The 57,671-nt window shown below is 44.2% G+C and carries 49 protein-coding genes (1 of these 49 running past the window's edge); 45 read left to right on the plus strand and 4 right to left on the minus strand.

All coding sequences use genetic code 11. The features are described from left to right. Positions 1–151: 151 nt before the first annotated feature. The 10 genes from ruvB (at position 152) to LG34_RS16570 (ending at position 9,462) form a co-directional block, all read left to right on the plus strand. Entirely contained in the window at positions 152–1,141 is a 990-nt protein-coding gene (gene ruvB / locus LG34_RS00745; protein WP_109214413.1) for a Holliday junction branch migration DNA helicase RuvB, read from the plus strand. A 34-nt stretch (positions 1,142–1,175) separates the two neighbouring features. Further along, the gene (locus LG34_RS00750) at positions 1,176–1,508 is read left to right on the plus strand and encodes a cell division protein ZapA (protein WP_109214414.1); all 333 of its coding nucleotides are present in this window, start codon (positions 1,176–1,178) and stop codon (positions 1,506–1,508) included. Further along, entirely contained in the window at positions 1,505–3,733 is a 2,229-nt protein-coding gene (locus LG34_RS00755) for a peptidase U32 family protein (RefSeq protein ID WP_109214415.1), read from the plus strand. The genes LG34_RS00750 and LG34_RS00755 overlap by 4 nt, the downstream gene beginning before the upstream one ends. Before the next feature lie 21 nt (positions 3,734–3,754). Next, on the plus strand, positions 3,755–5,260 hold the full coding sequence (locus LG34_RS00760) for an FtsW/RodA/SpoVE family cell cycle protein (RefSeq protein ID WP_109214416.1): 1,506 nt from the start codon (positions 3,755–3,757) through the stop codon (positions 5,258–5,260). Next, the gene (locus LG34_RS00765; protein WP_243115602.1) at positions 5,184–6,665 is read left to right on the plus strand and encodes a peptidoglycan D,D-transpeptidase FtsI family protein; all 1,482 of its coding nucleotides are present in this window, start codon (positions 5,184–5,186) and stop codon (positions 6,663–6,665) included. Before LG34_RS00760 ends, LG34_RS00765 begins: the two co-directional genes overlap by 77 nt. Positions 6,666–6,745: 80 nt before the next feature. Continuing rightward, complete coding sequence (locus LG34_RS00770) at positions 6,746–7,198, plus strand: NUDIX hydrolase (protein WP_021739937.1); 453 nt, start codon at positions 6,746–6,748, stop codon at positions 7,196–7,198. A 114-nt stretch (positions 7,199–7,312) separates the two neighbouring features. Further along, on the plus strand, positions 7,313–7,657 hold the full coding sequence (locus LG34_RS00775) for a hypothetical protein (protein ID WP_146190158.1): 345 nt from the start codon (positions 7,313–7,315) through the stop codon (positions 7,655–7,657). Beyond that, positions 7,654–8,778, plus strand: a complete 1,125-nt coding sequence (locus LG34_RS00780) for a DUF2953 domain-containing protein (RefSeq protein ID WP_109214419.1) — start codon at positions 7,654–7,656, stop codon at positions 8,776–8,778. Before LG34_RS00775 ends, LG34_RS00780 begins: the two co-directional genes overlap by 4 nt. Positions 8,779–8,794: 16 nt before the next feature. Next, on the plus strand, positions 8,795–9,235 hold the full coding sequence (locus tag LG34_RS00785; protein ID WP_109214420.1) for a GerW family sporulation protein: 441 nt from the start codon (positions 8,795–8,797) through the stop codon (positions 9,233–9,235). A 71-nt stretch (positions 9,236–9,306) separates the two neighbouring features. Further along, positions 9,307–9,462, plus strand: coding sequence for a hypothetical protein (locus LG34_RS16570; protein ID WP_177957333.1), 156 nt, complete (start codon positions 9,307–9,309; stop codon positions 9,460–9,462). 169 nt (positions 9,463–9,631) lie between these two features. Here the strand turns inward: LG34_RS16570 and rpmB are convergent, their stop codons facing one another. Further along, a complete protein-coding gene (rpmB, locus tag LG34_RS00790) occupies positions 9,632–9,817 on the minus strand; it encodes a 50S ribosomal protein L28 (protein ID WP_109214421.1) in 186 nt (61 codons plus the stop codon). Between the two features lie 284 nt (positions 9,818–10,101). Between rpmB and LG34_RS00795 the strand changes: the two genes are divergently transcribed. From LG34_RS00795 to recG, 3 genes are read left to right on the plus strand one after another with little or no spacing between them, the layout of a single operon-like run. Beyond that, positions 10,102–10,461, plus strand: a complete 360-nt coding sequence (locus tag LG34_RS00795; protein WP_022036706.1) for an Asp23/Gls24 family envelope stress response protein — start codon at positions 10,102–10,104, stop codon at positions 10,459–10,461. A 13-nt stretch (positions 10,462–10,474) separates the two neighbouring features. Further along, positions 10,475–12,157: a DAK2 domain-containing protein gene (locus tag LG34_RS00800; protein ID WP_109214422.1), complete on the plus strand. Its 1,683-nt coding sequence runs from the start codon at positions 10,475–10,477 to the stop codon at positions 12,155–12,157. A gap of 9 nt (positions 12,158–12,166) precedes the next feature. Beyond that, the gene (recG, locus tag LG34_RS00805) at positions 12,167–14,224 is read left to right on the plus strand and encodes an ATP-dependent DNA helicase RecG (RefSeq protein ID WP_109214423.1); all 2,058 of its coding nucleotides are present in this window, start codon (positions 12,167–12,169) and stop codon (positions 14,222–14,224) included. A 148-nt stretch (positions 14,225–14,372) separates the two neighbouring features. Here the strand turns inward: recG and LG34_RS00810 are convergent, their stop codons facing one another. Further along, complete coding sequence (locus tag LG34_RS00810) at positions 14,373–15,635, minus strand: chloride channel protein (protein WP_109214424.1); 1,263 nt, start codon at positions 15,633–15,635, stop codon at positions 14,373–14,375. Positions 15,636–15,866: 231 nt separating this feature from the next. On the opposite strand from LG34_RS00810, the gene LG34_RS00815 reads away from it, so the two are divergent. From LG34_RS00815 to LG34_RS17295, 11 genes are all read left to right on the plus strand, one after another. Further along, positions 15,867–18,995, plus strand: a complete 3,129-nt coding sequence (locus LG34_RS00815; RefSeq protein WP_109214425.1) for a DUF5717 family protein — start codon at positions 15,867–15,869, stop codon at positions 18,993–18,995. 5 nt (positions 18,996–19,000) lie between these two features. Then, positions 19,001–20,296, plus strand: a complete 1,296-nt coding sequence (locus LG34_RS00820; RefSeq protein WP_109214426.1) for a DUF5716 family protein — start codon at positions 19,001–19,003, stop codon at positions 20,294–20,296. Between the two features lies 1 nt (position 20,297). Continuing rightward, entirely contained in the window at positions 20,298–21,110 is an 813-nt protein-coding gene (locus LG34_RS00825) for a hypothetical protein (protein ID WP_109214427.1), read from the plus strand. Positions 21,111–21,266: 156 nt separating this feature from the next. Continuing rightward, positions 21,267–22,109: a Rossmann-like and DUF2520 domain-containing protein gene (locus tag LG34_RS00830; protein WP_109214428.1), complete on the plus strand. Its 843-nt coding sequence runs from the start codon at positions 21,267–21,269 to the stop codon at positions 22,107–22,109. After that, positions 22,106–22,933 carry a 3-methyl-2-oxobutanoate hydroxymethyltransferase gene (gene panB, locus LG34_RS00835; RefSeq protein ID WP_109214429.1) on the plus strand — a complete coding sequence of 276 codons (828 nt, stop codon included), beginning with the start codon at positions 22,106–22,108 and terminating at the stop codon, positions 22,931–22,933. The genes LG34_RS00830 and panB overlap by 4 nt, the downstream gene beginning before the upstream one ends. Positions 22,934–23,096: 163 nt before the next feature. Next, complete coding sequence (gene panC / locus LG34_RS00840) at positions 23,097–23,936, plus strand: pantoate--beta-alanine ligase (RefSeq protein WP_109214430.1); 840 nt, start codon at positions 23,097–23,099, stop codon at positions 23,934–23,936. Between the two features lie 34 nt (positions 23,937–23,970). Further along, positions 23,971–24,378 carry an aspartate 1-decarboxylase gene (gene panD / locus LG34_RS00845; RefSeq protein ID WP_109214431.1) on the plus strand — a complete coding sequence of 136 codons (408 nt, stop codon included), beginning with the start codon at positions 23,971–23,973 and terminating at the stop codon, positions 24,376–24,378. A 9-nt stretch (positions 24,379–24,387) separates the two neighbouring features. Next, on the plus strand, positions 24,388–25,575 hold the full coding sequence (gene coaBC, locus LG34_RS00850) for a bifunctional phosphopantothenoylcysteine decarboxylase/phosphopantothenate--cysteine ligase CoaBC (protein ID WP_109214432.1): 1,188 nt from the start codon (positions 24,388–24,390) through the stop codon (positions 25,573–25,575). A gap of 235 nt (positions 25,576–25,810) precedes the next feature. After that, positions 25,811–26,140, plus strand: a complete 330-nt coding sequence (locus LG34_RS00855) for a metal-sensing transcriptional repressor (RefSeq protein WP_109214433.1) — start codon at positions 25,811–25,813, stop codon at positions 26,138–26,140. Positions 26,141–26,281: 141 nt separating this feature from the next. After that, entirely contained in the window at positions 26,282–28,849 is a 2,568-nt protein-coding gene (locus tag LG34_RS00860) for a heavy metal translocating P-type ATPase (RefSeq protein ID WP_109214434.1), read from the plus strand. A 226-nt stretch (positions 28,850–29,075) separates the two neighbouring features. After that, complete coding sequence (locus LG34_RS17295) at positions 29,076–30,836, plus strand: HAD-IA family hydrolase (RefSeq protein ID WP_109214435.1); 1,761 nt, start codon at positions 29,076–29,078, stop codon at positions 30,834–30,836. A 143-nt stretch (positions 30,837–30,979) separates the two neighbouring features. Here LG34_RS17295 and LG34_RS00870 read toward each other — a convergent pair whose 3' ends face one another. Continuing rightward, positions 30,980–31,873 (minus strand): AraC family transcriptional regulator, encoded by an 894-nt coding sequence (locus LG34_RS00870; RefSeq protein ID WP_158582198.1) that lies wholly within the window; start codon positions 31,871–31,873, stop codon positions 30,980–30,982. A 141-nt stretch (positions 31,874–32,014) separates the two neighbouring features. Here LG34_RS00870 and LG34_RS00875 point away from each other — a divergent pair, with 141 nt between their 5' ends. Then, a complete protein-coding gene (locus LG34_RS00875; protein ID WP_109214437.1) occupies positions 32,015–33,334 on the plus strand; it encodes an MATE family efflux transporter in 1,320 nt (439 codons plus the stop codon). Positions 33,335–33,521: 187 nt separating this feature from the next. On the opposite strand, the gene LG34_RS00880 is transcribed toward LG34_RS00875, so the two are convergent. Then, positions 33,522–34,103 carry a xanthine phosphoribosyltransferase gene (locus LG34_RS00880; protein WP_109214438.1) on the minus strand — a complete coding sequence of 194 codons (582 nt, stop codon included), beginning with the start codon at positions 34,101–34,103 and terminating at the stop codon, positions 33,522–33,524. Between the two features lie 164 nt (positions 34,104–34,267). Between LG34_RS00880 and rlmH the strand changes: the two genes are divergently transcribed. From rlmH to LG34_RS00980, 20 genes are all read left to right on the plus strand, one after another. After that, entirely contained in the window at positions 34,268–34,747 is a 480-nt protein-coding gene (gene rlmH, locus LG34_RS00885) for a 23S rRNA (pseudouridine(1915)-N(3))-methyltransferase RlmH (RefSeq protein WP_109214439.1), read from the plus strand. A 128-nt stretch (positions 34,748–34,875) separates the two neighbouring features. Continuing rightward, positions 34,876–35,136, plus strand: a complete 261-nt coding sequence (gene yqfC / locus LG34_RS00890; protein WP_242979760.1) for a sporulation protein YqfC — start codon at positions 34,876–34,878, stop codon at positions 35,134–35,136. Positions 35,137–35,150: 14 nt separating this feature from the next. Continuing rightward, a complete protein-coding gene (locus LG34_RS00895) occupies positions 35,151–36,404 on the plus strand; it encodes a sporulation protein YqfD (protein ID WP_181369242.1) in 1,254 nt (417 codons plus the stop codon). Next, the gene (locus LG34_RS00900) at positions 36,367–37,386 is read left to right on the plus strand and encodes a PhoH family protein (RefSeq protein WP_109214442.1); all 1,020 of its coding nucleotides are present in this window, start codon (positions 36,367–36,369) and stop codon (positions 37,384–37,386) included. The genes LG34_RS00895 and LG34_RS00900 overlap by 38 nt, the downstream gene beginning before the upstream one ends. Continuing rightward, the gene (gene ybeY, locus LG34_RS00905; RefSeq protein ID WP_109214443.1) at positions 37,376–37,873 is read left to right on the plus strand and encodes an rRNA maturation RNase YbeY; all 498 of its coding nucleotides are present in this window, start codon (positions 37,376–37,378) and stop codon (positions 37,871–37,873) included. The genes LG34_RS00900 and ybeY overlap by 11 nt, the downstream gene beginning before the upstream one ends. A gap of 21 nt (positions 37,874–37,894) precedes the next feature. Continuing rightward, entirely contained in the window at positions 37,895–39,007 is a 1,113-nt protein-coding gene (locus LG34_RS00910) for a DUF3048 domain-containing protein (protein WP_109214444.1), read from the plus strand. A 47-nt stretch (positions 39,008–39,054) separates the two neighbouring features. Continuing rightward, positions 39,055–40,713, plus strand: a complete 1,659-nt coding sequence (locus tag LG34_RS00915; RefSeq protein WP_109214445.1) for a putative polysaccharide biosynthesis protein — start codon at positions 39,055–39,057, stop codon at positions 40,711–40,713. 127 nt (positions 40,714–40,840) lie between these two features. Then, positions 40,841–41,269, plus strand: a complete 429-nt coding sequence (locus LG34_RS00920) for a hypothetical protein (RefSeq protein ID WP_109214446.1) — start codon at positions 40,841–40,843, stop codon at positions 41,267–41,269. A gap of 87 nt (positions 41,270–41,356) precedes the next feature. Next, entirely contained in the window at positions 41,357–42,244 is an 888-nt protein-coding gene (locus LG34_RS00925) for a DUF308 domain-containing protein (RefSeq protein ID WP_181369243.1), read from the plus strand. Between the two features lie 12 nt (positions 42,245–42,256). Beyond that, positions 42,257–43,498, plus strand: a complete 1,242-nt coding sequence (locus LG34_RS00930) for an aminoacetone oxidase family FAD-binding enzyme (protein WP_109214448.1) — start codon at positions 42,257–42,259, stop codon at positions 43,496–43,498. A 113-nt stretch (positions 43,499–43,611) separates the two neighbouring features. Next, positions 43,612–45,207, plus strand: coding sequence for an NAD(P)/FAD-dependent oxidoreductase (locus tag LG34_RS00935; protein WP_109214449.1), 1,596 nt, complete (start codon positions 43,612–43,614; stop codon positions 45,205–45,207). Beyond that, positions 45,208–47,865, plus strand: a complete 2,658-nt coding sequence (gene mutS, locus LG34_RS00940) for a DNA mismatch repair protein MutS (protein WP_242979761.1) — start codon at positions 45,208–45,210, stop codon at positions 47,863–47,865. Positions 47,866–47,874: 9 nt separating this feature from the next. Beyond that, positions 47,875–50,082: a DNA mismatch repair endonuclease MutL gene (gene mutL / locus LG34_RS00945; protein ID WP_109214450.1), complete on the plus strand. Its 2,208-nt coding sequence runs from the start codon at positions 47,875–47,877 to the stop codon at positions 50,080–50,082. 14 nt (positions 50,083–50,096) lie between these two features. After that, entirely contained in the window at positions 50,097–51,050 is a 954-nt protein-coding gene (gene miaA, locus LG34_RS00950) for a tRNA (adenosine(37)-N6)-dimethylallyltransferase MiaA (protein WP_109214451.1), read from the plus strand. Then, a complete protein-coding gene (locus LG34_RS00955) occupies positions 51,047–52,366 on the plus strand; it encodes an aminotransferase class I/II-fold pyridoxal phosphate-dependent enzyme (protein ID WP_330427472.1) in 1,320 nt (439 codons plus the stop codon). The genes miaA and LG34_RS00955 overlap by 4 nt, the downstream gene beginning before the upstream one ends. Before the next feature lie 122 nt (positions 52,367–52,488). Continuing rightward, positions 52,489–53,196 carry a RadC family protein gene (gene radC / locus LG34_RS00960; RefSeq protein ID WP_109214453.1) on the plus strand — a complete coding sequence of 236 codons (708 nt, stop codon included), beginning with the start codon at positions 52,489–52,491 and terminating at the stop codon, positions 53,194–53,196. After that, on the plus strand, positions 53,196–54,209 hold the full coding sequence (locus LG34_RS00965) for a rod shape-determining protein (RefSeq protein ID WP_109214454.1): 1,014 nt from the start codon (positions 53,196–53,198) through the stop codon (positions 54,207–54,209). The genes radC and LG34_RS00965 overlap by 1 nt, the downstream gene beginning before the upstream one ends. A 12-nt stretch (positions 54,210–54,221) precedes the next feature. Continuing rightward, positions 54,222–55,097 carry a rod shape-determining protein MreC gene (gene mreC / locus LG34_RS00970; RefSeq protein ID WP_109214455.1) on the plus strand — a complete coding sequence of 292 codons (876 nt, stop codon included), beginning with the start codon at positions 54,222–54,224 and terminating at the stop codon, positions 55,095–55,097. 3 nt (positions 55,098–55,100) lie between these two features. After that, positions 55,101–55,619 (plus strand): rod shape-determining protein MreD, encoded by a 519-nt coding sequence (mreD, locus tag LG34_RS00975; RefSeq protein WP_109214456.1) that lies wholly within the window; start codon positions 55,101–55,103, stop codon positions 55,617–55,619. After that, a protein-coding gene (locus LG34_RS00980) for a penicillin-binding transpeptidase domain-containing protein (RefSeq protein ID WP_242979762.1) crosses the window boundary here: on the plus strand, positions 55,612–57,671 show its 5' portion. Its footprint extends 766 nt past the window's final position; 2,060 of the gene's 2,826 nt are visible here — the first part of the coding sequence; it begins with the start codon at positions 55,612–55,614; its stop codon lies off the right edge, out of view. Before mreD ends, LG34_RS00980 begins: the two co-directional genes overlap by 8 nt.

The raw sequence follows: 57,671 nt of genomic DNA on the forward strand, positions 1-57,671 counted from the left end.
TTGCATGACGCGCACCTCGCAACAAGAATGCCGGAGCATTCTTGAATAAGTTTCAAATATATTTGACTAAGAATCGTACAAGAAAGTATAGTTTTATAGAATAAAAAACAGTGGATATAAAATAATGTAGTGTATTGAAGCGAGGAAATTCATGGAAAAACGAGTGATTTCTACCCAGATTCAGGAAGAAGATCTGCAGACCGAAACCAGTCTGCGACCAATGTCTCTGGAGGAATATATCGGACAGGAAAAAATAAAAGGCACCCTGCGTGTCTATATCGAGGCGGCACGGCAGAGGCAGGAACCGTTAGATCATGTGTTGTTTTACGGACCGCCTGGACTTGGAAAGACAACACTTTCCGGTATCATTGCCAATGAGATGGGCGTACATATGAAGATCACTTCCGGACCGGCGATCGCAAAACCGGGAGAAATGGCATCGATTTTAAGTAATTTGCAGGAAAATGACATTTTATTTGTAGATGAGATCCATCGTCTGAACCGTCAGGTGGAAGAAGTGCTGTATCCGGCGATGGAAGATTATGCCATTGATATCATGATCGGAAAAGGGGCATCCGCCCGTTCCATCCGACTGGATCTGCCGAAGTTTACATTGGTGGGAGCAACTACCCGTGCAGGACTGTTATCAGCACCGTTGAGAGACCGTTTTGGGGTAATCCAGCATCTGGAATTTTATACGCCACAGGAATTGCAGACGATTATTGAACAATCGGCAAAAAAACTTGGTGTGGAGATCGAGCCAGAGGGTGCCGCAGAGCTGGCAAAACGTTCCAGAGGAACGCCACGTCTGGCAAACCGCCTGTTAAAACGTGTCCGTGATTTCGCACAGGTAAAATACGATGGGGTGATCACAGAAGAAGTAGCTTCTTTTGCCCTAGATCTGCTGGAAGTAGATCGCTGTGGTCTAGATAAGAATGACCGTTTGATTCTGTTAACCATTATTCAGAAGTTTGGTGGAGGACCAGTGGGACTTGAAACACTGGCGGCAGCGGTTGGAGAAGATTCCGGTACGATCGAAGATGTATACGAACCGTATCTGGTAAAAAATGGATTTTTAAACCGTACGCCAAAAGGACGTGTGGCGACCGCACTGGCAATCGAGCATTTTAAAGGAATCTAATACTGACTGTGAGTTAAAACAGAGGGAAAGAAACATGACAAAAAAATCAATGGTACAGGTGGCAATTGGTGGAAAAGTATTGACAATGGGCGGTGCGGATGATGAGACACACATCCAGCGTATCGCGTCCTGTGTCAACCATGTACTTCAGGAGTTTGAAGATAAGGATGAATATCGCTGTCTGCCGGCAGATCTGAAACCTGTACTAATTCATATTAATATTGCAGAAGAACTGATCAAAGCACAGGATCAGATTCAGCAGTTAGAGGAAGATCTGCGTCTGAAAGAGAACGAACTGGCAGAACTGCGACAGGAACTGGCAGAGACAGAAGTAAGACTTGAGAGACTGGAAGGACATCAGGAATGAGAAAACATGAATTATTATCCCCGGCGGGATCGCTGGAGATATGCAAAGCAGTGCTGAATGCCGGAGCGGATGCAGTTTATCTGGGCGGTGACAAATTCGGTGCCCGGGCATTTGCTAAAAATTTCACACAGAATGATATTCAGGAAGCTTTGGATTTTGCACATATGCGCGGAAAAAAAATATTTCTGACGGTCAATACACTGTTAAAAAATAAAGAAATTGAAACGGAGCTGTTTTCTTATCTGAAGCCGTTGTATGAGCATGGATTAGATGCAGTCATTGTGCAGGATTACGGTGTGTTTCAGTTTGTTCATAGAAACTTTCCGGAACTTGCACTACATGCAAGCACACAGATGTCAGTATCTAATGTGTCCGGGGCAAAGTTTCTGGTGGAACACGGCGCAGAGCGTATTGTAACTGCCCGTGAATTATCCCGGTCAGAGATTCGTCGAATCTATGATGAGACCGGAGTGGAGATTGAAAGTTTTATCCATGGTGCACTTTGTTACTGTTATTCCGGTCAGTGCCTGATGAGCAGTATGCTTGGCGGACGAAGCGGAAACCGCGGACGCTGCGCACAGCCTTGCCGTCTGGCCTATCAGGTAACCGATGAGCGTGGCAATTTGTTACATAAGAAAGAGAAATATCCGTTAAGTCCAAAAGACCTGTGTACGATCTCACAGCTTCCACAGTTATGTGAGAGCGGTATTTATTCCTTTAAGATAGAGGGACGTATGAAAAAGCTGGAATATGCGGCAGGTGTTACTTCTATTTACCGGAAATATCTGGACTTGTATGAATCATGTCCGGAACATTACCGGGTTGAGGATGCAGATATGGAGCGTCTGCTGGCATTTGGTAATCGAAATGGTTTTACGGCGGGTTACTATGATATGAGAAACGGTCGTTCCATGATGACACTGACAGATTCTTCCCACAGCAGCAACGAAGCGAAAGCGGCTTATCAGGCACCGGAAGAGACAAAAGTTCCGGTAGAATTAAAAGCTGTATTTCATGCCGGGGAACCAATGCAGTTAGAGGCAGCATTATCCGTGAACGACACAGAGGCAGAATCCCACAGTGATAAAAAAGTCTGTGTGACCGGTGAAATCCCGGGAACGGCACAGAATCGCCCACTGTCAAAGGATGAATTAAGAAAGAGACTTTCCAAAACAGGAGATACACCATTTTACGTACAGCATCTGGAAATCGATCTGGAGGATGGATTGTTTGTACCGGTGGGACAGATCAATGAGCTTCGCAGAAATGCGCTGGAACAGTTACAGGAAGCGGTACTTGGCAGCTGGCGAAGAAATGAAGTGGTGACACTGAAAAAGAGATCAACTGACGGAATGAGAATGAAGCAGAATGGAGCAATTGGCAGCGGTGATAAGCCAATGTTAAATGTATGGCTGACCGGTTCTGCTTTGCAGCATCTGGGAGCAGTTCTGGAAAATCAGACAATTGATATGGTTACGCTGGAAGGTTTTGCAAATCTGGAAGCAGCAGTAAAAGAGATCCATGCTGCCGGAAAACAGGCAGGTTATGCGTTCCCTTATGTGTTGCGGGAAAATTCGGAAGGATTATTGCGAAAACAGGGATCTGTGTTAAAACAGTTTGACCGCATCTGGGTACGAAGTTACGACGGCATAGGTTTTGCTAGGGAAGAGTTATATCTTCCGGCAGAAAAGCTTGCATTAGATGCAGGACTGTATGTATTTTCCAATGAGGCAGCCGTAGATTTTATGGCAGATGGATTCGCTGGTTATACTGCATCCATGGAGCTGAACCGGAAAGAACTGGATCATATGGAGAATAAACAGGCAGAGTTAATGCTTTACGGTTATGCACCGTTGATGATTTCGGCACAGTGTGTATACAAAAATTATGCGTCCTGTATCCGGGAGCAGAAAAAAGAATCTGGAAAGCAGTCGCAGCGGTTATATTTGAACGATCGTTATCAGAAGCAGTTTGAAGTGCAGCGGGACTGTACCCATTGCTACAATGTAATCTACAACAGCCAGCCAACGTATCTTTTACATCATGCGGATGAAATTAGCGGTTTGGATTTTGGCGCACATCGCATTGTTTTTCGCAATGAGTCAGCAAAGCAGATGCATGGGATTTTACAGCAATATGAAGATGCTTTCCGGTCAGGCAGGAAGATTCAGCCGCCGAAGGAAGGAACTTACACCAACGGTCATTTCCGCCGTGGCGTGGATTAGAAGAGAAGTTAAGGAGCAGATATGATACATTTGATCACAGAATTGTCCAAATATGTGATGATCATTCTTTTTGCAATCTATACCTGGTACAGTTATGTGGTACTGGTAATAAAAAATGAGGAACGGCAGAAACGGATGTACAAAGCGCAGACAACCTGCATGTTTTTGATCCATCTGGATGCCTTTATGGTATTGTTTGCGGTGACAAAGGATTTTAAAATACTGATCTTTTACGGTGCACAGGTGCTGTTTGTGCTGTTTTTATTCCTGATCTACCGGATCATATACAAGCGGGCAGCGCGTCTGGTTGTCAATCACATGTGCATGTTGTTACTAGTAGGATTTATTATCCTGACCAGACTCAATTTTGAAAATGCCATCCGTCAGTTTGAGATTGCAGTGGTGGCGGCGGTGGTATCAGCGTTTGTTCCGATTTTGGTAAGAAAATTAAAATTTTTACGAAAATTTACCTGGTTTTACTGTGCGGTCGGCGTAGTAGCACTTGGTATCGTTCTGGTGCTTGGAAAAATGAGCGGTGGTGCACATCTTTCTTTCACGGTAGCTGGTATTACGTTGCAACCGTCAGAATTTGTAAAAATTATATTTGTATTTTTCGTGGCATGTATGCTTTATGAAGCAACAGATTTTCGACAGGTGTGTATTACGACCGTTGCGGCAGCTGTCCATGTGGGAATCCTGGTACTGTCAACCGACCTGGGAGCGGCACTGATCTTTTTCCTGACCTATGTGGTAATGCTGTATGTGGCAACCCGGAAACCGGTTTACTTTTTTGGTGGACTGGGCGTAGGATGTCTGGCAGCACTGGCAGGTTCTAAGCTGTTTTCTCATGTACGGGTGCGAATCGAAGCATGGAAAGATCCTTTTGCCTCCATTCATGGCGGCGGATGGCAGGTGGCACAGGCATTGTTTGCCATTGGAACCGGCGGATGGTTTGGTATGGGACTGTATCAGGGAATGCCGGATAAGATTCCACTTGGATCATCAGATTTCGTGTTTGCGTCCATTTCTGAGGAACTGGGCGGTGCCTTTGCCGTGTGTATCGTGCTTGTTTGTTTTAGCTGCTTTTTGATGTTTTTGAATATTGCGATGCAGATCCGGGATCAGTTTTATAAGCTGATCGCACTGGGACTTGGCTGTGTGTACGGCGTGCAAGTGTTTTTGAACGTGGGCGGTGTCATCAAATTTATCCCGTCTACCGGTCTGACACTTCCGCTGGTCAGCTACGGAGGAAGTTCCATATTATGTACGATCATTATGTTTGCAATTATTCAGGGACTGTATATTATGAGACAGGATGAAGAAGGAGAATCGAATGAGCAGAAGAGTCGAGGACGAAAACAAAAGAGGGACTACAGCAAGAAGAAAGTCAACGGCGTCCGGTCACAGCAAAAGCCAAAGATCAAATCGGATCAGACAGGGTATCGAGGTCATGAATCTGGATCAGGCAGACCGCGAGGCGGCGCGTCCTCACGGTTCGATGAGGACGAGATCGAGGAAATCTGGTAAAACTGGCAGAAATCTGGAATTTCTGATCATTACCTATCTGTTTCTGACAATTTTTATCGGTATGATCGGATATTTTGTTTATTTCCAGCTGGTAAAAAGTGAGAGTATCATCAACAGCTCTTATAATTCCCGTCTGGATCTGTATGCAGAGCATGTGGTACGCGGAGATATTACGGCAGCAGATGGCACGGTACTTGCGAAAACGACTGTAAATGATGATGGCAGCGAGACCAGAGAATATCCATATGGAAGGATGTTCGCCCATGTGGTCGGTTATATGAATAATGGAAAAGGCGGTCTGGAGTCACAGTACAATTTCAACCTGCTTCGTTCCCATTCCTTTTTCCTGACACAGATTATCAATGATCTGAAAAATGAGAAAAATACCGGAGATACACTGGTGACAACTCTGGATTATGATGTTCAGAAGACGGCATATGATGCTTTGGGTGACCGGGACGGAGCTGTGGTTGTCATGGAGCCAAAGACAGGTAAAATCCTTGCCATGGTGTCAAAACCGGACTATGATCCGAACACGCTGGCAGATAAATGGGATGATATTGTGTCGGATAACAGCAGCAGTGTGTTGTTAAACCGTGTAACTTCCGGTCTGTATCCGCCGGGATCGACCTTTAAGATATTTACAACATTGGAATACGTGCATGAGAATCCAAACTATCAGGATTACAGTTTCAACTGTGAGGGAGAATTGAACGTGGATGGCAATGAAATTCACTGTTATCACAAATCCGTTCATGGTCAGGAGAACTTGAAGGATTCCTTTGCAAATTCCTGTAATACGTCCTTTTCCAATATTGGACTGTCTTTGAATATTACAAAATTTCAGGAATTGTGTAATGACATGCTTTTTAATCAGAAATTGCCGGGTACGCTTTCAGGAAGCAAGAGTAGCTTTACTCTGTCAAAGGATGCGGATAAAGGCAAGATTATGCAGACTTCCATCGGTCAGGGTGATACGCTGGTATCTCCACTTCATATGGTATTTGTAGCATCTGCCATTGCCAACAATGGAGTTGCCATGGAGCCTTATGTTGTGGATTATGTGGAAAATGACGGTGGTGTGCATGTGAAAAACTACAAAGAAAAAGAGTATGGTCAGCTGCTCTCTGAATCGGATGCAGCGCTTTTACAGGACTATATGCGCGGTGTTGTGGAAAATGGAACCGGAAAGGCATTAAATGGTCAGAGTTACACTGCCTATGGCAAAACCGGATCAGCAGAGTACAACAGTGCCGGTGACAGTCATGGATGGTTTGTCGGTTATGGAACAAAAGAAGGCTATAATGACATTGCCATTGCGGTAATTGTAGAGGATGGCGGTTCCGGAAGCCAGTCTGCCGTACCGGTGACAAAACAGATTTTTGACGTATATTTCAATAAATAAAAATGGGCGAGGTATTGCAAGTTAACTCCAAAAGGCGTATACTTAAAATCAGATTTGAGACCGCATCGGGAGGGCTTGCAATGATTGAAGCAACCAGCTGTGGCGGTGTGGTTATATTCCGTGGAAAGATTCTGTTGCTGTATAAAAATTATCGTAACAAATATGAAGGCTGGGTTTTGCCAAAGGGAACGGTAGAAGCCGGTGAGGAGTATAAGGATACTGCTGCAAGAGAAGTGAGAGAGGAGACTGGCGTAGATGCCTCTATCATAAAATATGTTGGAAAGAGCCAGTATACATTTACAGTTCCCGAAGATACTGTAGAAAAACAGGTACACTGGTACCTGATGATGGCTGACAGTTATTACAGTAAACCGCAGCGCGAAGAGTATTTTGTGGATTCCGGTTACTACAAATACCACGAGGCTTATCATCTGTTAAAATTTGCAAATGAGAAACAGATTCTGGAAAAAGCATACAATGAATATCTTGATTTGAAACGGAGTAATCTGTGGGGAACCAAGAAGTATTTCTAGAACCCGGAAGAGACAGAATTAGTAAAACGATCTTTACAAATGAGATGGTTTTATTAATTCTGTTTGCATATTAGCGAAAATATCAGACGAAAATAAAAATGAGGGATCTGATTTATGTTTTGGTACAAACACTTATATTTGGACAGGAAGTGTATGCGCCATACCAATCGGTTAAAATATAAGATTGAGCATGGAGCAGCGCATAAGGGGGTATATCTCATTCATCTTCCAGATCGTGCAGGTGCCGTTCTGGAGCTGATACCAAGTATTCTGTTACGGCAGAGCCGGTATCCACGGGAACAGTTGTGCATTATAGGCATGGCAGGTGACCGGGCGGGTGCCTTAGAGCTGATCCGGAAGATCGTGGATGAAGTATATCGGGAGCAACACAATTTTGATATTGCGTCCTATCTGCAGATCGACCGGAAAAATACTTCGGATGAGGGGACCGGCCTATGATGATTTTTTTACTTATATTGAAAATAATCGGTATCATACTGTGTGTGATATTGGGAGTTCTGGCAGTGATCCTGTTTGTCCCAGTTTTTTACGAGGCAGATGCCAATATCGATGAGATGGATTATAAAGTCCGGATCCACTGGTTGGCAAAGCTGATTCGCTTTGAGTTTCGGTGGAAAGAAAAGGCACATGCAGTGCTGAAGATCCTCTGGTTTGTGATAGATTTTACCGATCCGGAGGCAGTAGCCGCCAGAAAAGCAAAGAAAGAGGAAAAAGCCCGCAAAAAGCTGTTAAAGCAGCAGAAGAAAGAAGCAAAAGAGCGGGAAAAACAGACGCGTCAGAGACAGAAAGAGGCACAGCAGGAACAGGCAGACCGTGAAGCACGGGCACAGCAGAGAGAGGCATTTCGAAAACAGCAGGAAGAAGCTGGCAGCAGGGAAAATCAGTCTGAGAAGACGTTAGCTGAGGATGCCAGTGGAAATGATACGAAAACAGAAAAAATAGCAGACGTGGATGCCGGCAGGATTGAAGTGGAAACGAAAAATGTGGAAGCTATAAATGCAGATGAGAGTTTCCATAAAGAAACGTCTGTGGCACAGGATAAAGAGACTTATGAAAAAGCAGAACAGACGAAACCAGAGAATAATGTCCGGCAAGAGTCTGTTGAATCAGAAAAAGCAGAAGCGAATGAATCGAGAACATCTATTCTGGAAAAATTAAAATCCGCTCATGGAACAGCAGGATCCATTTTGGATAAAGTAAAAACGGTGTTGGCAGTTATCCGTTATTTGCGGGAACAGGAACTGATCTCAGCGGTTTGGGTAAAATTACAGGTGTTTTTGCTGCATATCCGTCCGCGAAAGCTAAGTGGTCATCTGAAGTTCGGATTATCGAATCCGGCAGACACTGGTCAGGTCCTTGGTGTGATTGCGATGGTTCCGTTGTTCTATCAGACAGAACTTCAAATCGAACCGGATTTTGAAGCAGAAGATAATTATATTCAGGGACAGGTATATGTGAAAGGGCATATTTGCTGTATCCATCTGGTGATCCTGATCATTCGGTTATTGCGGGATGAAAAGATCCGAACATTGATTCGTAGGATAAGAGAGAAAAATTAACAGGAGGTATTGGAAAATGGCAGAGAATAATAAAAATACATTTCAGACAACCGTAGAATCTCTGATGAAAGGAATGGATGGATTTGTATCATCTAAAACTGTAGTCGGGGAACCACTTCAGATGGGTGAGACCATCATCCTTCCACTGGTTGACGTATCCTTTGGTATGGGCGCCGGTGCATTTTGTGGGGAAAAGAAGAAAAACAGCGGTGGCGGTATCGGTGGAAAAATGTCTCCAAGCTCCGTACTTGTACTCCAGAACGGAAGCACCCGTCTGATCAGCGTAAAAAATCAGGATGGTATTTCCAAGCTGTTGGACATGATACCGGATTTTGTTGACAAATTTATGAAGAAGATGGATGAGAAAAAGAATCCGGAAGAGGCGGAAGCCAGAAAAGAGGCAAAAAAAGAAGCTGCTGAAGAGATGAAAGACATGCTCAATCTCAGTGAAGAATAGAACCTTCCCTGAGATTAAGCAGAGTCATAAAATCCCCCGCATTGTCATAAGATAGTGCAGGGGACTTTTTTATGTGTAACAGAACGACCAAACAACTGGCAGGTTTTATCCTGTTCTGGATTGGGATCGGCATGATCGTGATGCTGTTTATGCCAAATGATTTTGTTGGAATTTTAATTGCCAGTGGATTTATGCTGCTTGGCTATACATTATATTGTAAATCGTGAGAAATGCGTAAGTTATATGAATTGAGAAATCTGCTTTTCTTTCTAGTGCTCCAAGTGAAATAGGAATAAGGTGAATTGCATAAACAGAGCGAGAAAGAATAGTGGTTAGTTTGTCTGATAAACGCAAAAATGACTGGCAGATTTCTGCCAGTCACTTCAATGTTTTTTCTTATGCTCTTTCAACTTTGTTGGATCTCAGACAAGAAGCACAAACGTATAATGATTTATGAGAACCATTAACATTACATTTAACTTTCTTGATGTTTGATTTCCACATTCTATTAGATCTTCTATGAGAATGACTCACATTGTTTCCGAAATGAGCGCCTTTTCCACAAACACTGCACTTTGCCATGATTGCACCTCCTTGCGTTTACTAAGTTCGTATGTTCTGCGAACTCACAACAAATGTATTCTATCAGATGAATCCCGATAATGCAACAATTATTTTGAAAAAAATGAAAAAAATTCCGAAAACTTGATATATTTTTGATTTCACTATTCCTTTTTTATGAAAAAATGGGTATAATAAGGCATATATGAAAATATGGGTAAGACTGCATTTTGAAAGTAAGGGTATATTTTATGTATTCTGATGCAGAAACATTGCCTGAAAATAAGAAGCGTGGAGGAGCAAGTATGAGAGGTCAGTTTGAAAATTCTCTTGGAACGGTTAGTATAGATTCGGAAGTAGTAGCAACTTATGCCGGTTCTGTGGCCGTAGAATGTTTTGGTATTGTAGGAATGGCAGCTGTCAATATGAAAGATGGTCTTGTAAAATTGTTAAAAAAGGATTATCTTCATCATGGTATCTCTGTAAAGATTGAAGAGAATAACCGGATCACATTAGATTTCCATGTGATCGTATCATACGGTGTAAGTATTTCCACCGTATCAGATAATCTGATTTCCACAGTAAAATATAAAGTGGAAGAATTCACCGGCATGAAGATCGAGAAGATCAATATCTTCGTAGAAGGTGTCAGAGTCATTGATTAAGGAGGAATTGAGTGTGGATATACAGACAATAGATGCAGCGCTTCTGTCAAAAATGTTTTTAGCGGGAGCGAAGAATCTGGAAGCAAAGAAAGAGTGGATCAACGAGCTGAACGTGTTCCCGGTTCCGGATGGTGATACCGGTACAAATATGAGCATGACGATCATTTCCGCAGCTAAGGAAGTTGCTGCTGTGGAAAAACCGGTAATGAAAGATCTTGCAAAAGCAATTTCATCCGGTTCCCTGCGTGGAGCACGAGGAAACTCAGGTGTTATCCTGTCCCAGTTGTTCCGTGGATTTACAAAGACCATCAAGCATTATGATAAGATCGACAAAATCGTTCTTTGTGAGTCTTTCCAGAAAGCATGTGAGACTGCATACAAGGCAGTTATGAAACCAAAGGAAGGAACAATCCTTACCGTTGCCAAAGGTGCAGCTGAGAAGGCACTGGAGCTTTCCTGTGATGACAATTACAACATGGAGCAGTACATTGCCGCTATTATCGCAGAGGCAGAGCGTGTACTTGCCCTGACTCCGGAGATGCTTCCGGTATTAAAACAGGCAGGTGTTGTGGATTCTGGCGGACAGGGACTGGTAGAAGTTCTGAAAGGTGCACAGGATGCATTTCTTGGCAAAGAGATTGATTATACCATCGAAGCTGCTCCGGCATCTTCCGGTGTGGTTAAAATCTCCGCACAGACAGAAGCAGAGATTAAATTCGGTTACTGTACCGAGTTTATCATTGTATTAAATAAACCGCTGACCGAGGCAGAAGAGGACGAGTACCGTGCATTCTTACAGTCCATGGGTGATTCCATTGTACTGGTGGCAGACGAGGAGATCGTTAAAACACACGTACATACCAATGATCCGGGACTGGTATTACAGAAAGCACTGACTTTTGGTTCCTTAAGCCGTATCAAGATCGACAACATGCGCGAAGAACATCAGGAAAAACTGATCAAAGACGCAGAGAAACTTGCAAAAGAGCAGGAAAAAGAAGCAGAAGAGAAAGCAAAAGCAGCCGCAGGTCCGAAAAAAGACATGGGATTTATTGCAGTTTCCATCGGTGAGGGTGTCAACGAAGTATTTAACGGACTTGGCGTGGACTATCTGATCGAAGGTGGACAGACTATGAACCCAAGTACAGAGGATATGTTAAATGCCATTGATCATGTCAATGCAGATCATATCTTCATCTTTCCGAACAATAAAAATATCGTGCTGGCAGCAAATCAGGCAGCATCTCTGGTAGAGGATAAAGATATTATTGTCATCCCGACAAAGACCATCCCGCAGGGTATTTCCGCAATGATCAACTTCATTCCGGAGCAGTCCCCGGAGGAAAATAAAGACAACATGCTGGAAGCAATCGCAGCTGTAAAAACCGGACAGGTTACTTACGCAGTCCGCGATACCATCATTGATGACAAAGAGATCAAAGAGGGCGACTACATGGGAATCGGTGATTCCTCCATCCTTTCTGTCGGTGCAGACCGTGAGGATGTTACCAAAGATATGGTAGCCCAGATGATCGATGAGGAGTCTTCCTTCATCTGCATTTATTATGGAGAGGAAGTACTTCCGGAAGCTGTCAATGCATTACAGAAATACTTTGAGGAGACTTATCCGGATTGCGAAGTAGAAGTACAGTTCGGTGGTCAGCCGATCTACTATTATGTTATTTCTGTAGAGTAAGGAGTTCGTATGAATCTTAATTCCCCTGTTCGTGAAATCAAAGGGATCGGGGCGAAAACAGAACAGTTATTTCAACAGTTAGGAGTATACACCATTGGTGATATACTCCTATATTTTCCCCGTGATTATGAAAAATATCCGGATCTGTGTGACGTAGATCAGGTGGTGGAGGGCAGAAAAAATGCTTTGTATGTGTGTGTGAAAAAGACACCCACCGTCAATACCCATTCCCGCCAGCAGGTGGCTTTGCTGGATCTGAAAGGCGAGAATCGGACCCTGCGTCTGATCTGGTTTCGCAGTCCTTATATCCGATCACTGATCCGTCCCGGCGGATGGTACGTTTTTTATGGAAAAGTCAACCAGAAAGATGATCGGCTTACCATGGAGCAGCCCCAGATGTTCAGTTTGGGACAGTATGAGGCGTTGCAAAAGACATTGCAGCCACACTATAGTTTGACCAAAGGTGTCACTAATAATTTAATTGTAAAAACAGTGCATGCAGCCATGGAAGAGATTCCCTTGGAAATGGAATATTTACCAGAGGATATCCGCATCCGCAATCATCTAAGCGAGTACAACTTTGCCTTAAAAAACATGCATTTTCCGGAAAACGAAGAAAACTGTATCATTGCCAGAAACCGTTTTGTGTTTGATGAGTTTTTCTTCTTTTTGCTCAGTATGCAGTTGTCAAAAGAGAATACCCAGAAGCTGAAAAATGAGTTTACTTTCGCAGAGGATTCCTTTGTGGAAGATCTGATGAACGGTCTGCCTTATGAGCTGACCGGCGCACAGAAGCGTGCAGTAGCACAGATTCGCTCTGACTTGCGGGAACCGTGTATCATGCAGCGATTAGTACAGGGCGATGTTGGCTCCGGTAAGACCATCGTCGCTTTTCTGGCAATGCTGGAAGTGGCGCACAATGGTTATCAAGCGGCGATTATGGCGCCTACGGAAGTATTGGCGCAGCAGCATTATGAAAAACTGACACAGTTTCTGGAAGTGAACGGCATTGATATCCCGGTTGTGTTATTGACTGGTTCCATGGGCGTGAAAGCCCGCCGCGCAGCGTATGCAGTATTAGAGTCGGATCAGCCGGCTTTGGTCGTGGGAACTCACGCGTTGATTCAGGAAAAAGTACAGTATCGGAATCTGGCACTGGTTATTACCGATGAGCAGCACCGTTTCGGTGTAAAGCAGAGAGAGACTTTTTCTTTAAAAGGTTCGCATCCGCATATTCTAGTTATGAGCGCGACGCCGATTCCACGAACATTGGCTATTATTTTATATGGTGATCTGGATATTTCCGTGATCGATGAAGTTCCGGCGAAGCGGCTGCCGATCAAAAACTGTGTGGTGAATACGTCCTATCGCAAGACAGCATATAAATTTATGGAAAAAGAGATCCGTGCCGGACATCAGGTGTATGTCATTTGTCCGCTGGTAGAAGAAAGTGAACTGGCAGAAGGCGAAAACGTGCTGGATTATGCGGCGCAGCTTCAGCAGATTTTTCCATCCGATATCAAAGTTGGTATGCTGCACGGAAAAATGAAACCGGATGAGAAAAATGCTGTCATGCAGGAATTTCAGGAAAACAAAATCCAGATTCTGGTATCCACAACGGTAGTGGAAGTTGGCGTGGATGTGCCAAATGCTACCGTTATGATGATTGAAAATGCAGAACGGTTTGGCTTGGCTCAGCTTCATCAGCTGCGCGGTCGTGTCGGTCGTGGTGATGCGCAGTCATATTGTATTTTGATGCAAGGCAAAGAGCAGCAGACAAAAAACAAACGTCTGGAGATCTTGAATAAATCAAATGACGGTTTCTTTATCGCCGGTGAAGATCTGAAACTGCGTGGACCGGGTGATTTCTTTGGTATTCGCCAGAGTGGAGATTATCAGTTCCAATTAGCAGATGTATTTCAGGATGCAGACGTGCTGAGTAAGGCATCTTACGAGGTATCGGTGTTGATGAAGGAAGATCCACATCTGGAGAAGGAAGAACATCAGAGACTGCTGGTACGGTTGCGGCAGTATGCCGGAGATCAGTTTTCTTTGTTAAATTTGTAAAAAACGCAAATGGTTAAAAAAATGACGATCCAAATGATGTTTTGTATTATGGAATTGCATTCTGTAAGGAAAATGTAAAGCAGTTATAGAAAAAGGTATGTGAAAAAAGCCGGTGGGAGCAGGTGCGCTTCCATCGGCTTTTTTTGTCTTAATGTGTTTTTCGGTTAATATATTCTGTCTTATACTTAGAATAAATAATTTTCTGACTACTATACAGTCCATAATATCCGGACAACATATAACTCAGCGCGATCGCAATCAGAAAATACGGCATTCCCTCAAATCCAAACAGCTCAAAACAGATCAGCAGGGAAGTGATGGGACTGTTGGTAACTCCACAGAATACCGCGCCCATGCCAACAGCGGCACACAGCGGAATGGAACATCCCGTAACGGTTGCAAAAAAGGTTCCGAAGGTTGCTCCGATAAAGAGAGTAGGGACGATCTCACCGCCTTTGTAACCGGCGCCGAGCGTGGCACCAGTAAAGAGCATTTTCAATAGGAAAGCCAGTGGAAAGACCGGTTTTCCTTCCATGCAGCTGGCAATAATGCTCATACCGGTGCCGTTATAGGTCTGATCACCCACCAACAGCGTCAGTGCAATGACGATGCATCCGCCAATAATTACCCGCAGATATGGATTTTTAAAAAATCGTTTATACAGACGTTCTGCATTGTGCAGGATCGTACAAAATAAGATGCTGACCACCGCGCATAACACAGCAAATACACCGATGATCAGAGCGGTTTTCGGTGCAAATGCCGGAATAGAACTGATCGGAAAGATTTCCGGTGTAATGCCACAGACGGCTGCCACACCGTGAGCGGTCAGTGATGCGATGACACATGGCAGCAGTGCGGAATAATGCATAATGCCGACACTGACCACTTCCATGGAAAAGATCGCAGCAGCCAGCGGTGTGCCAAACAATGCGGAGAAAGCAGCACTCATACCACACATGATCATAATGTGCTGGTCTTTTTCATCAAAGTGAAAAAGTTTTCCAAGGGAATTTCCAATACTTCCGCCAAGCTGCAGGGCAGCACCCTCACGACCGGCGGAACCGCCGAATAAATGTGTCAGCAGGGTGGCAATAAAGATTAACGGTGCCATGCGCAGTGGGATATTTTCGTTGGAGTGGATGGCGGACAGTACCAGATTGGTTCCCGTGTCCTTTTCGTCATGTAACAGCTGGTACAATCCCACGATGGCGGCACCTGCTCCCGGCAGCAGAAAGATCAGCCATGGATGCTGTAATCTTGTGCGTGTGACAAATTGCATTCCATAGTAAAAAGCAGTTCCGACAAATCCCAGTATAATTCCGCTCAGAACTGCAAAGATGACGTCACGGAGTGATGTGACCAGATGCGAACCGCCTCTTTTTAGTACATTTCTATATGATTCAAACATAACTTTATCTCCCGTTATAAAAACTTGCTGTTTCTTATTTTTTCCTTATTTGCCTGAAAAATCTGCTTGGAAAAATGTTACATGTAAATAGTTGTTTTTCCCGAACAGAAAGCACATTTTCTTATTTCCTTGACATTGCAAGAAAATCTAAAATGTTTTATACTTTATTATTATAGAGAAATCGGGAAAAAAAGCAATGAAAAACAAATTCCCGGGAAGCAGGTTGTACGAATGAAAAGAAAATTGCAGGATATCATACAGGAAAAATTTACATATGAGGATACACACCTGCTGTTGCCGGATATGGATCTGAATTTTACAGCGATTGAGAGTGAACCCTTTGAGGGAACGTTTTCTTTTCACAGCAGTAATGAACATCCGATCCGCGGAATTGTCAGTTGCGAGCACCCATGTGTCACCTGTCTGGATACCGAATTTAACGGGACAGATATCCAGATCCGGTTCCGGTATGCCGACAGTCAGCAGACGGAAGGAATGACAGATCAGGGTGTGTTTGTGATCACCAGCAATGTGGGTGAGTATCTGCTGCCATTTCGGGCAAATGTTACCCGCCGTTATCTGATGTCTTCCATTGGAAAAATTAAGACACTGAATGATTTTACGAATCTGTGCAAACTGAGCTGGAAAGAAGCGCTGCAGATTTTTAAATCCCAGTATTTTTGCAATATTTTACATCATGACAGCGGATTCCAGAAGCTGCTTTACCGTGGCTTGACAGAGCATGCCTGCGGTGCCGCACAGATGGAGGAGTTTCTGATCGGGTGTGGAAAAAAGGAGCGGAATCATCTGATCATCAGCCGTCCGGAACGCGGCTATAAAGTGTCGAAGGGTTCGATTTTGCCACAGTCAGATCTGCTGGATGTGGAAAAAAGCACCTGGGGTTATATCCATGTGGAGATCTCCTGTGATGCGCCGTTTGTCCGGTTGGAGAAGAAACAGCTGCGTTATTATGATTTTGTCGGAAAACATGCGGAAGTTCAGTATCACATTATGCCGGGATTGCTTCATGGGGGCAAAAATTATGCGAAGATCCGGATTCAGACACCATTCCAGACAGAGACGATTAAAATTACAGTTACCGTATTAAAGGAACGTTCTGTGAAGAAGTCTGCCCATTGGGAAAATCGCTACATTCACAGTCAGATGGAGAAATATTATCTGGATTACCGCAGGGAGGAGATGACAAAGGAACTTTGGATGCAGGAGATGGAAGTGCTGCTAAAACGTGCCATCAGTCTGGATCCAGAAAACGAATGGCTTCCTTTGTATCGTATTTTTGTTCTCCTGACCGGAGGGGACAAACTGGGGGCAGAAGCAATTTCGGAAAAACTGCCGAAAAATATTCAGAATCAGCGGACACCGTTAGGAGCATTTTATCTGTATCTGACCACCATTGGGGAGACACCGGCTTACAGCCGGGAAGTGACCAGAAGGGTGAAAGAGATTTATCTGAAATATCCGTCACATCCGGTACTGGTGTGGGTGTTATTGCACATTGATGAAGTGCTGCTTCGCAATCCGGAGCGAAAATATCAATGGATTCGCAAATATATGTTAAAAGGAAATATCAGTCCGATTTTTTATGAGGAAGCAACCTGCCTGCTGGAAAATCATCCGGAAATGCTGCATGAGGTGGATGTATTTGAACGAAGACTGCTGATCTGGATGATGAAGCACAATCGGTTGTCACCGCGTATCATTGACCGCTTGGTTCCTATGGCACAGTTGCAGAAGACCTTCGATCCGGTTTATTTTCGCGTATTATGCCGCTGTTACCGTCAGGGTTCGGAGACAACGGTGATCAAAAATATCTGTATCTATCTGATCAAATGCAATCGGTATGGTACGGTTTATTTCCCATGGTTTCAGCGGGGTATCAGCCGTCATTTGAAGATTGCGGGACTGTATGAGGCATATATGCTTTCCTGGACGAAGGCAAACGGCGCACTGCCGGAGGAGATTTTGCACTATTTTGTCAGAAGTAAAGCACTTCCGGCGAAACGGCGGGCAATGCTTTATGCTTATGTGGTGCGCAATAAAGAACGGATCGGTAAGATCTGGCAGTCATATCAGCCGGTGATCCGGGAATTTGCCTCTCAGGAATTGAAAAAAGAACATATGAGCGAAGATCTGGCTGTAATTTATGAAGATATGAAACAACAGCTGACAGATGGTGCATGGAAGTACATGCGTAAATCCGCGGATGATGCATATCGGATCCGGGTGCCGAATCCGGACATGACAGAACTTTGGGCGCTTCAGGCGGATTCCGACCAGATACAGAAAGTGGCATTGTATGAACGGAGTGCCTATGTTTACTTGCATTCGAAACCGTTTGCTATTTTGTATGCGGATCAGGCAGGAAATGTGTATACTGCCGGAAAACAGTTTCATTTGAAAAAAATGCTCTCCGGAGCGCATGTTTATCAGAAAGATCAGATAGAATCGGAGCAGCACCCGGACAATTCAGAGATTTCAAATGATGTGGATCTGGCAGAACAGATCAAAACATTTGATGCGCCGATGACAGTGATGCAGCGGAGAATTACTGCTGCCAGAGAAGAAGGCATGGACACAGCAGATGCAGAAGAAAAGCTGCTGGTTTATATGCTGTTTACCGGAAATTTCCTGCCGGGACACGAACAGTTGTTTGAACGCATCGTTGCACGAAAAGGAGAGCCATTGCTTTTGCAGGCATATATGACATGGTTTTCTTATCAGTATCTGTTGGGAACGGCAGAACTTCCGGCACAGGTACAAAAATGTTTGCTGGAAGAATTTTCGGCAGGAAGAATGCATCAGCGCTGCTGCCAGGCGGCATTTTTAAAACGGTGTGTGAAAACTGTAACAGACGACAAGGAAGAAGAAATGCGTCATACAGAAGAAGTGCTGGCAACAAAACTGCTGGAGCATTTTCTGTTAAAAGGCATTTATTTTCCGTTTTATCAGGAGCTTCCGGCCAAATTGCAGCGAAAGTATCTGCTGTTTGGTGAAAATGTGATTTCCTGTGTGGCACAGCCGGAGCAGGTGCTGCATGTGATGATTTACAATGAAAGGCATGAAAAAGTACAGTCCGTTGGAATGCAGGAAATATTACCGGGATTGTATACCTGTGTGCTGCATACCTTTTTTGAAAAGGAAATGCAGTATGAGGCAGTGACAGGAAGTGGAGAGGTGCTGGAGAGCGGCACGCTGGAAGCAAAACCGGGATCCGAATATGAAGAGACACGATATGGTCGGCTTGCAGCATGGATGGAGAAGAAAGACAGGCAGTCTGCTTATGAATATGCAGAACTGACCGATCTGGCAGATGCTTTGTTTCTGCCGATAGAGGAGTAAGAGCAGTGGATCAGAAAAAAGAGTTCTATGTAGGAATTGATATTGGAAGAGACAGGGCGATGATTAGTCTGTACCGGGAGGAACAGAAAGAACCGGAGACGATATCGACGGTCAGAGGAATGGAAAAATTTGGGATTCCTCTGGTAATGTTTCTGGAAAAAAAGGGAACAACGTATTATGGGGATGAGGCTCTGAAACGAAAGGAACAGCCGAACGGAGATTTTTTTGAAGATATTTACGAAGGCGCATTGCAGGAGCAGACGGAAGAGACCACATTGTATCATGGATTGTTTGTGCAGTTTGTACGGCGTCTGATCCGGTTGAAAGAGCGCTATGGTCTGAAGGGAGATCCGACTTGTGTGGCAATCACAGTTCCGGTATTGTCACAGCAGGCGATTGCGTTGCTTCAATACGTACGTCAGGAGCTGGATTTCTCAGAAAAAGAACTGATCTTTATGGATTATGCGGAAAGTTTCTTTTTACATACGTATCATCAGGAAGCGGTGTTGTGGCAGCATGATGTGGCAATGTTCTATTTTCAGGGGGCAGAACTGAGTTTTTATCTGCTGCATAGAAAAAGCGGTTTGAAAGTACAGTTTGTGACGGCAGAGCAGAAACACTGGCAGGTGCCGGAATCAATCTGCACGCATGCGGAGCTGATGGATGAATATTTTTCCAATGTTGTACGGGAATCTTTTGCAAAACATGCGATTTCCACGGTATATTTTGTGGGAGATGGATTTGATGGTAACTGGTTACGGGAATCCCTGCGGGTGATGGGAACGAACAAACGGGGATTTTTAGGGAAAAATCTGCTGACCAGAGGTGCGGCATATGGTGCATGGCGCTACAGTAAGCCGGAAACATGGGGATTTTTCTTTAACTGTGAATACAAAATGCAGGGGGAACTGGATCTTCGGATTGAAAGTCAGGGAGCGGACGGTTTTATCCGTCTGATCGAAGCCGGACAGAACTGGTTTTGCCAGACACCGTCTTTTAAATTACTTTACGGCGGTACTCCGGAAATTGTGTTAAAAATCAGTCGGATCGGTGCCGCAAACAGTCAGGTGCTGCATCTGGAGCTTACAGATCTTCCGGATCGGCCGGAAGCAGCTTTGCGGTTTCGCATTCAGGCAATTCCGAAAAACGGAACAGAAGTGACATTGCGGCTTTCCGATGATGGATTTGGTGAATTTTTCAAAAGCTCCGGTAAAATCTGGGAGTTTCCGGTAGCCTTGGATATGGAAGGTGGCAGCACGATGGAAAAAGCACGGTATGGTCAAAAAAAAGGAGGCAGATAATATGGGAACATTGAAACTGTGCAGGGACAGACAGGCGCAGAATCCGTTCTTTCTTGAGGGATTGTCTGTTTCTGTGTATACCTTAGAGGAACTTTGCTATGCGATAGAATCGAATCTGTTTTTGCTGGATGAAAAATGGATCGGCACATCCCTGTTTCAGTGGTTGGAAAAAGAACTGGGAGAGGCAGATCTGACAGCTCATTTAAAAAACAGCTATCGAAAATCTAAGGATGTTTATGAATGTGCGGAACTGATTTTGTCTGCGTCCGGTTTTTACACCGTGGAGAGATTGCGCCAGATTGATGAGATGCTGACGCGGATGCGGGGGAAAAGTCCGATGGAGCGCCGCAAAATGAAAGCGGATTATTTCCTGTCTGAGAAAAAATACCGCCATGCGGCATATGGTTATCTGGAATTGCTGCAGCAGGAAAATCTGATCTATCTGACAGAGGAGCTGCAGGGGGGAATCCTGCACAATCTGGGCGTGGCATATGCGCGTCTGTTTTTGTTTCAGGAAGCGGCAGAAATGTTTGCAGCAGCTTATCAGAAAAACAGATCAGAGAAGAGCCGGTATTGTTATCTGTATGCTATGAATTATGTGCCGGAGGATGAGGTGCTTGGTAATCTGGAACCGGAGATTCATTTTGGTACGATGAAAGAGGCATTTTCCCGTTTTACGGAAGTATCGGATCAGGAGCAGTATTATCAGGAACGGAAAAAACTGTCAGATGCATCCAATTCCTTCAACTGGAGAGGCAGAGAGGAAGACCTGCGCAGACAGTGGATTGCCGATTATAATCAAATGAATTGCTGAAAATCCTTTACAAATGGGTACCCGGGCGGTATAATGTCGGGCGGATGGTATTCCGAAAGGAAACGATACCTTGTATTTATTATTTTGAAACGGAGCTTGTATTGCTGTTCGCAAACAAGACTCACTGTCCCACCATTAGGAAATGGAGGGATGCTTATGAATATTGGATTTATTGGCGCAGGAAAAGTCGGTTTTTCACTTGGAAAATATCTAACCGAGCGCAACGTAAGGGTGAGTGGTTATTATAGTCGTAATCCACAGTCATCCAGAGAAGCAGCAGATTTTACAAATACCAGACAGTATCTGAATTTGAGACATCTGGTAGAGGACAGTGATGTCCTTTTTGTGGCAATTCCGGATTCGGCGATTGCTCAAATGTGGGAACAATTGAAAATGCTTCCGATTCAGAATAAGATTATAAGTCATTTCAGTGGCGCGTTAAGCTCCGCTGTCTTTTCGGATATTGAGCGTTATCACGCTTATGGATATTCTATCCATCCGTTATTCGCCATCAATGATAAGTATGAATCCTATAAGGTGATTTCCCAGGCGTTTTTTACGATTGAGGGAGATCCGAAGTATCTGAACTGGTTTTTACGGCTTTTTGAGAGTTTTGGAAATCCGGTGGAGGTTATTTCAAAAGAGGATAAGGTACGTTATCATGCGGCAGCAGCTATGGCCAGCAATTTATATGTTGGACTGGCAAATATGTGTGAGCAAATGCTGCGGGACTGCGGTTTTTCCGTTGCAAATGCACATCGCGCATTGTCACCGCTGATGATTGGAAATACGGAGAATATCATCCAGTACGGTCCGGTCGGGGCACTTACAGGTCCGATCGAGCGAAATGACCTGACGACGGTGATGGATCATTTGGAGAGCTTGTCAGAGCAGGAACAGAAGGTTTATAAAATTCTGTCCGGCGAAGTGATCAACGTTGCAAAAATGAAACATCCCGAGCGGGATTATTCTGAAATGGAAAGGATGCTCAATTCATGAAAACCACAGTTTCTACATTAAAGAAGCAAAAAGAGAATGGTGAGAAGATTACAATGCTCACCTGTTATGATTATTCCATGGCTAAGCTCATGGATGAAGCCGGCATTGAAATCTTGCTGATCGGAGATTCCCTTGGCAATACAATGCTTGGCTATGAAAATACATTGCCTGTTACGATGGAAGATATGATCGCACACACCGCAGCAGTCAGCAGAGGAGCAAAAAATGCCTTTGTTCTGGCAGATATGCCGTTTATGTCTTATCAGACCTCTGTTTATGATGCAGTTTTAAATGCAGGACGTCTGATGAAAGAGGGACATGCACATGGCGTAAAACTGGAAGGCGGTGCAAGAGTGTGCCCGCAGATCGAGGCAATCGTAGCAGCAGATATTCCGGTATGTGCACATATCGGACTGACACCTCAGTCCATTAATGCCTTTGGTGGATTTAAGGTACAGGGCAAAAGTGAAGAAGCAGCCCGCCAGCTGGTAGAGGATGCGAAAAAGGTTGAGGCAGCAGGTGCCTCTCTACTTGTTATGGAGTGTGTTCCGGCAAAACTTGCCGAAGTGATCACAAAGACAGTTTCTATTCCGACCATCGGAATCGGAGCAGGAGCAGGTTGTGACGGACAGGTTCTAGTAAATCAGGATATGCTTGGTATGTTTTCTGATTTTACACCGAAGTTTGTGAAACGTTTCGCAAATGTGGGTGAGATCATGAAACAGGCGTTTGCAGATTATTCCGCAGAGGTAAAAGCGGGTACCTTCCCGGCACCGGAACATACATACGCGATTTCAGACGAAGTTATTGAAAAACTGTATTAAGAAATGAAATTGACTAACAGTGTTAGTTGATTTTGAAAGTTAATATAAGTAGTGTTCACCTTTCATTTTACACAAAAGTATAGCGTTTTATACAAATGTATAGAGGAGAACAGAACAAAACAAAAATAAAAATCGAAAAACAAGTATAGAGGAGAATAGAAAAATGCAGGTTGTATCAACAGTAAAAGAAGTAAGAGATATTGTAGCAGGATGGAGAAAAGAAGGAAAGACAGTCGGATTTGTACCAACCATGGGTTATCTTCATGAGGGACACGGCAGTCTGATCAGCAAAGCCGTAGAGCAGAATGACAAAGCAGTTGTCAGCATTTTTGTCAATCCGATGCAGTTCGGACCGACAGAGGATCTGGAGAGTTATCCGAGAGATCTGGAAAAAGACAGCAAATTCTGTGAGAGCCTTGGCGCTGACCTGATCTTCCATCCGGAACCGGAAGAAATGTATCACGATGGATTCAGTTCTTTTGTGGACATGACGGTTCTGACAGAGGAACTTTGCGGACTGAGCCGTCCGGTTCATTTCCGTGGTGTTTGTACTGTTGTCAGCAAATTATTCAATATCGTTCAGCCGGATCGTGCATATTTTGGACAGAAAGATGCACAGCAGCTGGCAGTCATCAAACATATGGTAGATGACCTGAATATGAATGTGGAAGTAATCGGCTGCCCGATCATCCGTGAGGAAGACGGACTGGCAAAGAGCTCCAGAAATACCTATCTGTCTGCAGAAGAACGAAAAGCAGCACTTATTTTGAGCAAAACCATTTTTATGGGCCAGAAAATGGTTGAAGAAGGGGAGACAGATGCGGTAAAATTAGTAGAAGCAATGAAAAAGAACATTGAGACAGAGCCGCTGGCAAAAATTGATTATGTCAAAGCGGTAGACGGTCTGACAATGCAGCAGGTAACAGAACTGAAGAGTCCGGCACTGGTTGCTATGGCAGTGTATATTGGAAAAACAAGATTAATTGATAACTTCATGATCTAATCAAATTTGTAAAAGTAGAGAGGAAAAAGTTTTTATGACCCTTCAGATGTTAAAAGGAAAAATTCACCGTGCAACTGTGGTACAGGCTGCACTTGATTATGTAGGAAGTATCACCGTTGATGAGGATCTTCTGGATGCTGCAGGTATTCTTGAATATGAGAAAGTTCAGATCGTTAATGTCAATAATGGCGCACGTTTTGAGACATATACGATTGCCGGAGAGCGTGGAAGCGGAATGATCTGCTTAAACGGCGCAGCAGCACGCTGTGCTTCCGTCAAGGATAAAGTCATCATTATGTCTTATGCGGATATGACGCCGGAGGAAGCAAAAACACATAAACCATCAGTTGTTTTTGTGGACGAGATCAATCGAATTGACCGGGTGACTAACTATGAGAAACACGGTCAGTTATTCGATAAAGCAAGACTGGATGAGGAGTAAAAAGAAATCATGTTAAAAGGAAAAACCGTTGTACTGGGTGTGACAGGAAGTATTGCAGCTTATAAAATTGCATCACTGGCAAGTATGCTGATCAAACAGCATGCAGATGTGCACGTGATCATGACACAGAATGCGACAAATTTTATCCATCCGACCGCATTTGAAACATTGACAAGACACAAATGTCTGGTGGATACATTTGACCGGAATTTTCAGTTTGATGTTCAGCATGTAAGTCTGGCACAGCAGGCGGATGTGATGATGATCGCACCGGCTTCTGCAAATGTGATTGGAAAGCTGGCGCATGGAATCGCAGACGATATGTTGACGACCACTGCGATGGCATGCAAAGCGCCGATGCTGATCGTGCCGACGATGAATACAAATATGTATGAGAATCCGATTTTGCAGGACAATTTAAAAGTACTGGCTTCCTATGGAAAGGAAATCATTGAACCAGCCAGCGGTATGCTTGCCTGCAGAGATGTGGGAAAAGGAAAGATGCCGGAGCCGGAAGTACTGTTCCAGCATATCCTGCGTGTGATCGCCTTTGAAAAAGATCTGGCAGGCAAAAAAGTACTGGTCACAGCAGGACCGACACAAGAAGCCATTGATCCGGTGCGTTATATCACCAATCATTCCACAGGAAAAATGGGATATGCCATTGCGGAAAATGCGATGCTGCGTGGTGCGGATGTAACACTGGTAACAGGACCTTGTGCCATGGAGCCGCCGATGTTTGCCAAAGTAAAACCGGTGATTTCCGCACAGGATATGTATGAAGCTGTGACAGAAGAATATGAGCAGACGGATATCGTCATCATGACGGCTGCAGTGGCGGATTATCGTCCGGCACAGGTCAGCACGGAGAAAGTCAAGAAAAAAGAGGACGATATGTCGATTCCGCTGACACGCACGAAAGATATTCTGGCAACCCTTGGTGCTTCTAAGACACATCAGTTCTTATGCGGTTTTTCCATGGAGACACAGAACATGCTGGAAAACTCCAGAACCAAGATTGCAAAGAAAAATCTGGATATGATCGTAGCCAATAACCTGAAAGTGGCAGGTGCCGGATTCGGTACTGATACGAATGTGATCACACTGATCGCTAATGATATGGAAAAAGAGCTGCCGCTGATGAGCAAAAAAGAGGCTGCAGGTTGTATTCTGGATACCATTCTTGAGAGAATGTAGTGTTACAGGTCATTTTGCGAATGGCGCGTGAGAATTGCAATCATATAGTAAAAAAGAGAATTTGAAAAAGAGAGAATAAGAAATTGACCGATCCGGAAAATGCATTTTTGATATTTTTTATCATTGATGTGTTTTCCGGATATTTTTTACTTGAAATATACCCTAAGGGGGTATATAATAAGCCCGTATTGATCAGAAGGATTGAAATAATGAAAAAAGGAAGTGGATAGATTCGATGGAAAAAGAGAAAACTACTCCGGTACAGGAAGAATCCTGCTGCTGTTGTCATAAGAAAAAAGAACGTGACGCGAAAGAGTATAAGGATCTGATGAACCGACTCAGCCGTATTGAAGGTCAGGTGCGTGGCGTGAAAGGTATGTTGGAAAAAGATGCCTACTGTGTGGATATTTTGACACAGGTGGCAGCGATTAACGCGGCGTTGAACAGTTTTAATAAAGTACTGCTGGCAAATCATATCAAAACCTGCGTGGTGGAAAATGTGCGAAATGGTGATGACAGTGTCATTGATGAGCTGGTTACAACCATGCAGAAGCTGATGAAATAAAGGATTCTGCTGTATATGTAATTGAGCAGAACCGCATAGATAAAGTTTAGGTTGTGTATTTGTATGACTTGATGTGATTCTGATGAAAGCAAATGGATAAAATCTGCATAAGCAGAGAAAATAAATGAGGTGAATATTTTTATGGATAAATTTTCAGTAACAGGCATGAGCTGTGCGGCCTGCAGTGCTCATGTGGAAAAAGCGGTGGCGAAGGTACCCGGTGTAACTTCCGTTACCGTCAGTCTGCTGACCAATTCCATGAATGTGGAAGGTACGGCAGCACCGTCAGATATTATTCAGGCGGTTACCCAGGCGGGGTATGGCGCTTCTTTGCAGGGGGGAGAGCAGAATACATCCGCACCGGCATTTGATGAGGAGGCATTAAAGGATCATGAGACACCAAAATTGCGGAAACGTCTGATCGCTTCTGTTGTGATCCTGATTCCATTAATGTATGTTTCCATGGGACATATGATGTGGAATTGGCCGCTTCCGTCCTTTATGGCGGGAAATCATGTGGCCATGGGATTGTATCAGATGCTTCTGACCATTCTGGTTATGATCATTAACCAGAAGTTTTTTATCAGTGGATTTACAAGTCTGCTGCATAAGTCTCCAAACATGGATACGCTGGTAGCGCTTGGCTCCGGTGCATCTTTTGCATACAGTACTTACGCATTATTTGCCATGACCGGCGCACAGATGCGGATGGATATGGATGCTGTAATGCAGTACATGGATGAGTTTTATTTTGAGTCCGCAGCGATGATCCTGACATTGATCACAGTCGGAAAAATGCTGGAGGCTTATTCCAAAGGAAAAACAACGAATGCATTAAAGAGCCTGATGCAGCTTGCTCCAAAAAAAGCAACGATTCTGCGGGACGGCGAGAAAGTTCCTGTTCCGGTAGAACAGGTACAGATCGGAGATATTTTTGTTGTTCGTCCGGGCGAGAGCGTTCCGGTGGACGGTGTGATCATTGAGGGAAACAGTGCGTTAAATGAATCTGCTCTGACCGGCGAAAGTATCCCGGTGGACAAGGCAGAGGGTGACAGCGTATCTGCAGCTACTTTAAATCAGTCTGGATTCTTAAAATGCCGGGCAACACGAGTTGGAAACGATACAACACTTTCCCAGATCATTCAGATGGTCAGCGATGCGGCTGCAACAAAAGCACCAATCGCAAAAGTTGCAGATAAAGTATCCGGTGTTTTTGTGCCGGCAGTTATTTCTATCGCAATAGTGACAATTATTGTATGGCTTTTAGTTGGTCAGGATTTCGGTTTTGCGCTGGCAAGAGGAATTTCCGTACTGGTGATCAGCTGCCCGTGTGCATTAGGTCTTGCGACACCGGTTGCCATCATGGTTGGAAACGGCGTTGGTGCGAAAAACGGTGTGTTATTTAAGACAGCAGTATCTCTGGAAGAGACCGGAAAAGTCGATATTGTAGCATTGGATAAGACCGGTACGATTACACAGGGTGAACCGAAAGTAACAGATATGATACCGGGTGAGGGTATCACAAAAGACACATTAATGCAGACCGCATTAGCATTGGAGTTAAAGAGTGAGCATCCGCTGGCAAAAGCCATTGTGGCTTACGGCGAGGAACAGCAGATTACCGTTTCTGCCGCTGATGATTTTCAGGCAATGCCGGGAAATGGTCTGTCAGGAATTGTTTCTGGTGCGCGTGTGTTTGGCGGAAATCTGAAATTTATTTCCGGAAAAACAACCGTTTCCGAGCAGATGCAGCGTCAGGCAGAAGAACTTGCAAAACAGGGAAAAACACCGCTGTTTTTTGCAACAGAAGAGAAACTTTTTGGTATTATTGCGGTAGCGGATGTTATCAAAGAAGACAGTCCGCAGGCAATTTCCCAGCTTCAGAATATGGGAATTGAGGTTGTTATGCTGACTGGCGATAATGAGCGTACTGCGGAAGCAATTGGTGCGCAGGCAGGTGTAGATCAGGTTATTGCAGGTGTCCTGCCAGATGGTAAGGAACGTGTGATCCGTGAATTGCAGCAGCGTGGAAAAGTTGCCATGGTCGGTGATGGAATCAATGATGCTCCGGCGTTAACCCGTGCGGATATGGGAATTGCCATTGGAGCAGGTGCAGATGTGGCACTGGATGCGGCAGATGTGGTTCTGGTAAAGAGCAGTCTTTCCGATGTGCCGGCTGCCATTCGTCTGAGTCGTGCAGTACTTCGAAATATTCACGAAAATCTGTTCTGGGCGTTTATTTATAACGTAATAGGTATTCCGATTGCCGCCGGAGTGTGGTATCATTGGTTTGGACTGAAATTAAACCCAATGTTCGGAGCGGCAGCGATGAGTCTGTCCAGCTTCTGCGTGGTAACAAATGCGCTGCGTCTGAATTTTGTAAAGGTTTACAGTACAAAGAGAGATAAAAAGAAAAATCATAAAAAGAATCAGAATCAGCAGGATGTACAGATCGTAGTAGATACAGATGTAATGGCTGAAAAACAGGAGGAGAATGATATGGAGAAAGTAATCGAGATCAAAGGTATGATGTGCGGACACTGCGAGGCACATGTAAAGAAAGCGTTAGAGGCATTAGAGGGTGTTGCATCCGCAGAGGCAAGCCATGAGAAAGGAACTGCTGTTGTTCAGTTATCCGGTTCCGTTGATGATGCCGCACTGAAAAAAGCAGTAGAAGAGGAAGGTTACGAGGTAACTGGAATACGCTAGGATATTATTTTGCATCAGATGAAAGAGGAATCAAATTGCTATGAATGATGAGGGGCAAAAATTCTGGTTAAATATTTCTGAATCTGATATAATACCTAACGCAATGAAAAGGCATTTTGGAATAAAAATTATATGAATGAGAATGTCACTTTGGGTATTCCATATGCGATTGTATATGTGAGTATGCAAAGTGGCATTCTTTGGGTTAAAAAAAGGCAGGTAAGTTATGGCAAAAATCAAGCATTTAATATTTGACATGGGAAATGTACTCATTCGTTATGATCCGGAAGTTCCATTGCGGGAATACGTTTCGTCAGAGGAAGCAAGAGACCTGATCCGGAAAGAACTGTTTCAGGGACCGGAATGGGTAGAACGGGACAGAGGAACGATTTCGATTGAAGAAATGTATGAAAGCGTGGCAAAAAGAATCCCGGAGCAATATCATGAAGAATTGAAGAAATGTGTGTATGGTTGGGATATCTGTATGGAACCACTGGAGAAATCGGTAAAATTGTGTGAGGATGCGCGAAAATGGGGTTACCAGACGTATGTGCTTTCCAATGCAGCAGCAGATGAGTTTTATCGGTATTTCCCGAAATTTTCTCCGTTAGAAGCATTTGACGGCGTCATGGTATCTTCTGAGGTGCATCTGATCAAACCGGACGTACGGATTTATGAATGTCTGTTAGAAAAATATCAGTTAAAACCAGAAGAATGTCTGTTTTTCGATGATCGGAAGGATAACGTGGAAGGTGCCCGAGAAGCTGGTATGCAGGCGATGGTGTTTACAGAAGATTATGAGAGTCTGCGAACATTTTTAAAGGAACAAGCCGGAATAATGGACGGTGAGATGAATGTGGATTCTTCAAATAACGAAAAGGAAAAAGAAATAAAAATAACGGAGAATACAAAAATTACAGAAGCAGGTGCTACATCTGCAACATCCGAAAAGAAAAAGGATTTATTACATAAAGTGACAAAAACAATGCGTGCAGTATTGATTCCGCTGATCGTGGCAGCAACCGTCCTTACTTCGGCGTGTTCCCTGTCTCCGGCGCCGGAACCGCGTACCACACAGGAGGAAAATGGCGGTCAGGCAGTCACAGAACAGCAGGGTCAGTCTGCAGATAGCAGTACTGCATCACAGAGCAGCGAAAGTATATCACTGGACAGTATTCCGGCATATTCCGGTCAGTCTTATGTAACGATCAATAATAATGTACCTGATTTTACAGATGCTGATATGCAGACAACATCTTATGAGGATTATTCAGAGCTGGACAGTCTTGGCAGATGTGGCGTGGCAAATGCAATCGTCGGAATTGATCTGATGCCGACAGAAGAACGTGGAGCTATTGGTCAGGTAAAACCAAGCGGCTGGCATACAATTAAGTATGAGGGTATTGATGGTAACTATTTATATAATCGCTGTCATCTGATCGGATATCAGCTCAGCGGTGAAAACGCCAACGAGAAGAATCTGATCACAGGAACACGTTATCTGAACGTGACAGGAATGTTGCCTTTTGAGGATGAAGTAGCAGATTATGTAAAACAGAACAATGCGCATGTGCGTTATCGTGTAACTCCGATTTTTGAAGGGGACAATCTGGTAGCATCCGGTGTGCAGATGGAAGCAAAATCTGTGGAAGATAACGGAGCAGGTGTCTGCTATAATGTCTATGTCTACAATGTGCAGCCGGGAGTTGTCATTGATTATGCTACCGGAGACAGCAGGAAGGCAACCGATGAGGAGGCAGCGGCACAGTCCGCATCTACATCCACAGCCACATCTACACCGTCTGGTCAGCAGTCTCAGGCAACGGAAAAGACATATGTGTTAAATACGAATACAATGAAATATCATACGCCGGATTGTTCCAGTGTAGCGGATATCAAGGAAAATAATCGGCAGGAATTTACCGGAACCGCGGCAGAACTTCAGCAGCAGGGATATGAACCATGTGGCAGATGCCATCCGGAATAAAGAAAATAAAAAATGTATTATGTTAGATTGCAATAAAATACATAAGCATAGGATTTACATGCATTTATAGTAATTATGATTGCACAATATAATTTCAAAAATAAGCAGCAGGAAGGGAAAAAATATCCCTTCCTGTTTCTGTATCATCGCGTATTGCGATACTCCCTAGGGGTACATCCCATGATCGACTTAAATGTTTTCGTAAAATAGCTTGGACTGGAAAATCCACAACTATTGCAGATATCAATGATACTTTGTTCCCCGGAATCCAGCATGTGACAGGCTTTTTCAATCCGATAGTGGATCAGATACTGGATCGGTGATTGCCGGATGACGTTGCGGAAGGAACGCTGGACTTCCCGTTCGCAGATATTGGCAGTTTGTGCCAGCTGTTTCAGAGAAATTGATTCGGTATAATTATTTTGGATATACCGGATCATTTTTTTGATATGCTGCATTTCCTGAGAACTTTCGTTCTGACTGTGGGAAGCAAGCTCCGTCCGGTTTTGTGCCAGCAGAAGAAAAATCCGGGATAATTTTTCACGGATATAAAATTCATAGCCAAAGGGCTTTTCACGGGCAGATTCCGTAGCATCGGAAACCAGAGCAATGATTTCTTTTTCCCAGGGAACCGCAGGGGTCAGATGTATGTAGGGCAGGGAAATGCTGGATGTCGCAATGGGTGCCATATATTTTTGCCAGAAGACCGTATGTTTGGAACTATAGATCAGACGTCCATGAAAGACAAGGTCTTCTTTGTAAAAATCTTTTGTAGCCTTGGTCGTTTCCTGAGAATGTAACGTTCCGGTATTGATAAAAATAGCATCACCGGCGTGCAGTGTCAGGTGGTCGGTTCCGACCGATAGCGGACAGGAGCCGCTTCGGACAATGGATAATTCATATTCTTCGTGCCAGTGCCAGCGTATATCGTGGGTATTGGCATCGGTATAATAGGCGGCACAGGGAAATGTGGTATCACCGTGTGCACGGTTTTCCCAGAAATCGTCCTGAACCGAGATTGTTATAGTATTTTTCATAATTATCTCCATATCAATATAAAAAAGTCGCTTTTGTTATATTTTATGTCAGTTCTGTTATGGATGCAAGACTATATTTGCTATAGTATAGAGTGAGTTTTGAAAGAGATTTCATCAGAGAGATTTGAGGAGGAGTATCATATGACAAAAGACATGACTTCAGGTTCCACCCTGCGGCATATTATAAATTTTGCAGTTCCATTGTGTATGGGAATGTTGTTCCAGCAGCTGTACAGTATGGTAGATACCATGATTGTTGGAAAGGTGCTTGGTGTGCAGCCACTGGCAGGTGTCGGTGCCACGGGATCTTTGAACTTTATGATCATCTGGTTTTGCCTGGGTATCTGCAATGGTTTTTCCATTCCAATCGCACAGGCATTTGGTGCAAGCAAAGAAGTGGAATTGCGGCGCTATGTGGCAAACAGCACCTGGCTGTGTGTGTTTTTCAGCATTGTGATCACCTTTTTTGTATGTATTTTCACCAGAAATATGCTGGTGCTTTTGAAAACTCCGGAGGATATTTTTGAATATGCCTATATTTACATATTGATCATTTTCCTTGGAATTCCATGCACGTTTTTATATAATTTTCTGGCAGGTGTGGCGAGAGCACTGGGGGATTCCAAAACACCGCTGATGTTTTTGATCTTGTCTTCGGTTATGAACATTGCACTGGATTTTATTTTGATGATTCCGATTCCGCTTGGTGTGGCAGGAGCAGCGATTGCAACCGTGATTTCTCAGGGCGTATCCGGCGGTATCTGTCTGATCTATATGAAAAAGAAGTTTCCAATTCTAAAGGCAAGCCGTGATGAGTGGCGTATGCGTGGCAATTACATGAAACGGCTCTGTGCCATTGGTGTGCCGATGGGATTACAGTATTCCATTACAGCAATCGGCTCTCTGGTGATCACTGCCGCCGTTAATGTACTTGGTGCGACAGCGGTAGCAGGCGTAACAGCAGCGCAGAAGATTAACAACCTGATCACCTGTCCGTTGGAGTCATTGGGACAGACCATGGCACCATATACCGGACAGAACATTGGTGCAGGCAAAAAGGAACGTGTCAGTGATGGTGTAAAAAAAGCATCAATCTGTGGATTTGTATGGTCAGCGATCTGCATTCCAATCGTGTTATTATTTGGAAAACCGATGACATTGCTGTTTTTGAGTGAGCCAAATGCGGAAGTAGTGAACTATTCCTTCCTGTTTTTGCTGGTGTCTACCCTTGGCTATTGTCTGCTCACACTGGTTGGAACTGTGCGTTTTTCCATTCAGGGTATGGGATATTCCGGCTTTGCCATGACAGCAGGAGTGCTTGAGATGGCAGCAAGAACCATTGCGGGTGTTGTGCTGGCACCGTTGATGGGATATATGGGAATCTGCCTGTCAAATGTGCTGGCGTGGATTTTTGCGGATGCATTTTTGCTGCCGGCGTTCCGACATTGTATTAAAAAGTAGCGGTGCAAGAATAAAAACAGAAACGAAAAATATATGCGATGATACAAAGAAATGCATAAAAGCCTGTAATGATGTGAAAAACAGAATGATATGAAATGATGTCGTTCGTAAATTAAAAAAAGCCGAAACATAGGAAAAATCCTGTGCTTCGGCTTTTGCATTTTGGGTTGAAAGGATAATCGGTTGATTATGCTTCTTCCGGAATAAATTCGATATGATTTTCTGCCAGTTTGGAAATTCTTGCCAGTGAATATACATGAATTCCCTGCTCATTTAATTTGTCACGTCCCGGCTGGAAAGATTTCTCAATCAGGATACCAAGTCCGGCAACGGTAGCATGTGCTTTTCTTAAAAGACGGATCGCACCGGTTGCGGCTTCTCCGTTGGCAAGGAAGTCATCGATGATCAGAACGTGATCTGTCTCATCAATCTGTTCAGCAGAAAGTGTTAATTCATAGCTGGTTCCCTTGGTAAAAGAAGTTACCATTGTCTGATAAAGATTTTTGTTCAGTACTTTGGATGGCTGCTTTTTCAGGATCACCATTGGGATTCCCATTTCGATGGCTGTTGTAAGGGCAGGAGCAATACCTGAACTTTCAATGGTGACAACCTTTGTAATTCCCTGACCTGCAAAATGTGCGGCGAAATCTTTTCCGATCTCTTTCATCAGAAATGGATCAACCTTGTGATTGATAAAACTGTCCACCTTTAAAATATCTTCATTAACGGCAACGCCGTCTGTCTTAATCTTTTCTTCCAGTAACTGCATGATATTCCTCCACTATGTTTTCACCGGAACGTCCGGTCAATAATTTAAAGCTATTATAGCACATATTTTTTACATAAAAAAGACTCTCCATTACTTTTTTCTATGTTTTTAAAATTCTGTTATTTTTTCTTTACAGAAATTTCACCTTGTGAAATAATAGCCGTATGAATATTACAATTTATACCGTAGGGAAAATCAAAGAAAAATTTTACCGTCAGGCGATTGAAGAATACGAAAAACGTCTGGGACGGTACTGCAAACTGAAAATCGTGGAAGTGTCGGATGAGAAGACACCGGATCATGCCAGCGATACAGAAACCAGACAGATTAAAGATAAGGAAGGAGAACGTCTGCTCCGTCAGATCAAGGACGGAACGTATCTGATCGCACTGGCAATTCAGGGGAAAAAGCTGGATTCGGTTGCTTTTTCTGAAAAAATCGCATCTTTGGGTTTGCATGGAACCAGTGATATCGGATTTGTGATCGGCGGATCTTTGGGGCTGTCGGATGCAGTGATCAATCGGGCAGATTATTTATTGAGCTTTTCGTACATGACATTTCCGCATCAGCTTATGCGTGTGATTTTGTTAGAGCAGGTGTATCGGGCATATCGGATCATGTCGAACGAGCCGTATCACAAATAGTGATCAGATCATAAGCAAAGGCTTGGAAAAATCACACAGTTTTTGAATTGTGCAGAAAATAACGCACACAGTTATCATAGCATATGATTTTGACCATATATTGAATTATGAAGAAAAAGAAAAAACATATGCTTGTAAAATCGGTGACGGATCGGTTAGAACTGCCAAAGGATATGATGTTTGGTGTGCCGATCCTGACCATTACCGGTCAGAACGACCTGACCGTGGAAAATTATAAAGGAATTTTGGAATACCGGGAAGATAAGATCCGGCTTTCTCTGAAACAGGGGCAGGTGGAGATCTGCGGAACGCATCTGAAAATTGAATACTATACCGGCGAGGACATGAAAATCAGCGGACAGATCGATAAACTGGAATATGGCAGATAGGGAGCGATGCGTCAGTGCTGAAATTTATCAAATTTTTTCGTGGCTATTTGTATGTGAGGCTGACCGGGTATTCGCCGGAACGCTTTTTTAACCTTTGTGGGAATGCAGGGATCATTCTGTGGGAACTTCACCGGGAGGAGACGGGGTATGTTTTCTGCATCAGTCTGCGGGCATTTCGCCGTCTGAAACCAATGCTGAGAAAAAGTGGGACACAGATCCGGATTTTAAAACGGGTGGGACTGCCATTTTTGTTGTTTCGCTACCGGAAGCATCGTTTTTTTGCGATTGGTATTCTGGCAGCGTTTTTGTTCCTGATGGTTATGTCACGCTTTGTCTGGTCGGTGGAAATATCCGGCAATTATCAGTATTCCACGCAGCTTCTGACAAAATTTCTGGCAGAGGAGCAGATCGGGTATGGCGTGCGAAAGCGTGAGATTGACTGTGGAAATGCAGAAGTACTGCTTCGAAATCATTTTCCGGATATTACCTGGGTGTCGGTGCGGCTTTCTGGAACAAAGCTGTATGTAGCGGTACAGGAGCGGCTTCCTGCAGGAAATGCAGAGGAGGAACCAGCACTTGTGGCATCGGATCTGGTAACAGAAGTGGCCGGAGAGGTGACTTCGGTACTGGTGCGCCGTGGAACGGCACTGGTGCAGGCAGGAGATGAAGTGGAAGCTGGAACGGTGGTCGTATCCGGCATGATCCCGATTCAGGATGACAGTGGGGAAACCGTTTCTTATGATCTGTGTGCGGCTGATGCGGATGTGACGATCCATACGATACTTCCCTATGAAGACCATTTTTCTGCAAAAAAGCAGGTGCGCGAGCAGATTGGAAAGGCGAAATATGGAATTGGAGTGCTGACAGGAGACGGTCAGCTGAATCTGTTCTGGCAGCAAAAGGCACAGACGGGATGTATCCGTATTTATCGGCAGATTTGTCTTGGCAGGGATTTTTATCTGCCATTTACCCTGGTGACGGAGCGTCTGTGGCAGTATGAAAACAACGAAACAGACCGCACAGAAGCAGAAATTAAGCGGATTGCACAGGAAAAACTGGATAATTATATCCAAAAATTAGAAAAAAATGCTATTCAAATATTGTCGAATAGTGTTATTATAGAAAAGAATGCCACAGAAGTATCTGTGCATGGGACTCTGGATGCGATGGTGACAGTGAGTCGCAGAACAGAGATTGAAAACACGAAGACACAGGAAGGAACTGACAAATATGGAATTGACACAACAGTTGTTGGACATTCCGATTGAACATATGTCAAATGTATTCGGAAAGTTTGATGCCTGGCTGAAACAGATTGAAAAATATCTGCAGGTCACAATGGTTGTTCGTGATGGAAGCCTGAAAATTATGGGTGAGGACAAAAACGTGGAAGCGGCGCAGAAAGTCCTTACGGAATTACTTGCCATGTCGCAGCGCGGCAATGACATTACCGAGCAGACCGTTACTTATGCATTGGAAATGTGCGGCTGCAGAAAGAATCCACTGCTGGAGGCAGACAGTGAAGTTATCTGTCATACTGTGCAGGGAAAACCGGTAAAACCAAAGACATTGGGACAAAAAGATTATGTAGATCAGATCCGTGATAAAATGATCGTATTCGGAATCGGACCGGCGGGAACCGGAAAGACCTATCTGGCAATGGCGATGGCGATCACCGCATTTAAAAATGAAGAAGTAAGCCGTATCATTCTGACACGCCCGGCAATCGAAGCCGGTGAAAAACTGGGCTTTCTTCCGGGAGATCTGCAAAGCAAGATCGATCCGTATTTAAGACCGTTATATGATGCGTTATATCAGATCATGGGTGCGGAGAGTTTTATCAAAAATCAGGAAAAAGGTCTGATCGAGGTGGCACCGCTTGCCTACATGCGTGGTCGTACACTGGATAATGCATTTATCATTCTGGATGAGGCTCAGAATACGACACCGGCACAGATGAAAATGTTTCTGACGCGTATCGGTTTTGGCTCAAAAGTGGTCGTAACCGGTGATGCATCTCAGAAGGATCTGGCACCGGGGGTGAAATCCGGTCTGGATGTTGCCATGAGAGTATTGAAAAATGTGGATGATATTGCATTTTGCAAGCTGACCAGTCAGGACGTTGTGCGTCATCCTCTGGTTCAGAAAATCGTAAAAGCGTACGATGAATATGAGAGTGCACAGCAGAGAAAAGAAAAGAATGCACGCCAGAATAAGAAAGAAAGCAGAGGACGACGCAATGACAATTAATATTATCTGTGAAACGGCGCCGGGTTTTTCTTTTCATTATAAAAAACTGGCGAAGGATGTGATCGTGCAGTCACTGGATACGGAAGGTTTTCCATATGAGGCGGAAGTAAATCTGACACTGGTGGATAAGGATCGGATTCATGAGATCAACCGCGAGATGAGACAGATTGACCGACCGACGGATGTGTTGTCTTTTCCGATGATCGAATATGCCGAGCCGGCAGATTTCGACGGAGTGGAACATCAGTTTGACGACTGCGTGAATCCGGACACAGAGGAAGTTCTGTTGGGAGATATTGTTATCTGTGTAGAGAGTGTCTATGAACAGGCGGAAGAATACGGTCACAGTGTAAAGCGGGAGTATGCATTCCTGATCACACACAGTATGCTGCACCTGATGGGGTATGACCACATGGTTCCGGAGGAGGCAGAAGTAATGGAGGAGCATCAGCGCAGGATTTTGGATGTGCTGAAAATCAAGAGATAAATAAGAAAGAGGAGCAGGATTATGAAGAAAGCATTTGTATGGGTAATGATGGGGATTCTGGCAGTGTCAATGCTGGCAGGCTGCGGAAAGAAAGAGACTGAGCCTGTGATCTCTCAGCCGGTGGAAGAATCTGTAGCTGAGCCGGAACCGGAACCGGAGGAGCCGAAAACTCCGGAAGGAATGGCACGCAGTTATCTGACCGGAGAATGGATCGATGAGAACATTGCAGCGCAGCGGCCGGTGGCAGTCATGCTTGGTAATACGAAGATCGCTACGCCACAATATGGCATTACAGATGCAGATGTGATCTATGAGTCTGCTGTAGAAGGTCAGGAGACACGTCTGATGGGCATTTTTCAGGATTATGCGAATCTGGAAAAAGTAATGTCCATTCGAAGCTGCCGTCATTATTATGTACACTGGGCACTGGAGTTTGATGCAATCTATGCCCATTATGGACAGGCAAAATATGCGGTAGAGCTGTTGTCACAGGATTATGTCAACAATCTGTCCGGTCTGGACGGAAGTCTGGAAGGAACGATGTACAAACGTGATTCCGGCAGAAAGGCACCGCACAATGCCTATACGACCGGAGAAGGCATTGTAGCCGGAATCCAGACCAAGGGATATGAGACAAAACATGCTTCTGATTATACCGGACATTATAAATTTAATGAAGATGACAGTACACAGATCGAGCTGACAAACGGACAGGATGCGGCAGTGATTGCACCGGGATATCTGGTAAATAAACCATGGTTTGTGTATGACAGTGAGACTGGTCTGTACAAACGTTTCCAGAACGGGGAAGCACAGACAGATGGCAATAACGGTGAACAGGTTGCTGTAAAAAATGTGATCATTCAGATCTGCGGCTGGAGTCGTATGAGCAATGATGACGAATATCTGGATATGGAGACTATGGCAGGCGGAAATGGTTATTATATTACAAATGGAAAAGCGATTCCGGTTACCTGGTCCAAAGATTCCCTTCAGGCTCCGACCAGATATTTTGATGCGGATGGAAATGAAATTACATTAAATCAGGGAAAAACATGGGTATGTGTGACAGAAGATACCTATGCAGATAAGATCGCTTTCTATGCAAGCGAAGAAGAGTATGCAGATCGATAAGCTACTTAAAAACCAATACTGCCCCTGGCAGGAGAAGAGGTTACTAAATGAGTAAGAAGAAAAATGATACAAGTTTTTTGGTGCAGGGATCGATCCTTGCCATAGCATCGCTGGTCAGCAGGGTAATCGGTCTGGTGTACCGTATTCCACTGACTGCGATCATCGGAGATCACGGAAATGATTATTACAGTTGTGCGTATGAGATCTACAGTCTGTTGCTGCTGATCTCATCCTATAGTCTGCCGATGGCGGTTTCCAAGATGGTTTCTGCACGTATTTCAAACGGTGAACGGCAGAATGCCTACCGTGTATTCAAGGGCGCCATGCTGTTTGCTGCTATTACAGGAACAATTGCCTGTGTGATCGTATTTTTCGGTGCGGAAGAACTGACACGGCTGTTTCAGACGCCGCTGGGTGTATATGCCCTGCAGGTACTGGCACCAACGCTGATCATCGTTGCGGTATTAGGTGTATTCCGTGGATTTTTCCAGGGAATGGGAACGATGATTCCAAGTGCTGTTTCACAGATTATTGAACAGATCGTGAATGCGGTTGTCAGTGTAGGTGCAGCGTATGTGCTGTTTGCTTACGGAAAAAGAATCGCAACGGTTCTTGGAAGTAAAGAACATTATGACGCGGCTTATGGTGCGGCCGGCGGAACACTGGGCACCAGTGCCGGCGCGTTTTTCGGATTAGTATTTATCCTTTTTGTATTTTCTATGTTTATGCCAAAATACAAAAAAGCGATGAAGCGTGAGCGAAAGATCGGACACAAAGAGCCGGAATCTTACCGCAATATTTTCCGTATTCTGATCGGAACCATTGTACCGGTACTTTTAAGTACAACCATTTACAATCTGGTTTCCATCGTGGATCAGTGGCTGTTTAAAAACATTGCAACGATGCAGGGATATTCTGCAACGAATGTATCTGAATGGTGGGGTATTTTCTCCGGAAAATACCGTGTTCTGACCAATGTGCCGATTTCAATCTCTACGGCGTTGGCAGCTTCCTGTGTTCCGGCACTGGCAGCAGCTTTCGCTCAGAAAGATGATGCGCAGGTTCGCTCAAAAATCGGTATGTCCATGCGTTTTATCATGGTGGTTGCAATGCCGTGTACCGCAGGCATTATGGTGCTGGCAGATCCGATCATTCAGCTTTTGTTCCCGGGGTCAAGTGCTTTGGCAGGACATTTGCTGCAGGCAGGTGGAATCAGTGTTATTTTCTATTCTATTTCCACATTGTCTAATGCAGTATTACAGGGCATTGACCAGATGCATGTTCCGGTTCGTAATGCATCCATTGCACTGGTGCTTCATGCAGGTGTGATCGCTGTGGCAATGTTTGGCTTTGATCTGAAAATCTATGGTATCTGTATCGGAACCATTGCATTTTCACTGATCATGTGCATTTTGAATGGATTGTCGGTACGAAAACATTCTGGCTTTAAACCGAATGTAGCCAAGACTTTTGTAAAACCGGCGATTGCATCCGTGATCATGGGTGTTGTGGTATATGCAGCATATTTTGTGGTGCATAAAGCATTACACAGCAATGCAATCGGAGTGGTTGTGGCTGTTCTGGTTGGTATGATCGTATATGCGGCAGCATTGTTACTGATCAAGGGACTGACTGAAGAAGAACTGCATAGCTTCCCGAAGGGTGAGCTGATTATCTGGATTGCAAAGAAGTTCCATTTATTATAAAATAATTGGCAAGAATGATTTCATTGAAATCCATATAAGTTTATTGCTTATGGGTTTTTATGTATAAAAGCTTAAATTGAATAAAAAAAGAAGAAATGTGAATACTACGAAAAAAGGAGTTTTATTTATGATGAAACAGACACGTATGATTCGCATTTCTTTTTTTATTGTAACAGCGCTGATCATCGGTGCTTTCTGGGGCGGATTTTATTTTGGCGGAAGCTTAAGCGGCAACGCGGATTCCGGAATACAGATCGCATCGGTGGAAGATCAGGCACAGGAAGCTGCCAATGAAAATGCGGATGGAAAAAAAGAAAACACTGTGGCAAAACAGGAGACTGTGGAGAGTATGAAGGCACTTTCCGAGGAAAAATATTACCTGAAGGCATCTGGAGAATATTTATCTGTTTATTTTTCAGATACAGACCGTCTGTATTTTGAGACAAGCCTGAAAGTGAGTGATCTGCCGGAAAAACTGCGAAAAAATGCGATCAATGGAATCAAGTTTACCAGTCTTGAGAATCTGTATAGTTTTCTTGAAAATTATTCGAGTTAAACGGGTTCCAAAAAGTAAAAGCTTGTGCTATACTGAACAAAAGTGGGTCATCAGGCAGATTGCCTGATGGATACGGAGGAAAAAAGTATGGCAAGAGAAAATAAATTAAAAAAGGCAAGTCTGGGAACCAGATTTATGATTGGAATAGCCGTGATCTATCTGCTTTTTGGACTGGCAATGCTCTTTGTTCCGCAGTTTCAGGAACGCTATATTATTTATATTGCAGGACTGATCTTTCTGATCTGTGGTGTGATCATGATCGTGAAATATTTTATGGCAGCAAGCTATAATGATCTGGGGAATTATGGATTTTCCGGCGGTGTATTGTGTATTTTGCTTGGTATCTGCCTGTTGGTTCGTACACAGCAGATCGCAGGTTATCTGCCATTGTTTTTAGGTGTTTGTATTCTACTGACAGCGGTGATCAAATTGCAGAATGCCGTGGATTTAAAAAGCCTCAGGAATGGAGCATGGCTTTTGTTTCTGATCATTGCCCTGGCATTTCTGGCAGCAGCAATTTTAGTCATTTTAAATCCGGACGGGAAAGTATTGCAGCACAGAGAGGTGCTGTATTACATATTGATCGCAGACGGTACGGTCAGCATCATCAGTCCGATTTATCTGATGTTTGCGATCCGTGCGGGAAAACGGGCAAAACACAGTAATCGAAGAGAAAACGGAAAAGAAACAGATTCCGTTGAAACGGAAAAATATATAACAGAAGAATCCGGGGATAAGGAAAAAGCAGAAGTTTCTGAACAGAAAAAAGAAGAAAAGAAACATACCGATACCGTATCCAAAGGAAAAATATGGAAAAAGTCAGCGAAAAAGCATGCTTCTGAAAAAGAAGATGACTGGTATTATGATGAGGAAGATTCGGTACCGTCTGTAACAGAAAAACATACAGATGAGAAGGATACCATTGACCATATTTCTGAGGAAATTCTTGGATTTTTTGAAGATGAAGATAAATAAAAGGAGTTTTGAGTGAAAGAACAGATTTATGATGTAATTGTGGTCGGCGGCGGAGCTGCCGGACTGATGGCGGCAATTTGGGCGACAAAAGAAGGAGCGCATACAGCGATTCTGGATCATCATACTGTTTCAGGAAAGAAAATACTTGCCACCGGAAACGGTAAGTGCAATTTTACGAATGAGCTGCAGGGGGAAAGCTGTTATCGAAGCGATTCTCCTGCCTTTGTATTGCATATCCTGAAGCAATTTTCCGAAAAGGATACCGTTGCATTTTTTGAGGAACTTGGTGTTCTCTCCAAGAGTCGTCAGGGTTACCTCTATCCGCGCAGCGGACAGGCGGCAACCATACGGAATGCTCTGCTTAGTCAGGCAGAACAACTTGGAATTGTGATTTTTCAGGAGATTGGAATCCGAAAAATTCAGCGAAAAGAGAATGGTTTTGTATTTGATACGAAAAATGGTACATTTCAGGCGAAAAGCTGTATTCTTGCCACTGGCGGAAAAGCTGCACCGAAGACGGGAAGTGACGGAAGCGGCTATATTTATGCAAAATCTTTTGGACATCAGATCGAGACACCATTGCCGGCATTGACGGCGTTGTATGCGGATGCCAAGTGGTTAAAGCAGACCAGTGGTGTCCGGGCAGATGCGACAGTATCATTATTTGTAGAGAACCAATGCGTGGCAGAAGATACCGGGGAAGTACAGTTTGCGGATTATGGTATTTCCGGTATTCCGGTTTTTCAGGTGAGCCGCTATGCATCTATTGCGCTGGCGCAGAGGCAGAGTGTGCGGGCAGAGCTTGATTTTATCCCGGATTATCCGGCAGAACAGATCGAAGTATTTTTGAGTAAGCAGATTGCAAATGCATCAGTGCATGAGAGCTGGCAGCAGTTGTTGTCCGGAATTGTCAATGAAAAACTGGCAGGTATGCTCTGTGCGGGACTGCATGCCAAGCATGTGTCAGATATTCCCGAGAAACGGCGGCCGGCAGCGATAAAAAAATTAATGCAGGCACTAAAGCGAACGACACTTACGATCACTGATACCAGAGGTTTTGACTTTGCGCAGGTGACCTGTGGCGGAGTCCCATTAAATGAACTGACGGAGGAAATGGAATCCCGTCTGGTTTCGGGGCTTTATTTTGCTGGTGAGGTCGTGAACGTGGATGGCATCTGCGGTGGCTACAACCTGCAGTGGGCGTGGTCCAGCGGAACGGTGGCAGGAAAAAATGCCGCAAAGCAGGCAGGATAAGAGCAAGTAGATTAAAAGAATGGGTTTATAAAAACAGAAAACAGGAATGGTTATTAATTTTGGCGCTGAGCAAGCAGAAACAATAACCAGAAGAATACAAATTGGAGAACAATATGAAGAAAGTAATTCGTGTATCGCAGATTTCGGTACCGTTGGCACATACAAAGGAGCAGATTTTGAAAAAAGCATGTGCGCTGTCTCAGATCCCGGCGAAAAAAGTGCTGGATATGCAGATCATCAAGCAGTCTGTGGATGCCAGAAAGAAAGATGCCCTGTCTTATACATATACGGTTCATCTGGTAGTGGACGAGCATCAGAAGGTGAAGAAGAATCCGGCGCATGTGCAGGAAGTACATCCGGTGAAGTACCAGATTCCGGCAAAACCGGAGAATGCTTCGGACATTAAGGCTGCAGTCATCGGTGCAGGTCCGGCGGGACTTTTTGCAGCGTATGAACTGGCACAGTGCGGGTTGTGTCCGCAGGTGTATGAGCGTGGAAAAGCGGTAGAAGAGCGTCAGCAGGATGTGGAAACCTACTGGTCAGAAGGCAGTTTAAATCCGGAATCCAATGTACAGTTTGGCGAAGGCGGAGCCGGTACCTTTTCCGATGGAAAATTAAATACTTTGGTAAAAGATAAATTTGGGCGGAGCCGCTATGTGCTGGAGACCTTTGTAAAATTTGGCGCACCGGAGGATATTTTATATGTGGCAAAACCACATGTGGGAACGGATGTGCTTCGAAACGTAGTAACCCAGATGCGGCAGGAAATCATCCGGCTTGGTGGAACCTTTCATTTTTCTTCCAAAGTAACGGATCTTCGCATGAAAGACGGAAACATGTGTGCGATTGAGATCAACGGACAGGAATGGCATGAGGTTTCGCATCTGGTACTGGCGATCGGACACAGTGCAAGAGATACGTTTGAAATGCTTTACGAGCGCCAGATCCCGATGGCAGCAAAATCTTTTGCTGTCGGTATGCGTGTGGAACATCCGCAGGAGATGATCAATCACAGTCAGTATGGTACAGATGCGGATATGAGCCTGCTGCCAACCGCGACATATAAGCTGACACATCAGGCATCAAACGGTCGTGGTGTGTATTCTTTCTGTATGTGTCCGGGTGGTTTTGTAGTTAATGCGTCATCTGAGCCGCAGCGACTGGCAGTGAACGGTATGAGTTATCGGAAGCGGGACAGTCACAATGCAAACAGTGCGATCATTGTTTCGGTGACTCCGGAGGATTATCCGGATGGCAGTCATCCATTGTCCGGCGTTGCTTTTCAGAGAGACTTAGAGGAAAAAGCATGGAATCTGGCAAAAGGTAAAGTGCCGCAGCAGTTATTCGGTGATTTTGAGCAGGGAAAGGTAAGCACAGGTTATGGCAGTTTTGAGAGCTGTGTAAAAGGACAGCATGATTTTGCCAACTTAAGAGAAATTTTTCCGGAAGCTTTAAATGAAGCTTTTTGTGAGGGCATGCATGCCTACGGCAGAAAAATTGTCGGTTTTGATCGGGCAGACTGCATTTTATCCGGTGTGGAAAGCCGGACGTCATCACCGGTGCGTATTCACCGGGATGAGACCTTTCAGAGTGAAATCCGTGGGCTCTATCCTTGCGGGGAAGGTGCCGGTTATGCAGGAGGCATTATGTCTGCTGCCATGGATGGCTTGAAAGTTGCGGAAGCGATATTACAGCAGGAGATGAAATAAATGGAGATAAATATAGAAGAACTGACTCCTATGATGCAAAAGTACATGGAGACAAAGCAGGAATACAAAGACTGTATTCTGTTTTACCGTTTGGGAGATTTCTATGAGATGTTTTTTGAGGATGCCCTGACTGCATCCAGAGAATTAGAGATTACCCTGACCGGAAAAAGCTGCGGATTAAAAGAGCGTGCGCCAATGTGTGGCGTTCCTTTTCATGCAGTAGAAGGATATCTGAATAAGCTGGTATCCAAAGGCTATAAAGTTGCCATCTGTGAGCAGGTGGAAGATCCGAAACAGGCTAAGGGACTGGTAAAACGTGAAGTGACACGAATTGTCACACCGGGCACCAATCTGGATACGTATGCCTTGGATGAGACAAAAAATAACTACATTATGTGTATCGTTTATGTAGATAACAAATACGGCGTGTCTGTGGCGGACGTTACGACAGGTGCTTATTTTGTGACGGAACTGGATTCTGAACGAAAACTTCTGGATGAGATCAGCAAATATATGCCGTCTGAGATTATTTCAAATGAAGCATTTTTTATGAGTGGCATTGATCTGGCGGATCTGCGTCATCGTCTGGGCATCACGATCTATTCTCTGGAATCCTGGTATTTTGGAGATGATCTGGCAGCAACGACGTTAAAAGAGCATTTCCATGTGGCATCTTTGGACGGTCTTGGATTAGGGGATTATAACTGTGGCGTGATCGCTGCCGGTTCCCTTTTAAAATATCTGTATGAAACCCAGAAAACCACACTGGATCATATGACAACCATTGAACCATATTCTACCGGAAAATTCATGGTGCTTGACAGTTCCACAAGACGAAATCTGGAACTGGTAGAGACACTGCGTGAAAAACAGAAACGTGGTTCCCTGCTCTGGGTATTAGATAAGACTAAAACTGCTATGGGTGCGCGAACCCTGCGTTCCTATCTGGAGCAGCCGCTGATCGATAAAAAAAAGATCGAAGCCCGACTGGATATGGTAGAAGAACTGAAAAATAACATGATTTGCCGGGAAGAACTGCGGGAATACTTAAATCCTATCTATGATCTGGAACGCCTGATCAGCCGCGTGGTTTATCAGACTGCCAATCCAAGAGATCTGATTGCGTTTCGTTCCTCTCTGGAAATGCTGCCTGCCATCAAGACATTATTGCAGGATCTGAGCAGTCCGTTAGTGAGGGAACTGGATGAACAGTTAGATCCGCTGACAGATATCTGTACATTGATCACAGAATCTATTGAGGATGAACCGCCAATCTCCATCCGGGAAGGCGGCATGATCAAGACCGGTTATGACGAGCAGGTGGATCATCTGCGTAATGCGAAAACAGAAGGAAAAACCTGGCTTGCCAAGATTGAAGAAGAAGAACGGGAAAAGACCGGTATCAAAAATCTTCGTATCAAATATAACAAAGTATTCGGATATTATTTAGAGGTAACAAATTCTTACAAAGATCTGGTGCCGGAATATTATACACGAAAACAGACACTGACCAATGCAGAGCGTTACATCACACCGGAGTTAAAAGAACTGGAAGAAACCATTCTTGGTGCAGAGGACAAACTGACAGCGTTAGAGTATGAGATTTTCTGCAAGGTGCGTAACCAGATTGCAGAACAGGTGGTTCGAATCCAGCATACAGCAAAAGCCATTGCCGGTCTGGATGTGTTTGCTTCTCTGGCACTGGTTGCGGAGCAGAATAATTATGTGCGTCCGAAGATGAATGAAAAAGGAATTTTGGAGATCAAGAGCGGACGTCATCCGGTGGTGGAAAAAATGATCACCAACGATATGTTTATTGAAAATGATACCTATCTGGATAATAAAAATAACCGGATCGCCATTATCACCGGACCGAACATGGCAGGAAAATCCACCTATATGCGACAGAATGCCCTGATCGTTCTGATGGCGCAGGTCGGAAGCTTTGTCCCGGCACAGAGTGCCAATATCGGTATCGTGGATCGTATTTTTACCCGTGTGGGTGCATCGGATGATCTGGCTTCCGGACAGAGTACGTTCATGGTAGAGATGAATGAGGTTGCCAATATTTTACGGAATGCCACCAGCAGCAGTCTGCTGATCCTGGATGAGATCGGACGTGGAACAAGTACCATTGACGGACTTTCCATTGCGTGGGCAGTCGTTGAATATATTAGTAATCCGAAGATTTTGGGTGCAAAGACTTTGTTCGCAACACATTATCACGAACTGACAGAACTGGAAGGAAAACTTTCCAATGTCAATAATTATTGTATCGCGGTCAAGGAAAAAGGCGATGATATCGTATTTTTGCGAAAGATCGTATCCGGTGGAGCAGACCGAAGCTATGGTATTCAGGTCGCTAAGCTGGCAGGCGTTCCGGATCCGGTCATCGAGCGGGCAAAAGTCATCTGTGAGGAGTTAGAGCGGGCAAATATGAGCAATCTGGCAGCAAATCTGCCGGAAATTCCGTCACAGCATAAGGCAAAAACCAAAAAGCCGGATGATGTGGATCTGGCACAGATGTCCTTGTTTGATACGGTTAAGGACGATGATATTATTGAGGAGATCCGTGAGATCAACCTGACCAATATGACACCATTTGAAGCGATGAGCAAATTGTATGAAATCCAGAATAAGATTAAAAATCGCTGGTAGGAGGCACGTATGCCACAGATAGAAGTATTAGATGAACAGACCATAGATAAAATTGCGGCGGGAGAGGTGGTAGAGCGCCCTTCTTCCGTAGTTAAAGAGCTTGTGGAAAATGCCATTGATGCGAAAGCATCGGCAGTGACGGTGGAGATCAAAGATGGTGGAACGTCACTGATCCGTATCACGGATAACGGATGTGGTATTGATGCGGCACAGATTCCTATTGCATTTTACCGTCATTCCACCAGCAAGATCCGTAAAGTGGAAGACCTTGTAACGATTTCCTCTCTGGGATTCCGTGGTGAGGCACTTTCCAGTATTGCGGCGGTTGCACAGGTGGAACTGATCACCAAGACACCGGAGCAGTTTACCGGAAGCCGTTATCTGATCGAAGGCGGTAAAGAGATTTCTTTAGAGGAGATCGGAGCACCGAACGGAACGACGTTTCTGGTAAAAAATCTGTTTTACAATACTCCGGTGCGCCGGAAATTTTTGAAATCCAATCAGACAGAGGCTGGCTATGTCAATGATCTGATGGAGCGAATAGCACTTTCCCATCCGGATGTGTCCTTCAAATTTATCAACAACGGGCAGATTCGTCTGCATACATCCGGAAACGGACAGTTAAAGGATATTATCTATCATATTTATGGCAGAGATATCGCTGCCAATTTATTGGAAGTTCAGGCAGATTATCCGGGATTTTCCGTGGAAGGCTATATCGGAAAACCGATCATTGCCAGAGGAAACCGAAATTTTGAAAGTTATTTTATTAACGGACGTTATATCAAGAGTAGTCTGATCGCGAAATCCTTAGAGGATGGCTACCGCGGTTTTATGATGCAGCATAAATATCCGTTTACGGTACTGACCATTTCACTGGATGGTACGCTGGTGGACGTGAATGTCCATCCAAACAAAATGGAAATGCGTTTTTCCAATGGGGAAGAAATGTATCATCAGCTGGTTGCACTGATTTCGGAGCGCCTGCGAGAGAGTGAACTGATTCCAAAAGTGGCAGTAAAGGAAGAGCGAAAAGAAGAAAAGCGTCCGGTTCAGGCGGCAGGTGCGGTTCCGGAACCATTTGAGACGAAACGTCTGGAAAAACTGCGGGCTACCATTGCAAAAGACAGTCCTTATGAGCGTAAATATCCGGAGCGGGAGCGAAAGATCCCGGTATCGGTAAATACACAAAATACTCAGAATCAGGCAGAGGGCTTAAAAGAGGAACCTGGAGAAAAAACAGGAGAATCTGTTGGAGCAGAAAAAAACGCAAACGTGAATCTTCCAGAAAATGAGAAGAATATTGCTGCGAATATTGCAGGAAAAGACGATACTGTTACTATCGAACAGAAAGTTCCAGTAATTGGAATGGGCGAAATGCAACAGGTAGCAGTAGCAACAGAAAATTTACAGCAGAAAGATACATTAATTGCTGAAACGGGAACAGTGGAAGTCGGCAATGGATCTGTTTACACAGAAAAAACGGATTCTGTTGTTTATGAAACAAAAACACAGGAGCCAGTTATGGAACAGGCAGTGCAGCAGACATTATATGATCTGGCAGAACAGCGTGAACACAGTGATGCGGTACGGGAAGATTCTGTGCGTGAGGAGTTGAAATTGCTTTCCAAAGAAGCACGTCCACAGCATCGGATCATCGGACAACTGTTTGACACGTATTGGCTGGTGGAGTTTCAGGATCAGTTTTATATGATCGATCAGCATGCCGCACATGAAAAAGTGCTGTTTGAGCAGACCATGAAGGCATACCACAGCAAAGAATTTACGTCTCAGATGGTAAGCCCGCCGATCATTTTATCCCTGACGATGCAGGAAGAAATTTTATTAAAGAAATTTTTACCGGAATTTACGAAACTGGGATATGAGATTTCGCCGTTTGGCGGAAAGGAATATGCGGTAACGGCAATTCCGGGCAATCTGTATGGGTTAAACGGACAGAGTCTGCTGTTGGAACTGATGGACAGCTTAAGTTCCATGTCGGTGAAAGATACGCCGGAATTGGTAGTAGAAAAAATTGCAAGTATGTCCTGCAAAGCTGCCGTTAAAGGCAATCAGAAGTTATCCAGACCGGAGATCGAACATCTGATCGATGAACTGCTGACACTGGATAATCCTTATTTTTGCCCGCATGGACGACCGGTTATCGTTGCCATGAGTAAATATGAGATAGAAAAGAAATTTAAGCGTATTGTTTAAAGGAAGATAGATAGATGAAGACAGAAAAACAACCATTATTAATTTTAACCGGACCGACTGCTGTCGGAAAAACAGATCTGTCCATTGCACTGGCAAAAAGAATTAACGGTGCCGTGATCTCCGCAGATTCCATGCAGGTATATCGCGGGATGGATATTGGTTCTGCCAAGGTCATGCCGGAGGAAATGCAGGGCGTAGACCATTATCTGATCGATGTGCTGGATCCGGAGGATGAATTTCATGTGGTTCGTTTTCAGGAGATGGCAAAAGCTGCCTTAAAAGAGATCTATGCGAAAGGGCAGATTCCGATCGTGGCAGGCGGAACCGGATTTTACATTCAGGCGCTGCTGTACGATATTGATTTTACGGAACAGGAGGAAGATACCGCACTTCGGGAGCATTATGCGCAGATCGCAAAAGAGCAGGGAAATGAAGTGCTGCATGAGATGCTGAAAAAAGTAGATCCGGCTTCAGCAGCGATCATTCATGCAAATAATGTGAAACGTACGATCCGGGCACTGGAATATTTTGAAAAAACCGGAGAACCGATCTCCAAACACAATGAGCAGGAGCGGGCGAAAGAATCGCCGTATGATTTCCGTTATTTTGTGTTGAACGATGATCGAGCACATTTATATGAACGGATCGACCGCAGGGTAGATCTGATGCTGGAGCACGGACTGGTGGAGGAAGTAAAACGGCTGCGTGCAAAGGGGTATCACAAAGGCATGGTATCCATGCAGGGACTTGGCTACAAGGAGATTCTTTCCTGGCTGGATGGAGAGATCAGCTATGAGGAAGCCATTTATTTACTGAAACGGGATACCAGACATTTTGCAAAACGCCAGCTTACGTGGTTTCGCCGGGAGCGGGATGTGATCTGGCTGAATAAACCGGACTATGATTATGACGATTCCAAAATATTGGAAGCGATTTTAAATGAGATAAAAGCTGGAGGATGGCTATGACAGAAGAATTAATTGAGAATAAGTATATTGAGATGGGAATTTCCAAAGAGGTTTATGAATTTGGAAAAGAAATCGAACAGGGATTAAAAGAACGTTTTGACCGTATCGATCAGACGACAGAATATAATCAGATGAAAGTCATTGATGCGATGCAGAAATGCAGAGTCAGTGCAGAGTGTTTTCAGGCAACCAGCGGATACGGCTACAATGATATTGGACGTGATACGCTGGAAGAAGTATATGCGGAGTGTTTTCATGGAGAAGCTGCGCTGGTACGCCCACAGATCACCTGTGGTACCCATGCGCTTGCACTGGCACTGATGTCTAATCTTCGTCCGGGCGACGAGCTGCTTTCACCGGTTGGTAAACCTTATGATACCTTAGAGGAAGTTATCGGAATCCGCCCGTCCAAAGGTTCACTGGCAGAGTATGGCATTACTTATCGCCAGGTAGATCTGTTAAACAACCGGGATTTTGATTTTGAGGGCATTCGTGCTGCAATCAATGAACGCACAAAACTGGTAACCATTCAGCGTTCCAAAGGATATGAGACACGTCCGACACTTTCCATTGCACGGATCAAAGAACTGATCTCCTTTGTAAAATCTATCAAACCGGATGTGATCTGTATGGTAGATAACTGTTACGGAGAATTTGTAGAGGAGCAGGAGCCATTGGAAGTTGGCGCTGACATGATCGTTGGTTCCCTGATCAAAAATCTTGGCGGCGGTCTGGCACCGATCGGCGGCTATATTGTTGGTAAAAAGGAGTGCGTGGACAATGCGGCTTATCGTCTGACTTCTCCGGGACTTGGAAAAGAAGTCGGAGCTTCTTTAGGTGTGATCCAGAGCTTTTATCAGGGACTGTTTCAGGCACCGACCGTTGTGTCCGGCGCATTAAAAGGAGCAATCTTTGCGGCAAATATTTTTGAAAAAATCGGATTTCCGGTCATCCCAAACAGCACCGAATCCCGCCACGATATCATTCAGGCAGTAACATTTGGCTGCCCGGAAGGTGTGATCGCATTCTGTCAGGGCATTCAGGCAGCAGCACCGGTGGATTCCTATGTAACACCGGAGCCTTGGGATATGCCGGGCTATGACAGTCAGGTCATCATGGCAGCAGGCGCTTTTGTACAGGGTTCTTCCATTGAACTGAGTGCGGACGGTCCGATCAAACCGCCGTATGCGGTATATTTTCAGGGCGGACTGACCTGGTATCATGCAAAACTTGGCATCCTGATGGCATTACAGAAACTGATGGATGCAGGAATTGTGACAAAAGATTTTACAGCTGCAAATGTGAAAGATCTGTAAGGCGTTCTTCATAAAAATTTAAGAGAAATGCAAAAAAATGTTCTCATTTTTCCGGTATACACGAAAAAAAAAATATGCTATGATTATACAGACTGCATAGAGAGAGTAGAAAAGAGAATTTTATGCAGAAAAATATGACAGTAAAAGAGTTACCGGATCAGGAACGACCGTATGAAAAATGTCTGGCGTATGGAGCCGGCGCACTGTCCGATGCAGAGCTGATCAGCGTGATCATCCGCACCGGAAGTCAGGGGGAACGAAGCATCGATCTGGCAAACCGCATTTTAAATGCGGGACCGGATGGACTGCTGAACCTTTTGCGCCTGGACGTGGAACGTCTGACACAGATCCGTGGGATTGGAAATGTCAAAGCAATTCAGTTAAAATGTATCGGTGAGCTGGCAAAGCGTATTGCATCGACAAGCCGCCGGGAACAGATCACTCTGCAGTCTGCCAGGAGCATTGCAGAGTATTTTATGGAACAGCTAAGACATGAACCGCAGGAGCATCTGATGCTGGCAATGTTTGATAACAAAAGCATGCTGATCGGAGAAAAGCTTCTGTCCACCGGGACGAGTAATGCGGCACTGATCTCTGCCAGGGATATTTACCGGACAGCGCTGCAGTATCAGGCAGCGTACGTTGTGGTGTTACATAATCATCCCAGTGGCAATCCGGAACCAAGCCGGGAAGATATTCTGGTGACCCGAAAGATAAAAGCGTGTGGCGAATTACTGGATATTTTACTTATGGACCATATCATTATCGGAGATAACCGATATTTCAGCTTTCGTGAGCAGGATATTCTATTTGAGAAAGGGAGAGACTAATGGCAAACATATACGGAATTGACCTTGGAACCTGTAATCTGAAGATTTTCAGCAAACACAGCAACAAGATCATCAAAGAGAAAAATACAATTGCGATCATCAACAAAAATCAGTTATATGCATATGGAAATGAAGCATATGCAATGTATGAAAAAGCACCGGAGAATATCAACGTATCATTTCCAATCACAGGCGGTGTGATCGCAGATTACAATAATATGCAGGTAATGGTACAGGAAGTACTGGAGAAAAATGTCAAGGGACACGTAAAAGGCTCTGAATTTATCATTGCTGTCCCGACTGATATTACAGAAGTAGAGAAGAAAGCATTTTATGATCTGTTTTACAAAAGCAAAATGAAACCGAAATCTGTTCTTCTCTGTGATAAACCCATCGCAGATGCCGTAGGTCTTGGACTGGATGTCAATGAGCCGACCGGTATCATGGTCGTAGATATCGGAGCAGATACCACAGAGATCTCAGTGATCTCCCTTGGCGGACTGGTTTTAAGTGATCTGCTTCATTTTGGCGGCAACCGCCTGGATGAGTCGATCATTACGCATATCAAGAAAAACTACAATCTGGTCATCGGACAGAAAACTGCCATGCAGTTAAAAGAGCACATCGGCAGCGCGCTTCCGGGTGAGGAAGGAATTTATACCATTGTAGGACTGGATGTAGTCAGCGGTCTTCCGATTGAAATGGAGATTACTGCAGATACTGTATATGAGGCGATGAAAGACAACCTCAGTTCTATCTGCAATGCAATCAAGATGATTCTGGAGAAGACTCCGCCAGAACTTGCAAAAGATATCATCCATTCCGGTATTTATCTGACCGGTGGTGGTTCCAATATCAAAGATATGGATAAACTGTTTACACAGATTACCAATATCAAGGTAAATACCTGTGAGGAGCCGGATGAGACCGTTGTCCAGGGCTTAAGTCTTGTTGTGACAAATGACAAGTTCAAACGTCTGGCTTACAGCATGCGTACAAGAATTTTTAAATAACAGAGGCATAGTATGAGGAGAAAGAAAAAAAGTAAATTTCCAGCAAAATATGTGCTGCTTATTATGACTTTACTCTGCGCTGTGATCATCGGATGCAGTTTGAAAGCATCCGAAACCGGTCCGGTATCAACGGCAGCCGGTTCTGTGATCGCTCCGATGCAGAAAGGTGTAAACAAACTGGGAAGCGCGCTGACGAATGTCAGAAATCATCTGCAGTCCAAGAAAAGTCTGGAGACTGAGAATGAGCAATTGCGCGAACAGCTTGCAGATGCACAGGCAAGTCTGAATCAGGTTCAGTTAAATCAGGAAGAACTGGACAATCTGAAAAAATTGTATCAGATGGATCAGACCTATGCAGACTATGAGAAAGTTGCGGCAAATGTGATCGGAAAAGATGCAGGAAACTGGTTTTCTGTATTCCTGATCGACCGTGGAAGCAACGACGGTATTTCCGTTGGAATGAATGTACTGGCAGACGGAGGACTTGCCGGTATTGTCACACAGGTGGGACCAAATTATGCAAAAGTCCGTTCCATCATTGATGACAACAGCAATGTCAGTGCAAAGAATCTTTCCACTTCCGATCTGTGTATTGTAAGTGGAAGTTTAAAATCAATGAACGAATCCAGTCAGATTGATTTTGATGATCTCAGAGACAAAGATGGGCAGGCAAAAGTTGGGGATCAGATTGTCACATCAAATATCAGTGATATGTTTCTGGAGGGGATTCCGATCGGATACATTACGGATATCCAGACAGATTCCAATAATCTGACCAAGTCCGGACACATTGCAACGATCGTGGATTTTGAACATCTCAGCGACGTGTTTGTTATTTTACAGACAAAAGACGTGACAGATACGACAGGTACAACAGAGGGGGAGTAGGTTATGAGGAGAAAAATTGTTTTGACAATTACGATCATCGCCTGCTTCCTTTTACAATGTACGGTGTTTAAAGCACTGTCCATTGCTTCAATCTCCCCGAATCTGCTGATCGTTGTGGTCGCATCATTTGGATTTATGAGAGGAAAAAAGGAAGGACTTTTCGTAGGATTTTTTGCAGGACTGCTGTTAGATATCATGTTTGGAACTGTGATTGGATTTTATGCGCTGATCTACATGTATATCGGATATCTGAACGGTTTCTTCAAACGGATCTTTTTCCCGGATGAAGTGAAACTGCCCCTTGCCCTGATCGCATTGAGTGATTTCTTCTGCAATATAATTATTTTCTTTACGTTATTCTGGTTCCGCGGCAGATTTTCCTTTGGCTATTATCTGCTTCACACGATCCTGCCGGAACTGGTCTATACGATGGTTGTATCCATCCTGCTTTATTTTATCCTGTTGAAGATAAATGAAAAGCTGGAAGACATTGAACGAAGGAGTGCAGCAAAATTTGGTTGATAAGATAAAAGAATGGATTGTAAAAATTGTAACTTCCAGACTGTTTGTGCTGTGGGTAGTGATACTGGCGCTGTTTGCATTTGTATTGCAGCATCTGTTTACCATGCAGATCATCAACGGTGCAGCTTATCTGAAGGATTACACATACAGCATTCAGAAAACAATTGAGATAGAGGGAACACGCGGTAATATTTATGACCGAAACGGTGTCCTTCTGGCACACAACGAATTATCTTATACCGTAACATTGGAAGATAATGGTACTTATGCAAATAACAAAGAGCGTGCAAAGCTTTTGAATGAGGAGATCAGTACGCTTATTGAAATGATTGAAAAAAACGGTGACAGCATCGTCAATGATCTGGATCTGTATATGGATCCGAGCGGGGAACTGTCTTTTAATGTAGACGGCACAGAACTTGACGGTTTCCGCCGTGATGTTTATGGCAGGAAAAAAGTTTCAGACCTGAAATTCAATGCAAAATTAGGTTATGATGAGTCAACGGCAACACCGGAGCAGATGTACGAGTATCTGGTGAATAAGTTTGCGGTAGATACAGAAACTTACGACCGGTATCGGGCATATCAGATCATGGTAGTTCGATATGCGATGTATCTGACTTCTTTCCAGAAATATATCCCGACCAACATTGCGGAGGATGTATCAGATGAGACCGTTGCGATCATCCGGGAACATGCTTCGGATCTGCAGGGTGTAGAAGTGAAGGAAGATACGAAACGTGTGTATGATTATCCGGAATATTTCTCCCATATTCTTGGTTATACCGGAAAAATTTCTGATTCTGAATACGACGATCTCTCTGCACAGGATGATTCCTACAGCAAGAGTGATATCATTGGTAAAGCGGGAATCGAACAGGTTATGGAGTTACAGCTTCAGGGAAAGAAAGGTGCCGAGACCGTTTATGTCAACAATCTTGGTAAAGTATTACAGGTAAAAGATTACAAGGATTCTTCTGCAGGAAATAACGTATATCTGTCTATTGATGCAACGCTGCAGATGGCAGTATATGATCTGTTGGAACAGGAACTTGCGGGTATCCTTAACTCCAAAATCGTAAATGCGAAAACCAGTGAAAGTTCAGAATTATATATTCCGATTTATAAAGTATACAATGCATTGATCGAAAACAGTGTAATTGACACGTCTGCCATGGCAGACGCGGCAGAGGGAACCACACAGGCATCTGTATATCAGACATTTACAAACCGAAAGACAGAGGCGCTGACAGATGTGGCGAATACGCTGCAGTCAGATACTGCCTATGAGGATCTTTCCGACGAAATGCAGGAGATGGTGACCTATGTAGTAAAAATGCTGCAGGATAAATCTGTGTTCCTGACTTCTGCCATTGACAGTTCGGATTCTGTATACAAAGATTGGAAGGACGGCAAGATTTCTGTACAGGAATATCTGCGTCATGCCATTGATTCTTCCTGGATCAATATTACAGAGTTTGATCTGAATGAGAAATATGCAGATACGGATGAAGTATATCAGCAGCTGATCTCTTATGTGACGGATAAATTTCAGAATGATAAGGCTTTCGACAAAATTGTCTATAAATATTTGATCTATAATGATAAGATTTCCGGAAGCCAGTTATGTCTGATTCTGTATGAACAGGGAATTCTGGTACAGGACGATGAGAGCATGGCATCTCTGAAAAATGGTTCCACCAGCGCTTATACGTTTCTGAAAAACAAAATTCAGAACATGGAGATCACACCGGCACAATTAGCCTTGGATCCTTGTACCGGATCCTGTGTGATCATGGATCCGAATACCGGAGAATTGCTGGCGAGTGTAAGTTATCCGGGGTATGATAACAACCGGCTGGCAAATTCTATGGATTCTGCTTACTATAACGCACTGCTTCAGGATGGTTCTCTGCCGCTGTATAATAATGCGACACAGCAGACCACAGCGCCCGGTTCTACCTTCAAGATGGTTACTGCATCTGCCGGTCTGACCGAAGGTGCTATCAGTACCGGAACAGTGATTACAGATACCGGTGTCTTTGACCGACT

The sequence above is a fragment of the Eubacterium ramulus genome (genome assembly GCF_003122485.1).
Classification (GTDB): Bacteria; Bacillota; Clostridia; order Lachnospirales; family Lachnospiraceae; genus Eubacterium_I; species Eubacterium_I ramulus_A.

Bases quoted from the DNA above. Each gene is read 5' to 3' on its own strand.
- LG34_RS00765 (WP_243115602.1), top strand. From the start codon at position 5,184: ATGAATCTGGATCAGGCAGACCGCGAGGCGGCGCGTCCTCACGGTTCG.
- LG34_RS00935 (WP_109214449.1), top strand. From the start codon at position 43,612: ATGAAGAAAGTAATTCGTGTATCGCAGATTTCGGTACCGTTGGCACAT.
- LG34_RS00855 (WP_109214433.1), top strand. From the start codon at position 25,811: ATGGAAAAAGAGAAAACTACTCCGGTACAGGAAGAATCCTGCTGCTGT.
- rlmH (WP_109214439.1), top strand. From the start codon at position 34,268: ATGAATATTACAATTTATACCGTAGGGAAAATCAAAGAAAAATTTTAC.
- LG34_RS00830 (WP_109214428.1), top strand. From the start codon at position 21,267: ATGAATATTGGATTTATTGGCGCAGGAAAAGTCGGTTTTTCACTTGGA.
- LG34_RS00870 (WP_158582198.1), bottom strand. From the start codon at position 31,873: ATGAAAAATACTATAACAATCTCGGTTCAGGACGATTTCTGGGAAAAC.
- LG34_RS00900 (WP_109214442.1), top strand. From the start codon at position 36,367: ATGGAATTGACACAACAGTTGTTGGACATTCCGATTGAACATATGTCA.
- coaBC (WP_109214432.1), top strand. From the start codon at position 24,388: ATGTTAAAAGGAAAAACCGTTGTACTGGGTGTGACAGGAAGTATTGCA.
- LG34_RS16570 (WP_177957333.1), top strand. From the start codon at position 9,307: ATGTGTAACAGAACGACCAAACAACTGGCAGGTTTTATCCTGTTCTGG.
- panB (WP_109214429.1), top strand. From the start codon at position 22,106: ATGAAAACCACAGTTTCTACATTAAAGAAGCAAAAAGAGAATGGTGAG.
- mutS (WP_242979761.1), top strand. From the start codon at position 45,208: ATGGAGATAAATATAGAAGAACTGACTCCTATGATGCAAAAGTACATG.
- LG34_RS00965 (WP_109214454.1), top strand. From the start codon at position 53,196: ATGGCAAACATATACGGAATTGACCTTGGAACCTGTAATCTGAAGATT.
- LG34_RS00795 (WP_022036706.1), top strand. From the start codon at position 10,102: ATGAGAGGTCAGTTTGAAAATTCTCTTGGAACGGTTAGTATAGATTCG.
- radC (WP_109214453.1), top strand. From the start codon at position 52,489: ATGCAGAAAAATATGACAGTAAAAGAGTTACCGGATCAGGAACGACCG.
- LG34_RS00910 (WP_109214444.1), top strand. From the start codon at position 37,895: ATGAAGAAAGCATTTGTATGGGTAATGATGGGGATTCTGGCAGTGTCA.
- LG34_RS00810 (WP_109214424.1), bottom strand. From the start codon at position 15,635: ATGTTTGAATCATATAGAAATGTACTAAAAAGAGGCGGTTCGCATCTG.
- LG34_RS00750 (WP_109214414.1), top strand. From the start codon at position 1,176: ATGACAAAAAAATCAATGGTACAGGTGGCAATTGGTGGAAAAGTATTG.
- LG34_RS00915 (WP_109214445.1), top strand. From the start codon at position 39,055: ATGAGTAAGAAGAAAAATGATACAAGTTTTTTGGTGCAGGGATCGATC.
- panC (WP_109214430.1), top strand. From the start codon at position 23,097: ATGCAGGTTGTATCAACAGTAAAAGAAGTAAGAGATATTGTAGCAGGA.
- LG34_RS00775 (WP_146190158.1), top strand. From the start codon at position 7,313: ATGTTTTGGTACAAACACTTATATTTGGACAGGAAGTGTATGCGCCAT.
- LG34_RS00760 (WP_109214416.1), top strand. From the start codon at position 3,755: ATGATACATTTGATCACAGAATTGTCCAAATATGTGATGATCATTCTT.
- ybeY (WP_109214443.1), top strand. From the start codon at position 37,376: ATGACAATTAATATTATCTGTGAAACGGCGCCGGGTTTTTCTTTTCAT.
- LG34_RS00785 (WP_109214420.1), top strand. From the start codon at position 8,795: ATGGCAGAGAATAATAAAAATACATTTCAGACAACCGTAGAATCTCTG.
- LG34_RS00920 (WP_109214446.1), top strand. From the start codon at position 40,841: ATGATGAAACAGACACGTATGATTCGCATTTCTTTTTTTATTGTAACA.
- LG34_RS00875 (WP_109214437.1), top strand. From the start codon at position 32,015: ATGACAAAAGACATGACTTCAGGTTCCACCCTGCGGCATATTATAAAT.
- LG34_RS00825 (WP_109214427.1), top strand. From the start codon at position 20,298: ATGGGAACATTGAAACTGTGCAGGGACAGACAGGCGCAGAATCCGTTC.
- mreD (WP_109214456.1), top strand. From the start codon at position 55,101: ATGAGGAGAAAAATTGTTTTGACAATTACGATCATCGCCTGCTTCCTT.
- yqfC (WP_242979760.1), top strand. From the start codon at position 34,876: ATGCTTGTAAAATCGGTGACGGATCGGTTAGAACTGCCAAAGGATATG.
- LG34_RS00955 (WP_330427472.1), top strand. From the start codon at position 51,047: ATGACAGAAGAATTAATTGAGAATAAGTATATTGAGATGGGAATTTCC.
- panD (WP_109214431.1), top strand. From the start codon at position 23,971: ATGACCCTTCAGATGTTAAAAGGAAAAATTCACCGTGCAACTGTGGTA.
- ruvB (WP_109214413.1), top strand. From the start codon at position 152: ATGGAAAAACGAGTGATTTCTACCCAGATTCAGGAAGAAGATCTGCAG.
- LG34_RS00860 (WP_109214434.1), top strand. From the start codon at position 26,282: ATGGATAAATTTTCAGTAACAGGCATGAGCTGTGCGGCCTGCAGTGCT.
- mreC (WP_109214455.1), top strand. From the start codon at position 54,222: ATGAGGAGAAAGAAAAAAAGTAAATTTCCAGCAAAATATGTGCTGCTT.
- rpmB (WP_109214421.1), bottom strand. From the start codon at position 9,817: ATGGCAAAGTGCAGTGTTTGTGGAAAAGGCGCTCATTTCGGAAACAAT.
- recG (WP_109214423.1), top strand. From the start codon at position 12,167: ATGAATCTTAATTCCCCTGTTCGTGAAATCAAAGGGATCGGGGCGAAA.
- LG34_RS00780 (WP_109214419.1), top strand. From the start codon at position 7,654: ATGATGATTTTTTTACTTATATTGAAAATAATCGGTATCATACTGTGT.
- LG34_RS00880 (WP_109214438.1), bottom strand. From the start codon at position 34,103: ATGCAGTTACTGGAAGAAAAGATTAAGACAGACGGCGTTGCCGTTAAT.
- LG34_RS00815 (WP_109214425.1), top strand. From the start codon at position 15,867: ATGAAAAGAAAATTGCAGGATATCATACAGGAAAAATTTACATATGAG.
- mutL (WP_109214450.1), top strand. From the start codon at position 47,875: ATGCCACAGATAGAAGTATTAGATGAACAGACCATAGATAAAATTGCG.
- LG34_RS17295 (WP_109214435.1), top strand. From the start codon at position 29,076: ATGGCAAAAATCAAGCATTTAATATTTGACATGGGAAATGTACTCATT.
- LG34_RS00925 (WP_181369243.1), top strand. From the start codon at position 41,357: ATGGCAAGAGAAAATAAATTAAAAAAGGCAAGTCTGGGAACCAGATTT.
- miaA (WP_109214451.1), top strand. From the start codon at position 50,097: ATGAAGACAGAAAAACAACCATTATTAATTTTAACCGGACCGACTGCT.
- LG34_RS00755 (WP_109214415.1), top strand. From the start codon at position 1,505: ATGAGAAAACATGAATTATTATCCCCGGCGGGATCGCTGGAGATATGC.
- LG34_RS00770 (WP_021739937.1), top strand. From the start codon at position 6,746: ATGATTGAAGCAACCAGCTGTGGCGGTGTGGTTATATTCCGTGGAAAG.